The sequence below is a fragment of the Cobetia sp. 1CM21F genome (assembly GCF_023161745.1).
GTDB lineage: Bacteria > Pseudomonadota > Gammaproteobacteria > Pseudomonadales > Halomonadaceae > Cobetia > Cobetia amphilecti.
The window spans coordinates 1-57,671 of sequence record NZ_JALNTQ010000007.1; the positions used below are offsets into that span (position 1 = coordinate 1).

The 57,671-nt window shown below is 64.2% G+C and carries 45 protein-coding genes and 1 tRNA gene (1 of these 46 running past the window's edge); 24 read left to right on the top strand and 22 right to left on the bottom strand.

The window, feature by feature from the left end; translation table 11 throughout:
- A tRNA-Glu gene (locus MSG32_RS16510) sits at positions 1-76 on the bottom strand.
- Between the two features lie 268 nt (positions 77-344).
- On the opposite strand from MSG32_RS16510, the gene msrB reads away from it, so the two are divergent.
- The 4 genes from msrB to htpX all read left to right on the top strand — a co-directional run bounded on the left by msrB (position 345) and on the right by htpX (position 4,549).
- Positions 345-767, top strand: coding sequence for a peptide-methionine (R)-S-oxide reductase MsrB (gene msrB, locus MSG32_RS16515; protein ID WP_043334292.1), 423 nt, complete (start codon positions 345-347; stop codon positions 765-767).
- 232 nt (positions 768-999) lie between these two features.
- Positions 1,000-1,977, top strand: coding sequence for a ribosome biogenesis GTPase YlqF (gene ylqF / locus MSG32_RS16520; protein ID WP_248380799.1), 978 nt, complete (start codon positions 1,000-1,002; stop codon positions 1,975-1,977).
- A gap of 238 nt (positions 1,978-2,215) precedes the next feature.
- Complete coding sequence (locus MSG32_RS16525; RefSeq protein WP_043334294.1) at positions 2,216-3,454, top strand: pyridoxal phosphate-dependent aminotransferase; 1,239 nt, start codon at positions 2,216-2,218, stop codon at positions 3,452-3,454.
- 195 nt (positions 3,455-3,649) lie between these two features.
- Entirely contained in the window at positions 3,650-4,549 is a 900-nt protein-coding gene (gene htpX, locus MSG32_RS16530; protein WP_107336103.1) for a protease HtpX, read from the top strand.
- A 111-nt stretch (positions 4,550-4,660) separates the two neighbouring features.
- On the opposite strand, the gene MSG32_RS16535 is transcribed toward htpX, so the two are convergent.
- Positions 4,661-5,284, bottom strand: coding sequence for a TetR family transcriptional regulator C-terminal domain-containing protein (locus MSG32_RS16535; protein WP_043334296.1), 624 nt, complete (start codon positions 5,282-5,284; stop codon positions 4,661-4,663).
- A gap of 10 nt (positions 5,285-5,294) precedes the next feature.
- A complete protein-coding gene (locus tag MSG32_RS16540) occupies positions 5,295-6,119 on the bottom strand; it encodes an arginine deiminase family protein (RefSeq protein WP_242007688.1) in 825 nt (274 codons plus the stop codon).
- A 234-nt stretch (positions 6,120-6,353) separates the two neighbouring features.
- Between MSG32_RS16540 and MSG32_RS16545 the strand changes: the two genes are divergently transcribed.
- Genes MSG32_RS16545 through argE form a run of 5 tightly spaced genes read left to right on the top strand, consistent with a single transcriptional unit; the run spans position 6,354 to position 10,636 of the window.
- Positions 6,354-7,154 (top strand): amino acid ABC transporter ATP-binding protein, encoded by an 801-nt coding sequence (locus MSG32_RS16545; protein WP_279836777.1) that lies wholly within the window; start codon positions 6,354-6,356, stop codon positions 7,152-7,154.
- An 18-nt stretch (positions 7,155-7,172) separates the two neighbouring features.
- Positions 7,173-7,946 carry a transporter substrate-binding domain-containing protein gene (locus MSG32_RS16550; RefSeq protein WP_248380800.1) on the top strand — a complete coding sequence of 258 codons (774 nt, stop codon included), beginning with the start codon at positions 7,173-7,175 and terminating at the stop codon, positions 7,944-7,946.
- Positions 7,947-7,990: 44 nt separating this feature from the next.
- A complete protein-coding gene (locus MSG32_RS16555) occupies positions 7,991-8,716 on the top strand; it encodes an ABC transporter permease subunit (protein ID WP_248380802.1) in 726 nt (241 codons plus the stop codon).
- On the top strand, positions 8,709-9,473 hold the full coding sequence (locus MSG32_RS16560; protein WP_248380804.1) for an ABC transporter permease subunit: 765 nt from the start codon (positions 8,709-8,711) through the stop codon (positions 9,471-9,473). Before MSG32_RS16555 ends, MSG32_RS16560 begins: the two co-directional genes overlap by 8 nt.
- Before the next feature lie 8 nt (positions 9,474-9,481).
- Positions 9,482-10,636 carry an acetylornithine deacetylase gene (argE, locus tag MSG32_RS16565; protein WP_248380806.1) on the top strand — a complete coding sequence of 385 codons (1,155 nt, stop codon included), beginning with the start codon at positions 9,482-9,484 and terminating at the stop codon, positions 10,634-10,636.
- A gap of 99 nt (positions 10,637-10,735) precedes the next feature.
- Here argE and nhaC read toward each other — a convergent pair whose 3' ends face one another.
- Both nhaC and pdxB read right to left on the bottom strand, forming a co-directional pair.
- Positions 10,736-12,292, bottom strand: a complete 1,557-nt coding sequence (gene nhaC / locus MSG32_RS16570; protein WP_064503312.1) for a Na+/H+ antiporter NhaC — start codon at positions 12,290-12,292, stop codon at positions 10,736-10,738.
- A 303-nt stretch (positions 12,293-12,595) separates the two neighbouring features.
- Positions 12,596-13,774 (bottom strand): 4-phosphoerythronate dehydrogenase PdxB, encoded by a 1,179-nt coding sequence (gene pdxB / locus MSG32_RS16575; protein WP_248380809.1) that lies wholly within the window; start codon positions 13,772-13,774, stop codon positions 12,596-12,598.
- 211 nt (positions 13,775-13,985) lie between these two features.
- Between pdxB and MSG32_RS16580 the strand changes: the two genes are divergently transcribed.
- Entirely contained in the window at positions 13,986-14,264 is a 279-nt protein-coding gene (locus MSG32_RS16580) for a WGR domain-containing protein (RefSeq protein WP_043334304.1), read from the top strand.
- Positions 14,265-14,357: 93 nt separating this feature from the next.
- Here MSG32_RS16580 and MSG32_RS16585 read toward each other — a convergent pair whose 3' ends face one another.
- Together MSG32_RS16585 and rlmKL are read right to left on the bottom strand one after the other, a co-directional pair.
- Positions 14,358-14,708 (bottom strand): glutaredoxin family protein, encoded by a 351-nt coding sequence (locus MSG32_RS16585; RefSeq protein WP_248380811.1) that lies wholly within the window; start codon positions 14,706-14,708, stop codon positions 14,358-14,360.
- A 3-nt stretch (positions 14,709-14,711) separates the two neighbouring features.
- Positions 14,712-16,928, bottom strand: coding sequence for a bifunctional 23S rRNA (guanine(2069)-N(7))-methyltransferase RlmK/23S rRNA (guanine(2445)-N(2))-methyltransferase RlmL (gene rlmKL, locus MSG32_RS16590; RefSeq protein WP_192837427.1), 2,217 nt, complete (start codon positions 16,926-16,928; stop codon positions 14,712-14,714).
- A 487-nt stretch (positions 16,929-17,415) separates the two neighbouring features.
- On the opposite strand from rlmKL, the gene rmf reads away from it, so the two are divergent.
- Positions 17,416-17,625 (top strand): ribosome modulation factor, encoded by a 210-nt coding sequence (gene rmf, locus MSG32_RS16595; protein WP_043334308.1) that lies wholly within the window; start codon positions 17,416-17,418, stop codon positions 17,623-17,625.
- Positions 17,626-18,458: 833 nt separating this feature from the next.
- On the opposite strand, the gene MSG32_RS16600 is transcribed toward rmf, so the two are convergent.
- The 9 genes from MSG32_RS16600 to doeA form a co-directional block, all read right to left on the bottom strand.
- Complete coding sequence (locus MSG32_RS16600; protein WP_043334309.1) at positions 18,459-19,502, bottom strand: quinone-dependent dihydroorotate dehydrogenase; 1,044 nt, start codon at positions 19,500-19,502, stop codon at positions 18,459-18,461.
- A gap of 231 nt (positions 19,503-19,733) precedes the next feature.
- The gene (locus tag MSG32_RS16605; RefSeq protein ID WP_248380814.1) at positions 19,734-20,876 is read right to left on the bottom strand and encodes a hypothetical protein; all 1,143 of its coding nucleotides are present in this window, start codon (positions 20,874-20,876) and stop codon (positions 19,734-19,736) included.
- Between the two features lie 338 nt (positions 20,877-21,214).
- Complete coding sequence (locus MSG32_RS16610) at positions 21,215-26,053, bottom strand: NAD-glutamate dehydrogenase (RefSeq protein ID WP_248380817.1); 4,839 nt, start codon at positions 26,051-26,053, stop codon at positions 21,215-21,217.
- A 357-nt stretch (positions 26,054-26,410) separates the two neighbouring features.
- Positions 26,411-27,541, bottom strand: a complete 1,131-nt coding sequence (gene trmA / locus MSG32_RS16615) for a tRNA (uridine(54)-C5)-methyltransferase TrmA (protein ID WP_248380820.1) — start codon at positions 27,539-27,541, stop codon at positions 26,411-26,413.
- A gap of 206 nt (positions 27,542-27,747) precedes the next feature.
- A complete protein-coding gene (gene murI / locus MSG32_RS16620; protein WP_248380822.1) occupies positions 27,748-28,677 on the bottom strand; it encodes a glutamate racemase in 930 nt (309 codons plus the stop codon).
- Positions 28,678-28,750: 73 nt separating this feature from the next.
- Positions 28,751-29,764, bottom strand: a complete 1,014-nt coding sequence (locus MSG32_RS16625) for a LysR family transcriptional regulator (protein WP_248380824.1) — start codon at positions 29,762-29,764, stop codon at positions 28,751-28,753.
- Positions 29,765-29,897: 133 nt separating this feature from the next.
- Positions 29,898-30,401: an Lrp/AsnC family transcriptional regulator gene (locus MSG32_RS16630; protein ID WP_153636465.1), complete on the bottom strand. Its 504-nt coding sequence runs from the start codon at positions 30,399-30,401 to the stop codon at positions 29,898-29,900.
- Entirely contained in the window at positions 30,398-31,483 is a 1,086-nt protein-coding gene (doeB, locus tag MSG32_RS16635) for a N(2)-acetyl-L-2,4-diaminobutanoate deacetylase DoeB (RefSeq protein ID WP_248380827.1), read from the bottom strand. Before doeB ends, MSG32_RS16630 begins: the two co-directional genes overlap by 4 nt.
- Before the next feature lie 45 nt (positions 31,484-31,528).
- Positions 31,529-32,839, bottom strand: a complete 1,311-nt coding sequence (gene doeA / locus MSG32_RS16640) for an ectoine hydrolase DoeA (RefSeq protein ID WP_084589510.1) — start codon at positions 32,837-32,839, stop codon at positions 31,529-31,531.
- A 444-nt stretch (positions 32,840-33,283) separates the two neighbouring features.
- On the opposite strand from doeA, the gene MSG32_RS16645 reads away from it, so the two are divergent.
- On the top strand, positions 33,284-34,288 hold the full coding sequence (locus MSG32_RS16645; protein WP_248380837.1) for a glyoxylate/hydroxypyruvate reductase A: 1,005 nt from the start codon (positions 33,284-33,286) through the stop codon (positions 34,286-34,288).
- A gap of 54 nt (positions 34,289-34,342) precedes the next feature.
- Here the strand turns inward: MSG32_RS16645 and MSG32_RS16650 are convergent, their stop codons facing one another.
- Positions 34,343-34,798, bottom strand: coding sequence for an Lrp/AsnC family transcriptional regulator (locus MSG32_RS16650; protein ID WP_043334316.1), 456 nt, complete (start codon positions 34,796-34,798; stop codon positions 34,343-34,345).
- 132 nt (positions 34,799-34,930) lie between these two features.
- On the opposite strand from MSG32_RS16650, the gene MSG32_RS16655 reads away from it, so the two are divergent.
- Positions 34,931-36,112 carry a pyridoxal-phosphate dependent enzyme gene (locus MSG32_RS16655; RefSeq protein WP_248380839.1) on the top strand — a complete coding sequence of 394 codons (1,182 nt, stop codon included), beginning with the start codon at positions 34,931-34,933 and terminating at the stop codon, positions 36,110-36,112.
- 103 nt (positions 36,113-36,215) lie between these two features.
- Here the strand turns inward: MSG32_RS16655 and MSG32_RS16660 are convergent, their stop codons facing one another.
- The gene (locus MSG32_RS16660; RefSeq protein ID WP_248380840.1) at positions 36,216-36,776 is read right to left on the bottom strand and encodes a DJ-1/PfpI family protein; all 561 of its coding nucleotides are present in this window, start codon (positions 36,774-36,776) and stop codon (positions 36,216-36,218) included.
- 257 nt (positions 36,777-37,033) lie between these two features.
- Between MSG32_RS16660 and MSG32_RS16665 the strand changes: the two genes are divergently transcribed.
- The 3 genes from MSG32_RS16665 (at position 37,034) to MSG32_RS16675 (ending at position 40,133) form a co-directional block, all read left to right on the top strand.
- Positions 37,034-37,897 (top strand): hypothetical protein, encoded by an 864-nt coding sequence (locus MSG32_RS16665; protein ID WP_153636469.1) that lies wholly within the window; start codon positions 37,034-37,036, stop codon positions 37,895-37,897.
- Positions 37,898-38,092: 195 nt separating this feature from the next.
- Positions 38,093-39,019, top strand: a complete 927-nt coding sequence (locus MSG32_RS16670) for a lysine exporter LysO family protein (RefSeq protein WP_054555660.1) — start codon at positions 38,093-38,095, stop codon at positions 39,017-39,019.
- A 76-nt stretch (positions 39,020-39,095) separates the two neighbouring features.
- Positions 39,096-40,133, top strand: a complete 1,038-nt coding sequence (locus MSG32_RS16675) for a LacI family DNA-binding transcriptional regulator (RefSeq protein ID WP_248380841.1) — start codon at positions 39,096-39,098, stop codon at positions 40,131-40,133.
- A gap of 69 nt (positions 40,134-40,202) precedes the next feature.
- Here MSG32_RS16675 and MSG32_RS16680 read toward each other — a convergent pair whose 3' ends face one another.
- Positions 40,203-40,754: a gluconokinase gene (locus tag MSG32_RS16680; protein ID WP_248380842.1), complete on the bottom strand. Its 552-nt coding sequence runs from the start codon at positions 40,752-40,754 to the stop codon at positions 40,203-40,205.
- Between the two features lie 332 nt (positions 40,755-41,086).
- Here MSG32_RS16680 and MSG32_RS16685 point away from each other — a divergent pair, with 332 nt between their 5' ends.
- The 8 genes from MSG32_RS16685 to betT all read left to right on the top strand — a co-directional run bounded on the left by MSG32_RS16685 (position 41,087) and on the right by betT (position 54,637).
- Positions 41,087-42,445, top strand: a complete 1,359-nt coding sequence (locus MSG32_RS16685) for a gluconate:H+ symporter (RefSeq protein WP_248380843.1) — start codon at positions 41,087-41,089, stop codon at positions 42,443-42,445.
- A 367-nt stretch (positions 42,446-42,812) separates the two neighbouring features.
- On the top strand, positions 42,813-44,237 hold the full coding sequence (locus tag MSG32_RS16690) for an efflux RND transporter periplasmic adaptor subunit (RefSeq protein ID WP_248380871.1): 1,425 nt from the start codon (positions 42,813-42,815) through the stop codon (positions 44,235-44,237).
- Positions 44,234-47,359, top strand: a complete 3,126-nt coding sequence (locus MSG32_RS16695; protein ID WP_248380873.1) for an efflux RND transporter permease subunit — start codon at positions 44,234-44,236, stop codon at positions 47,357-47,359. Before MSG32_RS16690 ends, MSG32_RS16695 begins: the two co-directional genes overlap by 4 nt.
- Positions 47,356-48,774, top strand: coding sequence for an ATP-binding protein (locus MSG32_RS16700; RefSeq protein ID WP_248380876.1), 1,419 nt, complete (start codon positions 47,356-47,358; stop codon positions 48,772-48,774). The genes MSG32_RS16695 and MSG32_RS16700 overlap by 4 nt, the downstream gene beginning before the upstream one ends.
- 33 nt (positions 48,775-48,807) lie before the next feature.
- Positions 48,808-49,551: a response regulator gene (locus tag MSG32_RS16705; protein WP_052384687.1), complete on the top strand. Its 744-nt coding sequence runs from the start codon at positions 48,808-48,810 to the stop codon at positions 49,549-49,551.
- 199 nt (positions 49,552-49,750) lie between these two features.
- Positions 49,751-50,146, top strand: coding sequence for a hypothetical protein (locus tag MSG32_RS16710; RefSeq protein WP_248380878.1), 396 nt, complete (start codon positions 49,751-49,753; stop codon positions 50,144-50,146).
- A gap of 286 nt (positions 50,147-50,432) precedes the next feature.
- On the top strand, positions 50,433-51,605 hold the full coding sequence (locus tag MSG32_RS16715; protein ID WP_248380881.1) for a hypothetical protein: 1,173 nt from the start codon (positions 50,433-50,435) through the stop codon (positions 51,603-51,605).
- Positions 51,606-52,597: 992 nt separating this feature from the next.
- Entirely contained in the window at positions 52,598-54,637 is a 2,040-nt protein-coding gene (gene betT, locus MSG32_RS16720) for a choline BCCT transporter BetT (protein WP_225347223.1), read from the top strand.
- Between the two features lie 176 nt (positions 54,638-54,813).
- Here the strand turns inward: betT and MSG32_RS16725 are convergent, their stop codons facing one another.
- The 3 genes in view from MSG32_RS16725 to ptsP are tightly spaced (each overlapping or abutting the next) and all read right to left on the bottom strand, a layout consistent with a single transcriptional unit that may run on beyond the window.
- On the bottom strand, positions 54,814-56,601 hold the full coding sequence (locus MSG32_RS16725; protein WP_248380884.1) for a PTS fructose-like transporter subunit IIB: 1,788 nt from the start codon (positions 56,599-56,601) through the stop codon (positions 54,814-54,816).
- A complete protein-coding gene (locus tag MSG32_RS16730) occupies positions 56,598-57,641 on the bottom strand; it encodes a 1-phosphofructokinase family hexose kinase (protein WP_248380886.1) in 1,044 nt (347 codons plus the stop codon). The genes MSG32_RS16725 and MSG32_RS16730 overlap by 4 nt, the downstream gene beginning before the upstream one ends.
- Positions 57,641-57,671: the 3' end of a phosphoenolpyruvate--protein phosphotransferase gene (gene ptsP, locus MSG32_RS16735; protein ID WP_248380889.1), read on the bottom strand. It continues 3,026 nt past the right edge of the window; 31 of the gene's 3,057 nt are visible here — the last part of the coding sequence; its start codon lies beyond the right edge, outside the window — the gene reads right to left on this strand; the stop codon is at positions 57,641-57,643. Before ptsP ends, MSG32_RS16730 begins: the two co-directional genes overlap by 1 nt.

The following is a 57,671-nucleotide window of genomic DNA, read 5'->3' on the forward strand; positions in this document are numbered from 1 at the left end:
TGGCGTCCCATAGGGGGTTCGAACCCCTGTTACCGCCGTGAAAGGGCGGTGTCCTGGACCACTAGACGAATGGGACGTAACGTTCTTGCCTCGTCGAGGTGGCGCGTATATTACAAAGACCCTCCCCCTTCGTCAACCCCCTGCTTCAACAGGATTTTTCCGGCGTTGGCCAAGTGCATCCACCACATGCTTGTGGTCACGCCCTGACGCCCGCATTCTTGGGGTATGTACCGGGTTTCGCGTGAAGACCGGCAGTCACTCTTTTCGAATTGCCGCGCAGGAGAACTTGCTTGCAGGTTCACACGAGCGCCATTCGAGAAACGCATAGATAGAGAGAAGAGATCATGAGCGAACAAGACCCGCAGACTCAGGACAAGTTGATTCGCAGTGAAGAGGAGTGGCGCAAGCGCCTGACGCCGGAACAATATCGGGTGACGCGCGAGGCAGGGACCGAGCGCCCCTTCACCGGCGATCACGAAGTCAGCCCGACGCCGGGTACCTATCACTGCATCGCCTGTGACGCCAAGCTGTTCGACAACGACACCAAGTTCGATTCCGGCTGTGGCTGGCCGAGCTTCGACCGCCCCTATGCCGATGCCGCCGTCGAGGAGCACTTCGATACCAGCCATGGCATGCGTCGCGTGGAAGTGCGCTGTCGCCGCTGCGAGTCCCACCTGGGGCACGTCTTCCCGGATGGCCCGACTGACACCGGTCAGCGCTACTGCATCAACTCCGTCGCGCTGCGCTTCAAGCCGATACGCGCCTGACGCCCGGGGCATGGAGAGTCGATAGAGCGCTGGGCAGTGATGACCGGATAGCGCGCCTCCATGGCCAGGCCGCCTCTGATAGAATGCGTCGCCATACGCGTCCCCTCCTCTCCCGCATGCCATGTAGGGCCATCCCTGATGGATGAGCGCCTTCCCTGGCATGCGGGAAGAAGGAGGCAGGACAGAGGTGACAGAACAACCGTCATACCCCTGACGGCAGGAGAGAAGCGACATGCTGGGCTGGTATCCGGGACATATGCACAAGGCACGCCGTCAGATAAAGGACGCGCTGCCCGAGATCGACGTGGTCATCGAAGTCCTCGATGCCCGCCTCCCCTACTCCAGCACCAATCCGGTGCTGTCCGAACTGACCCGTCACAAGCCGGTACTCAAGCTGCTGTCCCGCGCCGATCTGGCGGACCCGGTACGCACCCGCGAGTGGGTCGAGTATTTCGATGCCCTGCCCAACACCCGCGCACTGGCGATCACCACGCTTGAGGCGCGTGATCTCAAGCAGATTCCGCGCCTGTGCCGTGAGATGGCCGGACATATCCGCGTCGATCGTGATGCGCGCGTGATGGTGATGGGCATCCCCAACGTCGGCAAGTCGACGCTGATCAATGGTCTGGCGGGTCGCAAGATCGCCAAGACCGGCAACGAGCCCGCCGTCACCAAGCGCCAGCAGAAGATTCGCATCGACGGTGGCATCGCCCTGATCGATACCCCCGGGGTGATGTGGCCGAAGATCGAAGACCAGGCCAGCGCCTATCGCCTGGCCGGCAGCGGCGCGATCCGCGACACCGCCATCGATTACACCGATGTGGCGGTGATCGTCGCGGCCGAGCTGGCCAAGCGCTACCCCACGGAGCTGACCGCACGCTACAAGCTGAAGTCACTGCCGGCCTACAGCGCCAACCCTGACGCCGAGCGAGTCGAGAGTGATGGCCCGCGCAAGGTCGATCTGATGGCGCTGTCCGGCTTCAATGGAGTCGCGATTCTGGAAGAGATCGCCAGCAAGCGCGGTGGCCTGCGTGCCGGTGGCATCATCGACCTGCACCGCGGTGCCGAGGTGCTGCTGCATGAGCTGCGCGATGGCAAACTCGGGCGCCTGACACTGGAAACGCCCGCCGACATTCCTGCCGAGCCGGTACCGGAAGCCAGTGGCGAGACAGAAGATGGAGCCGAAACGCGTGAGCAAGAGAGCGAATAACGCTACCAGAACAAGGCGCTAACGCGACCCTCGTCTGGCTCCCGTCCGCGGAACACGCCTGAATGCCAGTTGAAAATCCCGCCAGAAAACCTCTGGCGGGATTTTTTTCTGCCTGAACATCTCAAACCACAAATTTAACCACGCTATTGGCCCTTGGCCGTGGCGCGGCAGGCCAGCGGCGCGATATGCTGGACGCTCGCCCCTACACCTTACGTGACGGAGATCTACGGAAAGCATCATGGATACCGAGCAAAGAAAGCCCCGCGAAATTCGCAAGTCACACAAGCTGGACAACGTCTGCTATGACATTCGCGGGCCGGTTCTCGAACACGCCAAGCGTCTCGAGGACGAGGGCCATCGCATTCTCAAGCTCAATATCGGCAACCCGGCGCCCTTCGGATTCGAGGCACCGGAAGAGATTCTGCAGGACGTGATGCGCAACCTGCCGACAGCGCAGGGCTATTGTGATTCCAAGGGGCTTTACTCTGCGCGCAAGGCGATCATGCAGGAGTGCCAGCGCAAGGATATCCAGGGTGTCGGGATCGAGGACATCTACGTCGGCAACGGCGTCTCGGAATTGATCGTGCTGGCCATGCAGGCATTGCTTGATGATGGCGACGAGCTGCTGGTGCCGGCGCCGGATTACCCGCTATGGACTGCTGCCGCCAACCTGGCCGGTGGTCGCGCCGTACACTATCTGTGTGACGAAGCCCAGGACTGGGCGCCCTCCATCGAGGACATCCGCGCCAAGGTGACCAGCCACACCAAGGGCATCGTGCTGATCAATCCGAACAACCCGACCGGCGCGGTCTATCCGCCCGCGGTGGTGAAGGACATCCTGCAGGTCGCGCGCGAATTCGGTCTGGTGGTGTTCTCTGACGAGATCTACGACAAGATCCTCTACGACGGTACCGAGCACGTCTCCACCGGCGCGCTGGCCGATGACCTGCTGGTCGTGACCATGAACGGTCTGTCCAAGAGCTATCGCTGCGCGGGCTTCCGCTCCGGCTGGATGATTCTCTCCGGCGACAAGCGCCCGGCGGCCGACTTCATCTCCGGCCTCGACATGCTGGCCAGCATGCGCCTGTGCGCCAATGTGCCGGCGCAGCACGCCATCCAGACGGCGCTCGGCGGCTATCAGTCGATCAATGACCTGGTACTGCCGGGCGGGCGCCTGCTGGCCCAGCGTGACGCGGCCTGGAAGAAGCTCAACGAGATTCCCGGCGTCAGCTGCGTGAAGCCCAAGGGCGCGCTCTACATGTTCCCGCGGCTCGACCCCGAGATGTATCCCTTCGAGGACGACCAGCAGATGGTGCTGGAGCTGTTGCTGGAAGAGAAGATGCTGCTGGTGCAGGGCACCGCCTTCAACTGGCCGAATCCGGACCACCTGCGCATCGTCACCCTGCCCTACGCCGACCAGCTGGAAGAAGCCATCGAACGCCTCGGCCGCTTCCTGGCGCGACGTCGCAAGGCCTGACGTCGGCCCAGCCCCCGCGATCAAGGGGCTACGCAGATCGCCTCCAGTGGTGATACCTTGCTGTCCTTGCAGACCGTCCTTGCAGACTGTCGACGCAAATTCTGCCCGCGCCACCGCCAGTGATTCATCTCACTGTCAGTATCGCGGGCAGATAATTGCGCCCTACCGATATATTGGCATTGGAGACCTGACCCCATGATGCGGATAGCCCTTTTCCTGATCACCAACCTGGCGGTGGTGCTGCTGGCCAGTGTCACGCTGCGCCTGCTGGGCTTCGATGGCTACATGGAAGCCAACGGCATCAACTACACGGCGCTGCTGATCTTCTGCTTCATCATCGGCATGGCCGGTTCCGTGATCTCGCTGTTCCTGTCCAAGACGATGGCCAAGTCCTCGACTGGCACCGTGATCATCGAACAGCCGCAGAACGACACCGAGCGCTGGCTGCTGGACACCGTCGGAGAACTGGCGCGCGACGCTGGCATCAAGATGCCGGAAGTCGGCATCTTCCCGGCGCAGCAATCCAATGCCTTCGCCACCGGCTGGAACCGCAATGATGCGCTGGTCGCCGTCTCGGCCGGCCTGCTCAATCGCATGCGTCCCGAGGAAGTGCGCGCCGTGCTGGCGCACGAGATCGGTCACGTCGCCAACGGCGACATGGTGACGCTGACGCTGATCCAGGGCGTGGTGAACACCTTCGTGATGTTCTTCGCGCGTATCGCCGCACACGCCATCGACGCCTTCCTCAAGCGCGATGACGAGAACGGTGGCCTGGGCTTCTTCGGCTACATGGCGGTCGTGTTCGTGCTGGAAATGGTGCTGGGCCTGGTGGCCTCGATGATCGTCGCCTGGTTCTCGCGCTGGCGCGAATACCGTGCCGATGCCGCAGGCGCAGGCCTGGCGGGCAGCGGCTCGATGATCAACGCCCTGGCTCGCCTCAAGCAGGAACATGAGCTGCCGGACCAGATGCCCGACACCATGACCGCCTTCGCCATCACCACCGGCAAGAGCCGCAAGCTGATGGAGCAACTGTTCGCCAGCCACCCGCCGCTGGATGACCGTATCGCCGCGCTCAAGGCCGCTGCCTACAAGTAAGCTCCGCCAATCCTGCACGGACTGAATGGCCCCTGCAGACAGCAAAAAGCCCGCCACGTGATCCACGTGGCGGGCTTTTCTGTCAGTGGGCGCCGCTCGACATGCCGCCCCTCACGCCAACGCTTCCCACCCCGACAGCCCCAGCAGATTCACGGCAGCGTCGAGGCCGATCTGTTGCATCTCGCCCACGTTCAGCGAGTCACCCCGCAGGGCACCCTCGATCCACAGGCCATCGACCAGCCCGTTGAGCGCGATGGTCAGATGCTGCAGCCGGGTCTCGTCTTCCTGACGCCCTTCCGCCACCAGAACGTCCTCCACCAGATGACGGAACAGCTCGGTCGTTTCGCGATAGGCCTCGCGGCGAATCTCCGCCATGCGAGGGTCGCCATAGGTGAGCGGCAGAAAGTTGGCCCACAGCAACAACGTCTGCGGCGTCACGATCGGCGGTGACAGATTGGCCTCAAGAAAGGCCTTCAACCTCGCATGAGGTGCCAGCTCTCGCCCTTCTATCGTGTCGGAGGCATCGGACAGCAGGCGCTCAAGAAAGCGGCGATAGGCCGCGTAGAGCATGTTGTCCTTGCCTTCGAAATAGAAGCGGATCAACCCATTCGAGACACCGGCATATTCGGCGACACGCCGCACTGTCGTGCGCGAGATTCCCTCGCTGGCAATGCAGGTCAGGGTCGCTTCGATCAGGTCATCCTCTCGGGCATTGTTGTCTCGACGACTGGCCATGGAACGTGAATTACCCCTCGCGCAGAATCGGATTGGTCAGGCAGGTGGGGCCACCTTCGCACGCCATGCACAGGGCGTCACCTTCAAAAGTGCGCACACGTACGCCGGCGGCTTCCATCACGGCACGCGTGCCGGGGAAGCCATCGATCATCACGCAATCATTCGGTGCCAACGGCATGACATTGAGGCTCAGCCCCAGCGACTGATGGAACTCCTCTTCCGGGGCAATCACGAAGCGGATACCGCGCGCTTTCATCAAGGTCCAGAGTGCAGCAGGGATCAACTTGGGATGTACCAGATAGGTGTCATCCGCCAGCGGCGAGATAACCGACATCAGATGCAGGCAGGCCGCCTCGCCCTCCCAGACGGGCAGGTCGAAGCCCAGCACCTCGATACCATGCGGATTGAGCAGCGCGTTGAGCTGACGCACGCCCTCCCGATTGGAGCGGAAGCCCATGCCGACGACAAGGGTGTTCTCATCCAGCCACAGGGTGTCGCCCCCCTCGATGGCCGCCTCACCTTCCAGGCGACCGATGACCGGAATGCCGGCCTGCTCATAGACCTGACCATGCCGATTCGGTTCGTCCTTGCGCAGCGGCTTGCCCATCTGGAACAGCACGGCGCCGGCACGCGTCACCACCGAGGCATCGCGGGTGAACATGGCATCTGACAGCCCGTCATTGGTGTCCTCCATCCAGACGATCTCGGCACCGCTCTCCTCCACCATCTCGACCAGAGCCTGGTACTGACTGATGGCTTTCTCGGCATTGAAGTAGTGGTTGTAATGCCAGACCGCCGGATCGGCATTGCGCAGGCTGTCGCCAGGACGGCGCATCAGGACACGCGTCATTCGAGCGGCCATTGAGTGGCAACCGAACCGGGAGGAGGCGGGGGTATTCGACATGGAGGAAACCTCATTTTGATGGTCTGTCAGTCGCAATTGACTCGAATGTTATACAGATGCATAATTTTTATACAGATGCATAGTTTTATACAGGCACATGACTTTATGCAACTGCATAGTCAGTACCCGAGTGCATAACAACAAGATCAATCAGAGGACTCGCGCGTGCCTCACTCCCCTGCCACCCCGTTGACCGACAAGAATGACGATGCCGTCATCGACATTCGCGGACTCTGGAAATCCTTTGCTGGACGCGAAGTCCTCAAGGGCATCGACCTCACCGCCCAGCGTGGTGATGTGATCTCACTGATCGGCAGCAGCGGCTCGGGCAAGTCCACCCTGCTGCGCTGCATCAACCTGCTCGAGACACCCAGCGACGGGTCCTTGCGCCTGCTGGGCGAGGACGTGGCGCTGCGGCGGCGCGGTCAGCGACTCGAACCCGTCAATCGCCGACAGCTGCGTCTGCTGCGAGCTCGCCTGGCGATGGTCTTCCAGAACTTCAATCTCTGGCCTCACATGAGCCTCGAAGCGAACCTCATGGAAGCGCCGATGCAGGTGCTCGGTCAGTCCCGCGCAGAAGCTCGGGAGCATGCTCACCAGCTGCTGGAGCGCGTCGGGCTTTACTCCCACCGCCAGGCCAACCCGAGAACGCTTTCCGGCGGCCAGCAGCAACGTGGCGCCATCGCCAGAGCCCTGGCCATGTCGCCGGAGGTGCTGCTCTTCGATGAACCGACCTCGGCACTGGACCCCGAACTTGTCGGCGAGGTGCTCGAGGTGATGCGCGACCTGGCTGCCGAAGGACGCACCATGGTCATCGTCACCCATGAGATGAAGTTCGCCGCTGATGTCGCGAACAAGGTCATCTTCCTCGACCAGGGCAACATCGAGGCCCAGGGCACCCCCGACCAGATATTCCGCTCCCCCTCTTCCGAGCGCCTCAAGCAGTTCATCGGCTCGATTACCTGAACCAGGAGAAGACCAACAATGAAAACCCTGTCCGCTATCGCATCTCTCGGGGCCATCGCCCTGTCTCTGAGCACCGTAGCCCAGGCCGACGTCGTACGTGTCGGCTTCGCCAGTGAGCCCTACCCGCCGTTCGCCACCCTGCAGTCCGATGGCAGCGTGACCGGCTGGGAAGTCGATATCGCCAATGCCGTCTGCGCCGCGGCAGAGCTTGAGTGCGAGATTGTCACCTCCTCCTGGGATGGCCTGATTCCGGCGCTGACCACGCGCAAGATCGATGCGATCGCCGCTTCACTCTCCATCACCGAGCAGCGCCGCAAGGTCATCGACTTCTCGGACAAGTACTACCAGACCAGCGCTGCCGTCATGGGTGCCAAGGGCGACGAGATCACGCCGACGCCAGAAGGACTGGCCGGCAAGACACTGGGCGTGCAGTCGGCCTCCATTCATCAGACCTATGCCAAGCGCCACTTCCCCGACACTCGAGTGCGTGAATACCAGACCCAGGATGAGGCCAACCAGGACCTGTTCGCCGGACGCATCGATGCCACCCTGGCCGACATCCTCGTGCTGGATGACTATCTCGCGAGCGACGATGGCGAACTGTGCTGTGACATGAAGGGCAATGTCGCGCACGACGAGAGCATCCTGGGGTCCGGCGTCGGATTCGGCGTGCGCAAGGGCGACAGCGAGCTGCTGGAGCGCCTGAATGCCGGTATCGCCGAGATTCGTGCCAGCGGGCGTTATGACGAGATCAGCAAGCAGTACTTCGACTTCGACATCTACGGAGATTGAAGCCGCCCTCGTCTCGACTTCGCCATACCGCATGAGGAAATTGCATGGCTGACTATCGCAACATGAGCATCGGCGAGCTGCTGTCGCTGACGCCGCCGGGCTGGGGAGGCGCTCTGCTGGATGGTCTGGTGCTATCGCTGCAGGTAGCGGCGAGCGGCTATCTGATTGGCCTGGTGATCGGCATGGCGGGCGCTGCGGGCAAGATCTCGGGTGGCCCCGTCACCCGGGATCTGCTCACCGGCTATACGACGGTGATACGCGCGGTTCCCGAGCTGGTACTGATCCTGCTGGTGTATTTCGCAGCGCCGGATGCCCTGAACCATCTAGCGAGCGCCGTCGGCCTCGGCCCCCTCGAGATCAGCCCCTTCGTCGCCGGGGTGGCCGTCATCGCTCTGGTGCAGGGCGCCTATGCCACCGAAGTCATCCGCGGCGACATCAATGCCATCCCCAAGGGAATGCATGAGGCCGCACTGGCGCATGGCATGGCGCCCTTCACCATCCTGCGCCGCATCACGCTGCCATTGTTGCTGCCAGGCGCCCTGCCAGGCCTCTCCAATCTATGGCTGATCGCGACCAAGGACACCGCACTGCTGGCGGTCGTGGGCTTCACGGAACTGACACTGGCCTCGCGTCAGGCGGCCGGTTCCACCCGTCATTACCTGCTGTTTCTCGGCGCCGCGGGGGTGCTTTATCTGATCGTATCGCTTGCCTCCAACCTGCTGTTCAAGACACTGGAACGTCGCATGGACAAGGGGGCCCACCATGGCTGAGCCCAGACTTCCGCCCCATCGCCTCATCCTGATCGCGATTGTCGCTGCCATCCTGATGGCGATCGGCACCCAGATGCACTGGGAGTGGGTCGCCCAGTACCGCGGCGAGATCGGCAAAGGCATACTGCTGACGCTTATACTGCTGGTCTCCACCAGTGTGGCGGGCTTCCTGCTGGCCATCCCGCTGGGGCTGGCGCAGGCACGAGGGCCACGTCCGCTGGCGTGGCTGGCGCGAGGATTCTGCAATCTGATTCGCGGTACCCCGCTGCTGCTGCAGCTGTGGATTCTCTACTACGGACTGGGGTCTCTGTTTCCGTATATCCCCGGCTTGCGTGGCAGCTGGTTGTGGTCGGTGCTGGCAGATCCGTGGATCTACGCCTTCTGTGCCTTGACCCTGTCGTTCGCGGGCTATGAAGGCGAGATCATGCGCGGCGCCCTTGCCGGCGTACCGCGCGGCGAACTTGAAGCGGCTCGCTCGCTGGGCATGTCTCCCTTCAGCATTCTCCGGCGCATCTGGCTGCCCAGAGCCGTACAACGGGTATTGCCCACGCTGAATGGCGAGCTGATCATCCAGCTCAAGGCGACGCCACTGGTCGCGACCATTTCCGCCATCGATACCTATGCCGTCTTCGGGCGTATCCGCCAGGAAACCTATATCGTCTACGAGCCGCTGCTGCTGATGGCCTTAATCTATCTCGTCATCGCGGGACTGATCACCCTCGGCTTTCGCACACTCGATAAACGCCACGCTTCATGAGGCCTGACATGCAACGTACCCTCGACATCCTCACTCGCCTCATCGCCTTCGATACCACGTCGGACCGCTCCAATCTGGCGCTGATCCACTTCGTGCGTGACCTGCTGGCCGAGCACGGCATCCAGGCGACCGTGCTGGCGAATGCCGAAGGCGACAAGGCCTCACTGCTGGCGACGATAGGGCCGCCTGTCGCCGGGGGCGTGGTGCTTTCCGGTCACACCGACACCGTGCCCGTCACGGGGCAGACCTGGTCGCAGGACCCGTACCAGGCCACGCTCAAGGAGGGGCGCCTGTACGGTCGCGGCTCGGTGGACATGAAGGGCTTCATCGCGCTGTGTCTGGCGATGGTGCCGCAGTTTCTCGCATCGCCTCTCAAGCGGCCGATCCATCTCGCCTTCTCCTATGACGAAGAAAGCACCTGCATGGGCTGCCTGCCGCTGATCGACCACATGCGCGAGACACTGCCCGAGGTCGCCGCCGTCATCATCGGCGAGCCGACGCAAGGCCGCGTGGTGTCAGCGCACAAGGGCGTGCACTCCTGGCGCACGGAGGTGACTGGCGTCCCGGCCCATTCGAGCCGGCCAGACCTTGGCGTCTCGGCCACCTTCTACGCCGCGCGCATCATCTCGGAACTCGAGCGCACGGCAAACGAGCTGCGCACCAGTGCCATCCGGGGAGAGCTGTTCGAGCCGCCCTATTCCACCCTGCACGTCAGCGCCATGCAGGGCGGCAATGCCCCCAATATCATTGCCAAGGACGCTCGTCTGCATTGGGAGCTGCGCAATCTGCCCAGTGATCCGCCTGACGCGGTGCGTGCACGCTTCGATGACTTCACCGCACAACTGGCGCGCGAGATGCAGCAGCATTCAGCCGACTGCCGCATCCAGACACTGGAGGACTATGCCTCGGTGCCGGCACTCACCCCGGAACCCGACGGCAAGGCAGAGGCGCTGGCCTTCGCCCTGACGGGACAGAGTGAACGCTGTGGCGTCGGCTTCTGCTCGGAAGCGGGCTGGTTCCAGGATCGCGGCTTCTCCACCGTCGTGTGTGGGCCCGGCTCCATCGCACAGGCCCACAAGGCAGACGAATACATCGAGATGGCGGAACTTGAGCGATACCGTGACTTCCTCGCGCGTCTCATGCAGCACCAGTGCGCGGATTGAGCGCTGAGTAGAACGAATTTGCCGCGCCTGTGAGCCGCAAAAAAAGCCCGCCACGTGATCCACGTGGCGGGCTTTTTCTCTTTACCCCTCAGGGCTGAGTCAGCGTGACTCCGAGGTCTCGTGGGGCGTATCCAGCACCAGTGACTCGGCCAGCGGCGTCGGCTCCACGCCTTCAGCCCCCTCGCCCTCCTCAAGGCGCTCCAGCTTGAAGCCGACCATGGCGTAGGCCACTGCCAGCGCCAGATTGATCAGGTTGAACAGTGCAAAGGGCAGGTAGCTCAAGGTCGCGACGCCCAGGGTGGCCGCCATGTAGGCACCGCAGCTGTTCCAGGGAATCAGCGGCGAGGTGATGGTGCCGGAGTCTTCCAGCGCGCGTGACAGGTTGACCGGCGCCAGGCGGCGGCGACGGAACTCGGCGCGATACATGCGCCCCGGCAGGATGACCGAGATGTACTGATCGCCGGTCACCACGTTGGAGGCCAGGCAGGTCCCCAGCGTGGTGATGACCAGCGAACCGGCATTGCGTGTGGCGCCCAGAAGGCTCTGCACCAGACGCTCCAGCAGGCCGAGGCGTTCGATCACGCCGCCGAAGGTCATCGCCGACAGGATCAGCCACACGGTGTTGAGCATGCTGCTCATGCCGCCCTTGGAGAGCAGCGAGTCGATCACCTCATCACCGCTGTGGGAGACATAGCCATCGAACATCGACATCCACACCCCCTTGAGCAGCGCCATGGCAGTGGACATGTCAGTGACGCTTGCCAGCCCCACCACCGCCTGCGGCTGGAAGATGACCGCGAAGACGGCGCCCAGCGCCGCGCCGATGAAGATCGCCGGGAAGGCGGGCATCTGACGCACGGCCATCACCAGCAGCACCAGGAGCGGAATCAGCAGGTGCAGGCCGATGTTGAACTGCTCGCCCAGCTGGGCACGCAGATTGGCGACCTGCTCCGGCGTCTGCAGACTGGAGACGGAGTCGTGGCCGAGCCACAGAAAGCCTGCCAGCGCGAGCAGGATGCTGGGCACGGTCGTCCACAGCATGTGACGAATATGTGCGAACAGCGTGGTGCCGGCCGCTGCCGGCGCCAGATTGGTGGTATCGGACAGCGGCGAGAGCTTGTCACCGAAGTAGGCCCCGGAAATCACCGCGCCGGCGGTGATCGCCTCGGACAGCCCCAGGCCATCGGCGATGCCGATCAGGCCGATGCCGATGGTACCGGCGACCGTCCACGAGCTGCCCACCGACAGCGCCACCAGCGCGCACAGCAGACAGGCGGAGGCATAGAAGTACTGCGGCGCGATCACGTCCAGACCGTAATAGATCATCGCCGGCACGGTGCCGCCGAGAATCCAGGTGCCGATCATCGCGCCGACCGCCAGCAGGATCAGGATCGCACCCAGCGAGATCTGGATGCCCTTGTTGATCCCCTCTTCGATATCGCTCCAGCGATAGCCGTTCTTGAGACCGATCAGGCCCGCGATCATCGCGCCGGACAGCAGCGCGACCTGATTGGGCCCCCAGGAGGCATCGGCACCGAACAGCACCACCGCCAGCACCAGCATGGCGATGACCAGCACGATGGGAATCAGGGCATCCAGCAGAGAAGGCGGACGATAGCCGCTGTCCTCAGCAGAGTTATCAGGGTGTTGTTGCATTCAAGACACCATCTTCAAGAAATGAGGACGCCGACACGCCGCGTGGTGACGGGCATGGCAGAAGACACGGAGAATGGGGAGCAACGCCGCGGCGTCAGGCGGGGCATGCCGTCAAGGCCAGCCCCGGCGCGTGTCGCCAAGCGATCTGGGCCGCATTATATCGACCAAGGTCGAAGACCGAAACGGTCAGGGATTCAGGCATGCGGCAAGGTCCTCATCCGTCAAGCGACCTCCACAACGCGAACGCCCCCGCCAGCAGAGCTGACAGGGGCGTTCCAGGGCGGCTTGCGAATCACGCCGTGATCATTTGCTGACCAGCTTGACGCGGGAGAAGCCGAAGCCCTCGAGCACCTCTCGCAGTTCGCGGGCATTCTTCTTGAGCTCGACGCGCAGCGTGGAGAACTCGCGACGCAGCGGATATTCCCGTCGATAACGCACGAAGCCCTCGGCATTGCCGAAACGACGCTGATAGCGACGCAGGCCCAGCGCATCGCGGCGCACGTCATAGCAGGCGCGTACGCAGAGCCCCAGCGCCTCTTCCGGCGGCGCCCAGCCCGTCAGCACCAGCTTGCGCAGCCACGGGTCCGGCTTGAGCTGACCCAGCTTGCGGCGCGCGGGCAGTCCGAAGTGACGACAGGCCTGCTGATAGATGATCTCGGTGCCCTGCATCTTGCCATCCAGGCTATGCCCGGCGATGTGCGGCGTGGCGATGTCCACCAGTGCGGCCAGCTCGGCATCGATACCCGGCTCGTTTTCCCACACATCCAGCACGGTCAGCAGATCAGCCTGCTCCTTGAGGCGCTGCTTGAGCGCCGCGGTATCGACACAGCCTCCGCGGCCGGCACTCAGCAGCACGCTGCCGGGCTTCATGGCGCGGATACGCTCGGCATTGATCAGATGATGGGTCGGATGCTCGCCACCGGTGACCATCGGGGTGTGCACGCAGATGACATCACACTTGGCGACCAGCTCATCGAGGCCCACGAAGCGGGACTTCTCGGGGCGCTCATCGCTCTGGCCCTCAAGCGCGGCGCGCGGCGGGTCACAGACCAGCACCTCGGCACCCAGCGACTCGAGACGCTTGACCAGCCGTGACCCGACCTGGCCGGCCCCGACCACGCCGAAGCGGCGGTCCAGCTGCAGGTCCAGCCCTTCCTGCTCGGCCAGATGCCACAGCGACGACAGCACGTAATCCACCACCGAGTCGGCATTGCAGCCCGGCGCGTTGGTGAAGTGGATATCGTTGGCCGCGAGCCATTCGAGATCGGCATGGTCGGTGCCGATGATCGGCGAGCCGACGAAGCGCACCCGCGTTCCTTCCAACAGCGCCTGATCCACGCGCAAGGTAGAGCGACAGATCAGCATGTCGACGTCCTTGAGGACGGCATTGGTGATCTCGCGAGTCGGCATGCAGGTCACCTCTCCCAGTTCGGAGAAGAATTCCTCTGCCAGAGGGACGTTATCGTCCACGATGATGTGCATCTGTTGCCTTTCCTTGCTGTGGCAATGAGTGTCGCTGCGGGTTCACGGGCCAGCATGAGCGCCTGAGTGACTTCACACCTTGCCGCAAGGCACGTGAAGATTACAATGGTATGCTTGCTTGCCCGCCGCCGTGCCATCTTAGGCGCACGCAACGGGCGTCACAAGCTCATGATTGAGTCCAGCCACCATCGTTTCGCCTCGGGAGTCACGCGTGATCATCCGCTGGGAAAGCCACCACGATTACGTTCTGGTCCATGTGCATCAGGACATGTTCGGCGACTGGATCGTCAGCCGCTCATGGGGCCAGATCGGCACCCAGTTCGGCGGATTGAAGCACGATCTCGCCGAAAGCCACGAGCAGGCCATGACCTGGGTCAGCGACCTCGCCCACATCCAGGCCTCACGCGGCTACACCAAGGTGCTGGAGGCCACGGCCGATAGCCCGGAAGCCGAAGACGCCATGCGCCAGATGTCGCTGCTGGAGAGCTAGTACGCAGCACGGTGCCGGACACGAAAAGACCGCCGCTACCCTGAGGTAGCGGCGGTCTTTTTGCACCAGCTTATAGCGACACGTCTGCGCCGCTCAGCGCAGAAAGCGACGCCCGTTGCGCAGGGCGGGGCTCTGCGGCTCAGTGGCTGAGTCGTGCTCGGCCGGGGGCGTGATTTCGACACCCTGCTCGAGGCGCTGCTCGACGCCCTGCGCACGCAACCACTCCGGCAACACCTCTTCGCCATCGGCCAGCGAATACTCCGCACCCGATGCGCTCGCCAGTACAGGGATGCGCGTCGCGTAACGCTCGCTCAGCTGCGCATCGAAGGCGATCTCGACCCGCGTGAGCGTGACATCCGCCCCCAGCGCCTGCAGCGTGGCTTCCAGCCGAGCACACAGATGACAGCCCGCCGTGGTGTAGAGCCACAGCGGGACGCTGGCCATCGCTCAGCCCTTCACATCGCTGGCGCGACGGATGCGGAAGACGTGGTGGATATCCGGACGACGCTTGAAGTCCGGGTCCAGCAGCTTGCGCGACAGGTCTTCCACCACATGGTGCTGGCTGACGCTGTCATCCATCACGAAGCGACGATGGTTGTTGGAGAAGATCAGCGTGCCGCCCGGCGCCAGACTGGCCATCGCCAGGTCGATCAGGCGCGCGTGATCACGCTGGATATCCAGGGTGCCTTCCATCTTCTTGGAATTGGAGAAGGTCGGCGGATCGAGGAAGATCAGGTCGAACTCCTCGCGGGAGCGCTCCAGCCACTTCAGGCAGTCGGCACGCACCAGCTGATGGCGTTTCTCGCTGATGCCGTTGAGCTTGAAGTTCTCGCGCCCCCAGTCCAGATAGGTATTGGACATGTCGACGCTGACGCTCTCGCTGGCACCGCCCAGCACCGCATGCACGGTGGCCGTCGCGGTATAGCAGAACAGATTGAGCACCCGCTTGCCGTCCGCTTCCTTGCCCAGCAGCTTGCGCACCGGACGGTGATCCAGGAACAGGCCAGTATCCAGGTAGTCCTTGAGATTCACCCACAGCCGGGCATCGCCTTCCTGCACCTCGATACGCTGACCGGAGCTGTCCTGACGCGTGTACTGCGCCTTGCCCGCCTGACGCGTGCGTTGCTTGATATGGATATCGTTGGGCGAGCAGCCCAGTACCTGCGGAATCGCCGCCAATGCATCCATCAGGCGGCGCTGCGCCTGACTGGCATCCACGGACTTGGGCGGCGTGTATTCCTGCACGTGCACGTGACGGCCATAGATATCGATGGCCAGCGCGTACTCCGGCATATCGGCATCGTAGAGGCGATAACAGGTGGTACCGCTCTGCTTGAGCCAGCGTGCCAATGACTTCTGGTTCTTCTTGAGGCGATTGGCGAACATCTGGCCGCCCTCGCTCAGCGCGGGCTGACTGCGGGCATCTTCGGCCACGCTGTCCTCGTCGACCGCACGCTCTCGCGCCGCCACATCGATCATCAACAGCTTGCAGTCGAGCTGACCGTTGCGGAAGGCGTACTGACGATGCGCACGCAGGCCGAGGCGGTGGCCGAGATCCGGATTGCCGGTGAACATGCCCAGCGTCCAGCCGCCGAAGTGACGCTTCATGCGCTCACCGAGGCTTGCGTAGAGCGGCACCAGTGCCGGCAGCTCGCCCAGACGCTCACCGTAGGGCGGGTTGGTCATCACCAGGCCAGTGGTGGCGCCTTCGGGACAGGTCAGCTCGGCGACGGAGGCACCTTCCAGCTCGATCAGCGCCGGAATGCCGGCACGCATGGCGTTGGAGCGCGCGGCAGAAATCGCCTGCGGGCTGTGATCGCGACCGAACAGACGCGCGGTGACCTTGCGGCGTCCGGCAATGGCACGCTGCTCCATCTCTTCCCACAGGCCCTTCCAGATGCGCTCGTCATGGCGCCCCCAGTGGCGGCAGGCGAAGTCCTGGTTCAGCGACTGCGGCGCGATATCCGCCGCCATCAAGGCTGCTTCGATCAGCAACGTGCCGGAGCCGCACATCGGGTCGACCAGGCTCTCGCCACGCGCCGCACGCGCCGGCCAGTCGGCCCGCATCAGCAGGGCTGCCGCCAGGTTTTCCTTCAGCGGCGCATGGGCGAGATCAGGACGGTAGCCACGCTGATGCAGACTCCGACCCACGAGGTCGATGCCCAGGGTGATGTAGCCATTGTGCAGGTGCGCGTAGATGCGCAGATCTGCATTCTTGCCATCGACGGTCGGCTTGTTGCGGCCTTCCTCAAACATCGCCTCGACGATGCCGTCCTTGACGGTCTGGGCACCGAAGAAGGTGTGACGAATGTCTTTCCATGTTCCGTGGAAATCGACGGCGATGGACGCACGATCCGGCAATTCCATCGCCCAATCGACACCCGCACTCGCCTTGCGCAGTTGCTCGCCGGTGTCGACGCCACCCACGCGAGTGAGCAGACGAATGATGCGGTTGGCCAGTCGCGACCACAGGATGGTGCGGTAGGCGGTTTCCTGGCTACCGTTGAAGTGTACGCCAGCGACGGTCGTGCCAGTCACCTCGGCACCCAGAGCCGTCAGCTCATCGGCCAGCAGCGTTTCGATGCCACGCGGGCAGGTCGCAAACCAGGTAGAGAGCGAGTTGCTGGGCGCGCGGGGTGTAGTCGCAGAGGTCGTATCAGTCATGAATCTCTCACCGGCAGGTGCCGGACTTATTCCTGTGAGTTGGCTTCTGGCACTAGCGATATTCCTATACGGCTGTCGACAAGCCAGAGGCAGTGTTCTAAAAACTATAGGTGTAGCTGCAATTCGGAAAGGTAACACGCCATGCGAAATCGAGGATCAAGGGACACGAGCCTCATTCGGGCAGCCTATCTGTGCCGCTCAGGAGATCGGACTTCCGGCACGGCAAGGCAGTCGCTTTTTCACCATCACGCTCGAGCATATACAGGCAAGACCTTCCATCATCTCACACTCGTGACCTTTTCCGACAAGAATGGCCAACGACGCGAGGTGATGATGCACGAGGCCGGCAGTGCCCGGCAGGGCATCGGCCAACTCTCTCACTCGGCATGTCCGATGGCAGGACAACCGCGGCCAGACAAGGTCTCGCCGGGTACGTCTCGCCATCACTGACACACAATGCCGATGGGTTCTCACTTAGAGGTCATCCATGAAGAGACAGAAACGTGATCGCTTTCAGCGTGCCTATGTTCACGGCTACAAGGCTGGTGTCACCGGCCGTTCCCGTGATGATTGTCCCAGTATCGATGTCAATCTACGTGAATTCTGGATGAGCGGCTGGCGTGAAGGCCGCGGGGACCAATGGTCGGGAATGACCGGCGTCTCCGGCATCCACAAGAACCCCATGGTGCTCAGCTGAGCACCGCATGACGCCAAGGTTCATCATCCGCGACCAGGAGGTCATCCCATTTCAGGAAAGCGGCACGTCACGGAATGACACTGGCAATACGGCGCCTGGCGCCTTTCACCCCGCCGACGCAGCCTGATGCGCTGCCCAAGCGGATTCTCCGGCATCACGCCACCGGCTTCTGACATGTTACAGGGTCGGCTGGCACGTACAGAGAGGACTCGAGGTGTTCACGGTGAGTCGGTTTAGCGACATCACCCGGAAAATCCCACGGAAGTCGCCCAGCGACACGTCAAATCACCAGGGAGGTAACGCCTTATTTCTATCTTGATGACGCGCGGCACTGACAGGCAAGAGACGCAGTAGGCAATGGGGCCGACTCGCTTCACTTCCTGAAAGGCCGAGATGTTGGCGCTCGTGTCGTTTCAATCGTGGTATGGCTCCAGAAGAGGAGGCGCAGCAGGCGACGGCCTGCGAGGACGACGGTCCAGCGCGGAGCACGACACGGGCAAACGTTCACCTTGACTGCATCAGCAGGTTCTTTCCAGGCCTGCTTCAACCATCCACGCACCCGATGAGCTCAAGGGGCCAACCCCCAACCGCCGTTTCTGACGGCAAAAGCGCTTCGCATCGTGCACGCTGGCTGGACATGGCAGCCAACACGACAACGGCAGATCACGCATCACTTCCCTGCCGTTGTCATATCATCATTCACGCCGGTACCGAGGCCGCCTTCTGATGTCAGGAGGCGGCTTTTCTGTGTCTGCCCTTCCCCACTCGCCCCTCTCTTGAAGCGCCGTGAGCGAAGGATGCCAGCATCACGCTGCGACGGAGCCCAGGCCGGATCACACCTTGATCAGGGTATCGGCCTTCTCCAGTGCGCGCGCGCACTCACCGACCAATGCCGGGCCACGGTAGATCAGTCCGGAATACAGCTGCACCAGATCCGCCCCCGCGGCGATCTTCTCACGCGCACTCTCGCCATCAGTGATACCGCCCACACCGATGATCGGCATGTTCGGCAGCGCTTCACGCAGGCCACGAATCACCCGCGTCGACGATTCACGCACCGGGGCGCCGGAAAGTCCGCCCGCTTCCTGCGCATGCGGGCTACCCGCGACCGCCGTACGCTCGATGGTGGTGTTGGTGGCGATGACGCCATCGATGCCGTTGTCCGCCAACGCCCGCGCCACGAACAGGATTTCCTCGTTGTCCATGTCAGGCGCGATCTTGATTACCAGCGGCACCTTCCTGCCACGCTCGGCATCGAGCTGATCGCAACGCTGGCGAAGCCCGGCCAGCAGCTGGCTGAGATGATCACCGAACTGAAGATTGCGCAGCCCCGGGGTATTGGGCGACGAGATATTGGCGGTGATGTAGTCGGCATGCGCATGCACGGCATCGAGGCAGACCAGATAGTCGCTCAGCGCATCATCCACCGCCGTGGTCAGGTTCTTGCCGATGTTGATCCCCAACACGACACCAAAGGCAGCACGCGCCTGACTGGCCTTGACCTTCGCGACCAGATGCTCGACCCCGGCATTGTTGAAGCCCATGCGGTTGATGATCGCCTGATGCTCCGGCAGCCGGAACAGACGCGGCTTCGGATTGCCGTCCTGCCCTTTCGGCGTCACCGTGCCGACCTCCACGAAGCCGAAGCCCAGAGCCGCAAGCGCATCGAGGTGATCGGCATTCTTGTCGAGACCTGCCGCCAGGCCAACGCGATTGGGGAACTCGAGTCCCATCAGCGAGACCGGATCACGCGGCGCTTCACCGCCCAGACCGCGCGCCATGCCGAGGCGATGTGCCATGTCCAGCGCACTCAGCGTCACACCATGAGCTGTTTCCGGGTCGAGCTTGAAGAGAAGCGAGCGAGCAAACGAGTACATGATGATCTCCAGACAGCGGGCGGCAGGGTCGTGACGACAGCATAGCTGGGCGCGAAGTATACCCGAAGCCCGCGGGGACAGACACTGCGCGCCGGCACGCTCGCGCTGCTGTCGAGAAAATCGCTCACGCCAAGGCCGTCACCATTGCTCATGCTCAGGGCAACAAAAAAGGGCGACCCGCTGGGCCGCCCTTGTGTCACGCCCGACGGTGTCGGGGTCATGCCATGCAGATCATTTCACGTCGAGCTGCTGCACGCGTACGGTGTAGTTGTTGACGCCCTGCATGGAGGAGCCGAACTTCTGACCGCTGACCCAGACGGTGTAACGCCCCGGTTCCAGCACGGTCTTGAGGTGGAAGTCGCCCTGGAAGCCTTCGCCCTTGTCGCTGGCGACGGTGTTGCCACTCTCGTCCAGCAGGCGCATCTGCAGCTTGTAGGTGCCTTCGCTGCCCGGGAAGGTCTCGCTGTCGATGGTCACGGTGCCGCGGTCCGCGACATCAAAGGTCATGACCTCGCCCTTCTCGAGAATGCGCACATCGGTGACGATCTCGTCGAAACGACGATCCGGCTCCGCTTCGGCCTCGGTTTCCGTCACGGCTGCACTGCCCGTGGCAGCAGCGGTCGTGGCAGCAGCGGCAGACGTCTCGGCTGCAGCAGTCGCGGCTGCCGAAGTAGCAGCGGCGGCGCCTGTGGCGGAAGCGCCTTCAGCTGCCGCATTGCCTGTCTCGGCAGCCTTCTTCTCGCGGGCGGCCTGTTCGGCGGCGGCAACGGTGGCCGGCTTGATGGTCGCGACTTCATCGTTGGCATCGACGAAGGCTGTGCGACGGCCATCGCCATCGGTGTCGAGGAAGACCAGGCCGTTGCCGGTCTCGATGCCGCTTTCCTCGGCAGACAGCTTCTCGCCACTCTCGCTCAGGCCTGCGACGTTGATTTCATAGGTGTTGCCGCCCGACTTGCCAGCCCCCAGCTTGTCGGCGCGCACACGCAGCTTGTAGACGCCCGGCTCAAGCTCGGTATTCATGTTCAAACCATCAGAGGCCCTGTCACCTTCTGCGGTGGCCACGACCTCACCCTGCTCACTCTCGAGCGTGGCCTTCATGGTGTAGGGGTCGGTCACATCGAAACTGGCGACGCCATCGATTTCGTAGCGTCCGGCTTCCTTGATGGTGAACTGGTGCACGCTGGTGCCGCCGAACAGGAAGTTCTGGCTGTGGGCATCACTGCGCGGCTTGAGGAACTTGGAGATGTCCAGCTTGCCTGCCGCTTCTTCTGCACGCTGCTGAGCGGGGCTGCCATCGGCCAGCACGGCCTGGGATGCCAGAGTGGACAGGCCGAGCGCGAGGGCGCAGGCGAGGGGTAATGCACGATGTGACATGGTGTCTCTGCCTTGTTGTACTGATGCTTTGAAAACAGAAGCCTCCAGCGAGCGCCGCAGCGACTCCGAGACTTGAAATGAGGGTCTGAAAATCAAGGACTGAAAACAGGGTCTGCAGAAAAGGATGCAACCATCAGGGCCTGTATCAGTCTCTGCACTGGTCGCCATTCAGCATACCAGACAGCTGACGACAGTTACCTTACCGCAGGCTTCAGCTATCACTTTTTTATTCATTCCCGACATGAAAAAGCCCTCACCAATGGTGAGGGCTTCTATCAGCGAGTCATCAGATGCTCGCCACTTGCGTCAGCCTCTTGCTGCCTCCGAGGCCGAAAGCATCAGGCTTCGCGCTTGGACTCAGCCAGATCGACCAGCTCGCGCAGGGCGACCGCGAACAGCGGGAAGCTCAGCTGAGCACCGCCCTTCATCTCGCCGAGCAGTGAGCACCAGCGGCTGACCAGACTCTCGTGGCTGGCCATCCAGCTGTCGACACGCTCATCGATCTCGCGCGGTGCATTGTCCTGCTTGAGCACGCTGACGGTCAGTGCCAGCTGCTGACGATCGAGATCATCGCGGAAGCTTTCACGTGCCTGCGCCTGCCAGCTGTCCTGCACCTCAAGGCCGTTGATCTTGTCACCGACCCACGGCAGCTCCAGACGATGGCCGATGCCGTAGAAGGCTTCTGCCACGCGATTGATCTTCTCGCCGGTCGCCTTGGCCGCCTCGATGATGCCAAGCCCTGCATAGAGGCTTGAGGTCGCGGCGATGGTGCTGGCCAGGGCCTCCGGCACGCCTGCCTCGACATAGCTGTCGCGACGCGCTTCCCAGTTCTCGCGGGCTTCGCCCTTGAGACGCTCACCGATGCTTTCGGAGAGCTGGGCCAGACGCGGGGCGAAGTGGCTGATGCATTCCTTGACGCCCATGGAGCTGCGCTGACGCAGGAACCAGCGAGTGGCACGACGCATCAGACGCATCAGGTCACCCATCATGCGGTACTGCAGTTCTGCCGGCACCTGGTGATCGAGGGCCTCGATCTGGGTCCACAGCGCTTCCAGATTGAAGCTGTCACGCGCCACGATGTAGGCACGCGCGATTTCCGCCTTGTCGGCACCGGTGGTGTCTTCCAGGCGACGCACGAAGGCGATGCCCATGTGGTCGACCAGGTCATTGGCGATCTGGGTCGCGGCGATTTCACGCTTCAGACGGTGCTGGTACATCTCTTCCGGGAAGCGCTCCATCAGCACGCGCGGGAAGGCGCGCTCGAGGTGCTGCTGCACGTAGCTGTCATCCGGCACGTCAGAGGCTATCAAGCTGGTCTTGAGGTCGCTCTTGGCGTAGGAGACCAGCACGGACAGTTCCGGCAGGGTCAGGGCTTCACCGGCGTTGGAACGCTCGATCAGCGCTTCATCGGACGGCAGGAACTCGAGTTCACGATCCAGGGTGCCGGCCGCTTCCAGCTCATTGATGAAGCGACGGAAGACGCCCATGCCTTCCTTGGACTGCTGCTCGGAGAGCGACAGCGCCTGGGTCTGGCGATAGTTGTCCTTGATCACCAGCTCGCCGACTTCGTCGGTCATCTCGGCCAGCTGCTGGTTGCGCTGCTTGTCGGTCAGGTCACCGCGGGCGACGATGTCGTCCAGCAGGATCTTGATGTTGACCTCGTGATCCGAGCAGTTCACGCCACCGGCATTGTCGATGAAGTCGGTGTTGACGCGCACGCCCTGCTGGGCCGCGGCTTCCATGCGGCCACGCTGGGTCAGACCCAGGTTGCCGCCTTCGCCCACCACCTTGCAGCGCAGCTCACGGCCGTCGATACGCAGGCCATCGTTGGCCTTGTCGCCGACATCGGCGTGGGACTCGCTGGACGCCTTGACGTAGGTTCCGATACCGCCGTTCCAGATCAGGTCGACCTGCGCCTTGAGCATCGCGTTGATCAGCTCGTTGGGCGCCAGATGGTCGGCACTGATGTCGAAGACTTCCTTCATCTGCGGGCTGATGGCGATGGTCTTGGCATCACGCGAGAACAGACCGCCGCCTTCGCTGATCAGGCTCTTGTCGTAGTCGTCCCAGCTGGAACGCGGCAGACGGAACAGACGCTCGCGCTCGGCGAAGCTCTTCGCGGTGTCCGGATTCGGATCGACGAAGATGTTGCGGTGGTTGAAGGCACCGACCAGGCGGATCTTCTCGGACAGCAGCATGCCGTTGCCGAAGACGTCACCGGCCATGTCACCGATACCCACCACGCTGAACTCGTCTTCCTGGATGTTGATGCCCATCTCGCGGAAGTGACGCTGCACGCTGACCCAGGCGCCCTTGGCGGTGATGCCCATGCCCTTGTGGTCGTAACCGTTGGCGCCACCGGAGGCGAAGGCATCGCCCAGCCAGAAGCCGTACTCGTTGGAGATGGCGTTGGCGATATCGGAGAAGGTCGCGGTGCCCTTGTCGGCCGCGACGACCATGTAGGGGTCGTCTTCGTCGTAACGCACGACGGCCGTCGGGGCCACCACGTCACCACCGGACAGGTTGTCGGTGATGTCGAGCAGTGCGCGGATGAAGATCTGGTAGCAGGCGATACCTTCCTTCTGGATCACGTCGCGATCAGTGGTTTCCGGCATGCGCTTGCAGACGAAACCGCCCTTGGCGCCGACCGGCACGATGACCGCGTTCTTGACCTGCTGTGCCTTGACCAGACCCAGCACCTCGGTGCGGAAATCTTCATGACGGTCGGACCAGCGCAGACCACCACGGGCGACCTTGCCGCCACGCAGGTGAACACCTTCGACGCGCGGCGAGTAGACGAAGATCTCGAACATCGGGCGCGGCTTCGGCACGTCAGGAATGCTGCGCGTGTCGAGCTTGAAGCTGATGTAGTCCTTGGCCTGGCCATCTTCTGCCGGCTGGAAGAAGTTGGTGCGCAGCGTCGCCATCATCAGGTCGACGTAGCGACGCAGCAGCCGGTCGTCGTTCAGGCTGGAGACCTGGTCGAGCAGACCATTGATGCGCTCGCGGCAGGCGTTGACGTCATCCTCGCCACCCTGACCCTGCGGGTCGAAGCGCAGATTGAACAGCTGCACCAGCTCGCGGGTGATGTCCGGATGGCTGCCCAGCGCATTGGCGATGTAGGCCTGGGAGAGACCGAAGCGGATCTGCTTCAGGTAGCGCGCGTAGGCACGCAGCATCGCCACTTCACGCCAGTCCAGGCCAGAGCCGATGATCAGGCGGTTGAAGGCATCGGATTCGGCTTCGCCGGACCAGATCTTCTTGAAGGCTTCGATGAAGCTCTCGCGCACTTCGGAGAGCTCGACCGCACCCTTGCCGTGATGCTCGAGGTCGAAATCGTGCACCCAGCAGGAGGAATCGGTGCGTGTGATCTCGTAGGGACGCTCACCGATGACACGCAGACCGAGGTTTTCCAGCACCGGCAGCACGTCGGAAAGCGGAATCGGCTGATGCTTGTGGAACAGCTTCAGGTTGACGCCGGAGTTGTCGTCCTCGACCAGACGATAGGTGCTCAGGCCGACCGCCTGGCCTTCGTCCAGCGCGCGCAGGTGGCCCACGTCATAGACGGCGGTGCGCGGCGAGAAGTCGTCACGGTAGCTGCCCGGGAAGGCATCACGGTAGCGAGTCATCAGCTCGTTGGCCTGCTCTTCACCGAAGCCTTCGACCATGGCGGCGTGCAGCTCGTCACGCCAGCTGCGGGCCAGCTGAGCGATCTTGTTCTCCAACGCGCGCATGTCGTACTGGCCCGGCTCATCGCCCTTGAAGCGCAGGATGAACTGGATACGCGTCAGCACGGACTCGGACAGATACGGCGTGAAGTCACCGAAGGTGGCATTCAGCTCTTCACACAGCAGATTCTGGATGCGCACACGCAGGTCGGTGGAATAGACGTCGCGCGGCACGAACACCAGTACCGAGAAGAACTTGCCGAAGCGGTCTTCACGCACGATCAGACGCACGCGACGACGCTCACGGATGTTGAGGATGCTGGTGGCGGTACGGGTCAGCTCGTCCGTGGAGATCTGGAAGAGGTCATCGCGCGGATAGACTTCCAGAATCTGCAGCAGGTGCTTGCCGTTGTGGCCCTTCGGGTTGACGCCGGCGGCTTCCATGACGTCCTGCACCTTGCGACGCAGAATCGGCACGTTGCGCGGGCTCTGGTTGTACACCGTGGAGGTGTAGAGCCCCAGGAAGCGGCGCTCGCCGATCACGCGGCCTTCTTCATCGAAGCGCTCGACGGTGATGTAGTCCGGGTAGGCCGGACGGTGCACGCGGGCGTGGAAGGCACTCTTGGCGAAGGACAGCAGCTCCGGGATCAGCACGTACTGATCGCTGTTGACGCTCTGCTGGTGACGGGACTGCTCGTGATAGCGCTCGAGGTCCAGCTTGAGCACGCCAAGCTCGGAACCTTCGACCTTGTTCAGCACGCGGGTGCCGTCTTCCTGCTCGTCGACGGTGTACTCGTCATAGCCCAGGAAGGTGAAGTGGTCGTTGCCCATCCACTGCATGAAGTCGCAGGCTTCCTGATGGTCAGCCTCGGAGACGGTCGGCGGACGGTTGTCACGCAGTTCCTGCAGCGCCTGGGCGCCCTGGCTGCGCATGGCGTCGAAGTCAGCGACGGCAACACGCACTTCGGCCAGCACTTCACGCAGGCTGGTCTCGAGGTCTTCCAGCGTCTCGGCGTCGTTGTGACGATCGACCTCGATGTAGATCAGCGACTCGCGGTGCTGCGGAGCGTTCTCGGCACGCGGTGCCGTCACGCGCTCCAGCTGGCCGGCATCATCACGTGCAACGGCCAGCACGGCGTTGTGGATGGCGTGAACGGTGATGCCACGACGGTTGAGCTCGATACGCACGGAATCGACCAGGAACGGCATGTCCGGGTGCAGCACTTCGATGATGGTGTGCGTCGACTGCCAGCCATGCTTCTCGAAGTCCGGGTTGTAGGCACGCACCTTGGGAGCCTCGAGGCTCTGCAGGAAGTGCCATACGGCCAGGGTGGAACCGTAGAGGTCATCCAGCTTGCGCTCGGCCATGTCCTCGAAGGAGGCCGTTGCGTGATAGTCGCGCGCAAACGCCGCGATCACGTCCACCTTGTCCTTGGGAAGTCGCTTGTCCAGCTGCTCTTCGAGCTGCGCAAGAAATTCCTGCTTGCCGTCCGTCGCCACGTGTAGCATCAATCACCTCGACTGACCTGATGGATATATCAGGGAAAATAGTCATAGAGAGTCTGCGCCGGCCAAAAAGGCGTTGCAGCACAGACTCATGCAGTGCATCACAGACTAGCGCAGTCTGCGCCTCTGCCCCATGCCTGTTCCATATTGGTCATGCAGCATTACATCTGTGCATCGGGTATTGACTTGGCGGCCCGCGCATGAAACGAAAGTCTAATTCGAGTGACTGTCATGTGCGCAAAAAAGCCCCGTCGTCCCCTACCTGACAGGTAGATGACGACGGGGCTCTGGTTTTTCAAACGATTGGCGCGATGCCTGGCTCATGCGGGCGTGACATCGGCTGTCGGTTTGAAGATGCGCTTATCTGCGAACCAGATAGACACCGCACTCGAGGTGGTCGGTATACGGGAACTGATCGAACAGCGCGAAGCGTTCGATACGGTGCGTGCGACACAGTACTTCAAGGTTGTCGATCAGCGTCTGCGGGTTGCAGGAGATATAGACGATGCGCTCGTAGCGCGCGGTCTGCTCGCAGCTGTCGGCATCGAGGCCGGCACGCGGCGGATCGACCAGCACGGTGCGGAAGTCGTGGTTGTCGAGGTCCATCTCCGCGACACGACGGCCCGCCTTCTCGCCCGCCAGCGCCAGCGAGAAGTCCTCGGCCGACATACGCGCCACCTGGGCATTGTCGATGCTATTGGCCGCCAGGTTGACCTGCGCCGAGGCCACGGAAGTACGTGAGATCTCGGTGGCCAGCACGCGGCGGAAGTTCTCGGCCAGCGCGATGGTGAAGTTGCCGTTGCCGCAGTAGAGCTCGACCAGATCGCCCTGCTCACGGCCTTCCGCCTGCGCCTTGTCAGGATGGGTCACGTCACGCGCCCAGCTGAGCATCGAGCGGCAGATCTCGGCATTGGGCTGGGTGAAGCTGTTCTCGACCTGCTGATAGACGTACTCGCGGCCATCGACCTCGAGACGCTCGAAGACGTGATCGCGCGTCAGCACGATATGCTGCTTGCGCGAACGCCCGATGATCATGATGTCGAGCTCTTCTTCCAGCGCACGCGCCTCGGCTTCCCAGTCTTCGCCGAGCTTGCGATGGTAGATCAGCGTGACCAGTGCCTCGCCGCTCAGGGTGGTGAGGAACTCGCACTGGAACAGACGCTCGCGCAGCACCGGGCTTGCCTTGAGGCGCTCACGCAGCAGCGGCATCAATTCATTGATGCGCTGGCTGGCGACCGGGAAGTCGTCCATGCGCACGACCGTCTTCTTCTTGTTGCCCTCGTCGTCGAACTCGACCTCGAACATCGCGTAATAGAGGTCATCATCCTCGTGCCAGATACGGAACTCGCAACGCATGCGGTAATGGCTGGGCGGCGAGGGAAACACCTCGAGTTCCGGCGCATCGAAGGCAGCGAAACGTGCGCGGGTCTGCTCGGCCTTCTCGGCGAGCTGCTGTTCATACTGACTGGGATCGACGACGGCGATGGCCACACTGACTCCTGCCTGCGGGCATACCGCAGCACTGAAACGATGAGCAAAGGGACGCGGGGACGTCATGGTGAACCATGCCGATCACGTCCATTCAAAGGTTGGGCGCGCTAGCCTACCATCGGCAGCGCGAAGCTCAAGCGCCAAATGGCGGGCCAAGGCGGGAGCAGGCAGGTGCAAGGGGCCGTGAGAGTCAACGCCCCTGCCCCTCAGTCGTCGAACGACAGCGCCTGCGGCGCGGCGAAACCCTGACTGGCCAGCGCCGTGGCCAGTCCCGGCTGCCGGGCATCCGTCGCCAGCGCCATGTGCTCACGCGGTGCTGGCTGAACCGCTTGAGCGGCTTGCTGTTCAGCCTGAGCGAGTTGCTGATCAGCCGTTTGCGCCGCAGCACCAAGCGCCAGCACTTCCGCCACGCGGCGGGCGATTGCCGCGCCGGAATCCACCAGCGCCACCCGAGACTCGCCCAGCACCTGCGAGATGTCGGCGCCGAGCAGCGGGAAATGCGTGCAGCCGAGAATCACCACTTCCAGCGCCTCGACCGCCGCCAGATCATCCAGACTGGCCGCCACCACCTCGGGGCGCGCCGGCTCACCGCGCAGACGCCGCTCGGCCTCCGCGACCAGAGGATCGGCGGCGACGCGAATCACGCGACAGTCGGCGGCGAAGTCACGAATCAGCTGCTCGGTGTAGGCGCGACGCACCGTGGCGGATGTCGCCAGCAACGCGAAGACCGGCGGCTCGCACTTCTCACGACGTGCTGCGCTCTGGCGCGCACGTGCCGACGCCGCCGCCGGCTTGATGGCGGGCACGGTGCCGATCACCGGAATCGACAGCGCTTCGCGCAGCGCCGTCAGCGCCAGGGTGCTGGCGGTATTGCAGGCGACCACCAAGGCCAGTGCCCCGCTTGCCTCGACGGCCGCCACGCACACCTGAACGATGCGCGGTATCAACCAGTCATCCGGCTTGGTGCCGTAGGGCAACGCGGCGTTGTCACAGACATAGGCCAGCGACAGCTGCGGCCACTGACGGCGGATCTCGGCGGCGACGGACAGCCCGCCGACACCGGAATCGAAGACCAGCACCGGGTCAGAAGAACGGGAATCAGAGGCAGGCATGTCGCCTGGGCGGGCAGGACTCATCGGCAGATACCGCTGGCGACAATCATCATGGAGACGGGCGACTCGAACAGACGGGACAAGGGCGCGGAGTCTATCACGGCCGCAGACCCGGCTTCACAGCCTCGAGCGGTGACGGATCGCGCTGCCCGGCATCATTCACGGCCGCGGTGTCGCGAACGGCTGTCGATGACGTGGCGAGCACGTCGGGCATCATCGTATGGCCAATCCGGGCGAAGTGCTCACACAGCACCTCGATCAATGCCCGCAGGCGTGCCGGCTGCATGTCGCGCTCGGCATAGACCAGATGGATATCCACCGGCGCGCACCAGTAGTCGACAAGCAGCGGCACCAGGCGGCCAGTGGCGACGTCATTGGCCACCAGGAAATCCGGCTTGCAGGTAATGCCGATGCCCTGGGCAGCGGCCTCGACCAGCCCGCGCCCGCTGTCGCAGCTGAAGGTCGGCGAGAGGCGGATCTTGCGTGGCCGCCCGTCGACCATGAAGCTCCACACCGGCCCTTCGCGCTGCTGGGTGTAATTCAGGCAGCGATGATGGGCGAGGTCTTCCGGCACCTCGGGCGTGCCATTCTCGGCCAGGTAACCGGGGCTGGCATAGACCCCGACCTGGGTACCCGCCAGCCGGCGCGCGATCAGGCTGGAATCAGACAGCGCACCGGCGCGAATCACCAGATCATAATCCTCGGCCATGAGATCGACATGGCGATCCTCCAGGCGCAGGTCGAGCTCGACATAGGGGTAGGTCTGGCGGAAATGCGCCAGGGCCGGCATCAGACACTGGATGCTGAAATCCATCGGCGCCGACATCTTCAAGCGCCCCCGAACCTCGCCCTGACGCTCGCCAAGACTGTCTTCCAGCGCCTGAAGGTCATTGAGCACACGACAGGCCCCCGCCAGGTAATGCTCGCCCTCGGCGGTCAGCTGCAGACTGCGCGTGGTGCGCATCAGCAGGCGAACGCCCAGCTCGGCTTCCAGGCGCGAGATCTGCTTGCTGACCATGCCGTTGGATAGCCCCAGCTGACGAGCTCCGCCCGCAAAACTGCCCTCCTCTACCACGGCGCGAAACACCTGCATGGCAGTGAGTCTATCCATCGTGCGATCCCCTTTGCGATCAAGGAAAATGAGCCAGGAAAGTGAGTCAAGAAAGTGAGCCAGGAAAGTGAGTCAAGAAAGTGAGCCTGAAAAGCGGGACGGCAAGATGACGACAAGTCCGCGCCCGGCGCGCCTATTTTACCTGCTTGGTGACGATGTAGGTGAAATAGCGATCGATGCCCAGCTCTGACACCAGCCAGTGATCGACCAGACGCTGATAGGCATCGATGCTGGCGGTCTCCAGTCGCAGCAGGTAGTCCACCCCGCCGCCGACGGCGACGCATTCGATCACCTCATCCGCCTCTCGCATGGCACGCTCGAAGCGTTGGAAGCTGCCGGCATCATGATGCTTGAGGTGGATCTCGACCCACACCGGCGTGCGCGGGGCAGCCCCCGGAGCAGCGCCACCCTGCTGATCACTCAGGCGCTGCTGATTGATGATGGCGGCATAGCCCTCGATGATGCCTGCCTGCTCGAGGCGCTTGACGCGCTCCCAGCACGGGCTGACCGACAGGTTGATCTCCTCGGCCAGCCTCGACTTGGTGATGCGGCCATCGCGCTCGAGTATCGCCAGAATCTTGAGATCGAAGGCATCCAGCTTCGGCGCTGGCTGCGAGCGGGAGGAACTCGCGCTCATGAGGCCTCTCGCGCCAGGTCGTCCACGACTTCCGCGATCACCGCCAGGGTGTCGCCCAGACTCACCTGGGCCGGGAAGCGCCGCGCCACCAGCACGCCATCACGGGCGGCGCGATATTCCACCGCCGCCTGACCGGCGCGCCCCAGCGGATAGACCCGCGCCACGCATTGGCCCGCCGTGACCTGCTCGCCGAGTGCCACGCACAGCTCCAGCAGCCCTTCATGCTCACTCTGCACGTAACAGCTGGCATCCGTCATGTCGATCAGCAGCGGCGCGTCCGCCTGGCTGGCACGCTGGCGCTCGATGCCCTGCTCCAGATCCGCGCGACTGCGCTCGCGCAGCACACCACTGAAGGCGAGGAAGTTGTCGACGCCCCGGTCGGCGATCGCCTGACGCTCCGGCGTGGTGGAGCCGCCACCGCCCAGCTCCGTGGTGACGAAGACCTTGCCCTGGCGCTCCACCGCGGTGTCGTAGAGTGCCTCGGCGTCCAGCTCGAACATCATCATCGCCGAGGGCGCCCCGAAGGCCAGCGCCCCGGCCAGGCTCTCGGCTTCCTGCAGACGACATTGCTCGACGCCCAGCGACTCCTCGAGATAGTCGAGACGGTGCGCAGCCGCGAACGGCAGGATATCCAGGGTGCGGCCGCCGGAATGCAGGTCCAGCGCATAGTCGCACTGCGGCACCAGCACCCGGGTGAAGTAGTCGGCGATCTGCTCGGTCGGGCCGCCGGTGGGGCTGCCGGGGAAGCTGCGGTTGAGGTTGCCGCCATCGAGAGGCGAACAACGCCGCCCGGCCTTGGCCGCCAGCGCATTCATGGTCGGCACGATGATGACGCGGCCCTTGACTTCCTCGGCAGTCAGACGCGCCGCCAGCTTGTAGAGCGCGGTGATGCCTTCGTACTCGTCGCCATGATTGCCGCCGGTCAGCAATACCGTCGGCCCCTCACCATTGGCGATCACGCTGATCGGGGTCATCACCGCGCCCCACGCCGACTCGTCAGTCGAGATCGGCAGCTTGAAGAAACCGTGCTGAACGCCATCGGCGAACAGATCGATGGTCAGACTGACGGGGGACTCTCGCATGACACCACTCCTTGTTATGGCGGGCTGCTGACACTTGTCGGCAGGCTATTTGACGAACAGCTGGCGCGGCACATCACACAGCGGCTCGGCACCGTTTTCCGTGATCAGGATCGACTCGGTGATCTCGAGCCCCCAGTCGTCCATCCACATGCCGGGCATGAAGTGGAAGGTCATGCCCGGTTCCAGCACGGTCTCGTCACTGGGGCGCAGACTCATGGTGCGCTCGCCCCAGTCCGGCGGATAGCTGATGCCGATGGGATAGCCGCAGCGTGCGCCGCCACGGTCGAAGCCGTACTTGTCCATCGCCGCGCCCAGCGCCAGCGCGATGTCACAGCAGCGATTGCCGGGTTTGGCGATGGCCAGACCACTCTCGATGCCTTCCAGCAGGGCGGACTCACCACGCACGAAATCGCGCGGCGGACGGCCGAGAAACACGGTACGCGACAGCGGCGCGTGATAGCGCTTGTAGCAGCCGGCCAGCTCGAAGAAGGTGCCCTCGCCCTGGCGAAATGGCGTGTCATCCCAGGTCAGGTGCGGCGCGGCGGCATCACTGCCGGTGGGCAGCAGCGGCACGATGGCCGGATAGTCGCCACCGAGAATCTCACCCTCGGGGCCGATCACGCCCTCGACGCCGACCCGGTAGATCTCCGCGACCAGCGCACTCTTGGGCAGGCCCGGCTCGATCATCTCCAGAATGCGCGAATGCATGCGCTCGACGATGCGTCCGGCCACGCGCATGTAGGCGATTTCCTGCTCGGACTTGATCGCCCGACACCAGTTGACCAGCGAGTTGGCATCCACCAGCCGCGCGTGGGGCAGCTCCTTGACCAGCGACAGATGCGCCCGCGCCGAATAGTAATAGTTGTCGAGCTCGACCCCGACGACCCCGTCGTGCCAGCCACGCTGCGGCAGGATGGACTGGGCGAGAAACTCCATCGGATGCATGTCCGGATTCTGCACGTAGTAATCCGGATACCACAGGATGTTGTCCTCACCCATCCAGCAGGTACGCAGCGCGCCGTTGCCGTCCTGACGACGCCCATACCAGACCGGCTCGCCGGAAAGCCCCAGCAGCACGCACTGGTGCACATAGAAGGACCAGCCGTCGTAGCCGGTCAGCCACGCCATGTTGGAGGGGTCGGAAATCACCATCACATCGATGCCGGCGCGCGCCATGGCCTCACGCACCCGCTGGATGCGCGCGCGATACTCGCCGATGGTGAAGGCCTGACGGCCAGCGGACAGCGCGCGTGGCGTCCAGTCACTCTCGGTGGCCGGTGCCTCGCTGCTGGGCAAGGTGGCCAGGCCAGCGAAGGCTGGCTGGGGCGCACCAGTATGGGGCGGGAATTGACTCATGCAGCGCTCCTTTTCGATCAGGCCTTGAGGCAAGCAGCACGTTGGGGCGGAGCCAGTGGCCATACGCAGGGCCAGGCGGCGGGTGACCGACCTGCCAGCCGCACCGGGCTGACACTGCCTGCCTGCGCCGCGAGCGAACGATGCGCCCTGCGGGTCGGCAGGGTCGGCGTACATGCGTACATCCGAATTCCCCTCTGGATTCGAGTCTGTCACTCTGCCAACAACGGGTCAAAGGACGACTCTGGCACTGTCGCCCTTCGCTTGAGCCCTTGCAAGGCCTGCGCCATTGCCGCCCGCGAGCCGGCCATGCCCGCAAGGCAATGGCGCATGGCAAGGTGACAACACCAGGCCCTTTGCACAGAGCCACGAACAGAGCCTACGAACAGGCCGGGACAGTTCAAAAATCCCGACCCGCCACCCAGCGTCTCTGAAGAGGAGAACAGCATGCGAATACTGGTACATCATGAACGCGCCGAACGTTGGTGCGATGCTCTGCGTCAGCGCTTGTGCGATGCCGCCAGCACCAAGGGGTCGCGGCAAGGCGAGTCGTCGGAACCGTCATCAAAACAAGCGCCGCTGGAAATCGTTGCCGATGACGGCGAGATGCTGGGCGATGTGCTGGTGGTGTGGGCGCCGCCTGCGGCGCTGTTCGAGCGCCACCGTGATCATGACGTCAAGGCGATTCTCAACCTGGGCGCGGGCGTCGACAGCCTGCTCGCCAACCCGGCACTGCCTGACGATGTGCCGGTGCTCAAGCTGAGCGATGCCGGCATGGCCAGCCACATGCTGGATTACGTGCGCTACGGCCTGCTGCACTTTCGGCGTGACTTCGACCGCTACGCCAGACAGCAGGCAGACACCCAGTGGGCCCCGCACCGCGTGGTGCGCGCCCATCAGTACCCGGTGGCGGTGCTCGGGCTCGGCGCCATCGGCAGCCAGATCGCTGAATCACTGGCGGCAGACGGCTATCCGGTACATGGCTTCAGCCGCAGCGCCCACACGTTGCAGGGCGTGACCTGCCACCATGAGACCGGCGCAGGCGGCCGCTCGCTCAAGCAAGTGCTGGGTGACGACTCCCTCGGCCTCAAGGCGGTGATCAACCTGTTGCCCAATACGCCGGCGACGAGAGACGTGTTGAACGCCGAGGTCTTCCAGGCCCTGCCCGACGACGCCGTGCTGATCAATCCGGGGCGTGGCAGCAGCGTGGTCGAGGAGGATCTGGTCGCGGCGCTCGAGGAAGGCAAGCTCAGGGGCGCCCTGCTCGATGTCTTCCAGCACGAGCCACTGGCCGAGGACAGCCCGCTGTGGCACCAGCCGCGCGTGATCATCACGCCGCATGCCGCCGCGCCGACCCCGGTGGCCGAGGCCGCCGACCAGCTGGCAGACAACATTCGCCGCATTCAGCGGGGTGAAGTGCTGACCGGCATCAGCCGCGAGCACGGTTATTGAGCGCGCTGGCGCGCGGTGCTCAACCGGCGATCAGACGTCACCGCCTGACAGCCATCACAGCGGCAGCGCGGTGGTCGTCTTGATGCGCTCCATCGCGAAGCGGGCCGACACGTCGCTCAGCTCGTCGATGGTGTTGACCAGCCGCTTGTAGACGCGGTCGTAGGCGTTCATGTCCTCGACCTGCACCTTGAGGAGATAGTCGTAGTCACCGGCCATGCGATAGAACTCGGTGACTTCCTCGATCTCCTCGACGATGGCCACGAAACGCTCGAACCAGGCCCGCGAGTGATCGCGGGTCTTGAGCTGCACGAAGGCCGTCAGCCCCATGCCGATCAGCTCGGCATTCAGCAACGCCACCCGTGCGGTGATCACGCCACACTCTTCCAGGCGCTTGAGGCGCTTCCAGCAGGGAGACGTGGTCAGATGCACGGCTTCCGCCAGCGCCGCCAACGACAGGCTGGCATCGCGCTGCAGCAGCCGCAGCAGGGCGCGGTCCGTGGCATCGAGCACTATTTTCTCCATTACCCTCACCTCGCAATGAATTCTTGCCATGAAACATGGCTCACGCCATGACAACTGGCAAGTTTTGCTTGGCGGCTGGTCGTACCATGAAAGCTCCTTCCTGCGACCGGAAATGCCGCCATGCCGACCACTGCCTCGCCCTCGACTGCGCCTTTCAGCACGCCCGCAGCACAGCACGCCCCGCACGCGACTCAGCGCGAGTCATGGCGCCAACGCAGTCTCATGCAGCTTGCGGCCTTGAAGGCCGCCACCCCGGTAACCCCGCTGCTGGAACTCAGCCTGCGCGGACTGGGCGAGGCACGCATCCTGATCAAGGACGAGCGGGCGCATGCCAGCGGCTCGCTCAAGCATCGCCTGGCGATGTCGCTGTTCGAGCAGGCTCTGCTAAAGGATTGGCTGACGCCCGGCGGCCCGGTGATCGAAGCCTCCTCGGGCTCCACGGCGGTCTCTGAAGCGTGGCTGGCACGCCGGCTGGGGCTGGAATTCATTGCCGTGGTGCCCAGGGGCACCGCCTTTTACAAGCAGCAAGCGATTCGTGGCGAGGGTGGGTGCGTGGTGGAAATCGAGGACTCCGCTCGGCTCTGTCAGCATGCGCAGGCGCTTGCCGATGACAGCGGCGGTCACTTCATCAATCAATTCCGCCATGCCGCTACTGCTGGCGACTGGGCAAGCGACACCAGCCTGCCCGGGGAGTGCCTGGCACAGATCGCCGCGCGTGAGCTGCCCGAGCTGCAGGCGGTATTTCTCGGCGCCGGCACCGGCGGCAGTGCCGCCAGCTTCGCGCGCCATCTGCGCCACAAGCGCCATCTGCATCAGGGGAGCCATCTGCATCAGGGGAGCCATCGTGCCCGCGTGATCGGCGTGGACCCCGAGCACTCCGTCTATCACGCCTGCTGGCAGCACCATCGTGCCCACGGCGCCCGTACGACCCGCCTGCCCGTCCCGCAGGCGGCCAACCCCATCGAAGGCATCGGGCGGCCCTGCGTGCTGGAGGCATTCGACCCCGCCCATTTCGATGACTACCGGCGCATCGCGGATGCGCGCAGTCAGGCGGCCGCGCTGTGGCTGGCCGAGCATGCCGGGCTTGAGGTCGGCCCCTCCACCGGTACCGCCTTCGCGGGGCTGCTCGAGAGCCTGGCGCTCAGGCGCGCACGCGGTGAGTCGTTGGCCGGCAGCTGGTTGCTGCTGGCCTGTGATCACGCCGAGCGTTATGCCACCACGCTGGGCGATCCCGCATGGCGAGCCGCACAGCAATCGCGACTCGCCCCACAGCGGGCCTGGATCGAAGCGTTCGCCGACTGAAACGACGCCTGTTTTACGCCCCCGCCTGAAACAACGACACCCCGCCGAGCGGCAGGGTGTCGTAAGGCAGATCCGATGTGATGGCGACGCTAGCGGGGGTGCATCACACCAGCAGCGCCTGGAACTGACGCAGCCATTCCGGATGCGCCGGCCAGGCCGGTGCGGTCACCAGCTTGCCGGAGGTCACGGCGTCGGTCACTTCCAGCGACACGAACTCACCGCCCGCCAGCTTCACCTCCGGCGCACACGCCGGATAGGCGCTGACGCGATGGCCTTCCAGTGACATGGCGGCGGCCAAGAGCTGCGGACCATGACAGACGGCGGCGATGGGCTTGTCGGCCTCGACGAAGTGACGCACCATCGCCAGCACACGCTCATCCAGACGCAGATACTCGGGGGCGCGGCCACCGGGGATCAGCAGCGCGTCGTAACTCTCGACGACGATCTCGGCGAAGCTGGCGTTGAGCGCGAAGTTGTGGCCCGGCTTCTCGGTGTAGGTCTGATCACCCTCGAAGTCATGGATGGCGGTCTTGACGATATCGCCTTCCGTCTTGTCCGGGCAGACGACATCCACGCGGTGCCCCATCGCCTGCAGCGCCTGGAACGGCACCATCAGCTCATAATCTTCTACAAAATCCCCGGCAATGATGACAATGCTGGCCATGATGATCTCCTGATTGGACCCAACGTCTAGGTACGCGCCGCGCGCGGCGGAAGGACAAGGCAGTTACAGAGTACCTATCCATTGCACATGAGCAAGCGCTGAAATATCGTCGTGGCCGCCTGACGGGCGTTGGCTTGATTGTGGATCGCCTCAACATCATTACATCATCACGTGCAGTCGCCCTGCCCCGTCGCTGCCTGACCGCTCGACACCCCCATTCACAGGCCACGGCTCCAGTGCCGGTCTCGGGAGTCACCATGACCCTGCCATCTTCCGCCTTGTCTCACTTCTCTCAAGCCCCCGCGCGTCGCGGCGCTTGCACCGCCACTCGCGCCGATCGGCCCTCGGCATGGCAGCGCCTGTGCCGCGCAGGCCTGGGGGCGCTCCTGCTGCTGGCGGGCAGTGCCCAGGCGGCCAGCGATGAGGCCGCTGTCAGCCCTGACGCGCCCCTGGCGCCTGTCGCCAGCATCGCGCCGGTGCCCTTCACCGCCCACTACACCCTGGTACTGGATGGCTGGCCGGACGTGCCCATCACCCAACGCGTCAGCCAGAGCGGCGAGCTGTACATCGCCAGCATGGAGGCCTCCATCAAGGTCGCCAGTGGCTATGAGCAGGGCCGCTTCACGCTCGCGGAGGGTCGCCTGCTACCCGAGGGCTATCGCTCCGGCTATCGGCTGGCCGGCATCGGCAAGGACTACAACCGGGAAGCACCGGAGGCAGGCGATACCCGCCTGCCTGACCGTCAGAGCCTGCTGGTACTGCTGAGCCAGCAGGTCGACAGCCAATGGAGCGAGCAGGCCTGTCTGGCCGCGACGCCCTGCTCACTGGATTATCTCGACCACAAGGGCCGCCAGCGCACCCTGATGTACGAGATCCAGGGCCAGGAAACACGCCAGGCGGCACAGCGCACCTTCCGCACCCTGCGCATCGAGGCGTGGCGCAAGCATCGCGAGCACAAGCACTACCGTATCTGGCTGGCGCCGCGCTGGCCGGGCCTGATGGTCGGCCTCGATTACCTCGACTACGAGGACGTCATGGACAAGGACGGCAACCGCAACGGCGAGGTGCCGCCGCGCTCGGCCCATCTGACCCTGAACCAGCTGAGCAGTGCCCGCCAGTGATGACAGCTCCCGCCTCTAGCGCGGCTGATCATAAGCCCCGCTGATACGCCATCAGCAAGTCTCTCGCGCAATGGTGCTAGCGGGGTTATCCAGACTCCACGCCAACCGATATAGTAAGGCCCTTCGGCGGTATTCACCGCCAATCAATCACTTGCGCCGCCCCTGCTGTCCGGGTGGCAACGCCAAGGAAGGGTCATGCTGTCGGGTCTCATCTTCATTCTGCTGCCGCTGATACTCGGCTATCTGGTACGCCTCACCGATCCTGGTCGCCTGGCGGTGGTCAATCGGCTGGTCAATGCCTCCATCTATCTCATCCTGTTCCTGATGGGCATGGGGCTGGCGGCGCTGGAGCAGTTGAGTGTCGGCATGGCCGCCATGAGCGGTCAGGCGTTGACGCTGTTCGCCATCATCACGCCGCTGAATCTGCTGGCGCTGTGGTGGCTGTCGCGCCGCAGCCCGCTGCGCGCCAATCCCGCCCAGGCGGTGGATGGCGCACCGATGACCCGCTGGCAGGCGCTGTCCGGCTCGCTGACCCTTGCCGCCGTGGTCGCGCTGGGGGTCGGCGCCGGCGTGCTGCTCAAGACCTTCGGCACCCAGCTTGATACCGACACCCTCGCCGAATGGGCGCTCTATGTGCTGCTGGCGCTGATCGGCTGCCAGCTCAGAAGCTCCGGCATGAGCCTGCGCCAGATCCTGCTCAATCGACACGGCCTGATCATCGCGCTGACGGTGATGGCCAGTTCGCTGCTCGGTGGCCTGCTGGCGGCCCCTCTGCTGGCGCTGGAGTGGAATCAGGGCATGGCGATCTCGGCCGGCTTCGGCTGGTACTCGCTGTCGGGGATCCTGGTCGGCGATCAGCTCGGGCCGATTCTCGGCGGCGCCGCCTTCTTCAATGATCTGGCGCGCGAGCTGCTGGCCTTCGTGCTGATCCCCCTGACCATCCAGCGCTACACGCCGCTGGCCATCGGCATCGGCGGGGCCACCTCGATGGACTTCACGCTACCGGTGATCCAGCAGACCGGCGGCGTGGCCTGCGTCCCGGTCGCCGTGGTCTCGGGCTTCCTGCTGTCGCTGGCAGCGCCGCCGATGATCCTGTTCCTGCTCTCGCTGAGTCACGTCTGATCCGCCGGGCAAGGCTTGCTCCCGGGCTGCCTTAACAGGGACACTCTTGTCCTCCTTCGCAGCCGCTTGAATATCCATGCCCTCTCAGCCTCACAAAGCTTCCCGCCTCAAGCGCGTCACCCTGGCCGATATCGCCGCCCGACTGGGCGTCACCAAGGTCACGGTGTCGCGCGCGCTCAATCAGCCCGAGAAGGTATCCGCCGCGATGCGCGAGCGGGTAACCGAATGCGCCCGCGAGCTGGGTTACATGCCCAATCGTCAGGCCGGCAGCCTCGCCAGCGGTCACTCGCGGCTGATCGCGCTGCTGATTCCGTCGCTCTCCAACGCCGTGTTCTCGGAGCTGCATCGCGGCCTGGAAGCCCCGCTGGCCGCCGCGGGCTATCAGCTGCTGATCGGCCATACCGGCTATTCGATGCAGGAAGAGGAGCGCCTGATCGAGACCTGGCTCTCCTTCGGCATCGACGGGCTGGTGCTGTGCGGCAGTCGCCATAGCCCTCGTACCCGCGAGATGATCGCGCGCTCGGGCTGTGCGGTGGTGGAGTGCATGGAGAAGCGCGAGACGCCCCTCGACATGGCGGTGGGACTGGACCAGCACGCCGCTGGCCGCGCGATGACCGAGGCCATGATCGCGCTGGGCCATCGCCATATCGGTTTTCTCGGTGCGCGCATGGACCGCCGCGTCGAACAGCGCTTGGGCGGCTGGCGTGCGGCGATGGAGGCCGCCGGCCTGTCGCAGCAGGCGCTGTTGACCACCGATGCCCCCTCCAGCGTGCGCATGGGCGGCAAGCTGCTCGACGAGATGCTGACCCGCTGGCCCGAGACCCAGGCCGTGTTCTGTTGCAATGACGACCTGGCGGCCGGCGGGCTGTTCGAGTGCCAGCGCCGCGGCCTGTCGGTGCCCGACCAGCTGGCGCTGGCCGGCTTCAACGGCCTGGAGATGACCCGCGGCACCTGGCCGCCGCTGGCCAGCGTGGTCACGCCACGCCGCGAGATCGGCGAGCGCGCCGCCGCCCTGCTGCTGGCGCGCTTGAGCGGTGATCTCGACGCCACGCCCCACGGCCTGTGGGAAGACCTGGGCTTCAGTCTGCAGACTGGCGGTAGCCTGTCCTCGTGAATACGTGGTGGCAGCCTCTAGTTGTGATACGCGGCAGTAACCTGTCGCCGTGAGACGTCTGGCGGCTGACTAGCGCTCCGGCGCGTCGAGGATCTGCTGACAGACACTCTCGACCAGCGCCTGAGGCGTAGCGCTGATGTCGAGGGTGTGGATGCGCCCTTCATCGTCGCCGGGCACCTCGAGCGTCGCCAGCTGGTTGTCGAGCATGTCAGCGCCCTTGAAGAAATGATCGGTTCGCGCCTCGAGGCGTTCCAGCAGCAGCTCGCGCGAGCCTTCGAGGAACACGAAGCCCAGTGCGGGGTCCCCGCCACGCAGTTGATCCCGATAACGTCGCTTCAAGGACGAGCAGGCCAGTACCAGACTGCGCCCGTCGCGACGCGCCGCCTCGATCAGCTCGGCCAGACGGGCCAGCCAGCCGTGGCGATCGTCGTCATCCAGCGGGATGCCGCGCGCCATCTTGGCCACGTTGGCCTCCCCGTGATAGTCGTCGCCATCGATGAACTGCGCGCCCAGGCACGCCGCCAGCTGCTGCCCGACGTGTGACTTGCCACAGCCCGACACCCCCATGACCACCAGACGCACGCCACCCTGAGCGGCCAGAGCCTCTGACCTGGTCGGCATCGACGCGACCGCTGATGCTCCTTCTGCCTGCTGCTGCATGAAAACCCTCTCCCCCTGAATGAAAACGATGGCCCACCAGCGTACCCGATGTTGCCGATCAATCCCTTGTCCGGCGCCTCGGGACGGCTGTCGCGCACTGAGCGACTGCCCGTTGGCGGACAGTCAGCTGCCAGACGCGACAGACTTTTGTCCCTCATGCACCTTTCGGATCATTGCGTAAGCGTTAATGTTACCGGTAACTTTCATCCTGCACGACCCACGACGCCTCACACAATACGCCTTTGGGCAATGGCCGATGATCACGCCGTTGCCAGCCGCAAGAGTTCGCCATCATGTCCCCAGATAGCACCCTCATCCTTGCCGCCCTCGGTGGCATTCTGCTGCTGCTTTACCTCGTCATGCGCCTGCGCCTGCATGCCTTCGTTGCCCTGCTGGTGGTGAGTCTGGGGGTCGGACTGGCCACCGGCATGCAGCCCGACGCCATCATCGACTCCGTCACCAACGGCATGGGCAACACCCTGGGTTTCGTTGCCACCGTGGTTGGTCTCGGCGCGATGTTCGGCAAGATGCTGGAAGTGTCCGGCGGTGTCGATCGCATGGCCAACACCCTGCTGGGGCGCTTCGGCACCTCGCGCTCGCAATGGGCGCTGGCGCTGACCGGCTTTCTGGTCGCGATTCCTGTGTTCCTGGATGTCGCCTTCATCATCCTGGTGCCGCTGGTCTATGCGCTGGCGCGCCGCAGCGGCCGCTCGCTGCTCTATTACGGCATCCCGCTGCTCGCCGGTCTGGCCGTGACCCACTCCTTCATTCCGCCGACCCCGGGGCCGATCGCGGTCGCCAAGCTGATCGGTGCCGATCTCGGCTACGTCATCCTGTTCGGGGCGCTGTGCGGTCTGCCGGCGATGATCGTCGCGGGGCCGATCTTCGGTCGCTTCATCGCGGCGCGCATCGACGCCAGAATCCCGGATTACATGGAAAATACCGGCAGCGTGATGAGCGATGAAGAGGTCAATCAGCGCGCCCCGGGCTTCGGTCTGATCCTGTCCATCGTGCTGCTGCCGCTGGCGCTGATCGTGCTCAACACCGTCTCGGGCTTCCTGTTCGGTGACGACAGTCCGCTGGTCGGCTGGCTGGGCTTCCTCGGCCACCCGTTCGTGGCACTGAGTCTGGCCACCCTGATGGCCTTCACCCTGCTGGGCACACGCCGTGGCATGACGCGCGAACAGGTGATGGAAGTCGCCACCAAGGCACTCGAACCAGCCGGCATCATCATCCTGGTCACCGGCGCGGGCGGCGTCTTCAAGCAGATGCTGATCGATTCCGGGGTCGGTGACGTGCTCGGCAACCTGATGGCCGACAGCAACCTGCCGCCGATCCTGCTTGCCTTCCTGATCGCCACCGCCGTGCGTGTCATCCAGGGCTCGGCCACCGTGGCGATGATCACCGCCGCCGGCCTGATGGCCCCGGTGATCGATACGCTGGCGCTGTCCGGCCCGGTACTGGGGCTGGTGGTGATCGCCATCGCCAGTGGCGCCACCGTGCTCAGTCACGTCAATGACTCCGGCTTCTGGCTGGTCAGCCGCTACTTCGGCCTCACCGAGAAGGAAACACTCAAGAGCTGGACGGTGATGGAAACCCTGATCGGCGTGATCGGCGTCTGCATGGCACTGCTGATCGGCCTGTTCATCTAGTTTATCCCGTTCATCCAGTTCAACTATTTCACCTATTTCAACTACTGAAATCTGGCCTGCCCGCGCGGTTCAGCCCGGCTGACAGGAGGGTTCATCTCGTCAGCAGGCGCCGCCCGCCAGGCGCACTCGTGAAAGCTGCCACTTCGTGTGGCAGCTTTTTTTGTGGGGCGCCAATCATGCAATGGCAGATTGCGTCTGTTGCACGCTATTTCCCATTTTGGCATTGCGCCTGAATGGCATCATGCGATCATCCACCCATTCGTCTGCCTTTCATGGCCATGATCCACCGCCCGCTCTGACCGACGCCAAAGCGACTGGCCAGAAGACGGCTGCGCATCAGGCCAGTCACTTTTCGTTCGGAGTCCGCATGGACCATAGCCCTGAGACGCCAGCGTCGTCTTCCGCGTCGCCCGCCCCTGCCGGCCGCCCCGCACCCTCCTCGCGGCGCCTGATCTGGGTGAGACTTCTGGCGCTGATCATTCTCGCGCTGGCGATCGCGCTGGCCGCCTGGTGGATGAATCATCGCCCCGGGGCGCCGAAGCGTGCCCCCAGCGAGGCGCCTGCGCCCACGGTCGAGGTAGTGACGGTCAGCCATGCCGCCAACGCCCCGACGCTTGAGGGCTTCGGCCGCGTGATCGCCGATCGTCAGACCACGGTCTCCACGCGCGTCAGCGGTCAGCTGGCGCCCTTCCCCGAAGGCATCGAGGCCGGCCGCGAAGTCCGCGAGAACCAGCTGCTGGCCAGTCTCGATCAACTGGATTATCAGCTGGCACTGCGTCAGGCCGAGGCGGATCTCGCCACGGCAGAAGCCAGCCTCGCCTCTGAAAAGGGCGAGCAGATCCGCGCCGCCTCGGAATACAAGACCTTCGGTCGCAACCTGCCGGCGGCCCAGAAAGCGCTGGTCCTGCGCGAACCTCAGCTCAAGTCGGCCCAGGCCGCCGTGGAAAGCGCCCGCGCCAGCCGCGATCAGGCCAAGCTCAATCTGGCCCGCACCGAGATTCGCGCCCCCTACGACGGCCTGATCAGCGAGCGTCTGGTCGGCGAAGGCAGCGACCTCAACGCCTTCACCGACCTGTTGACGCTGGTGGCCACCGACCGCTTCTGGGTGCGCCTCAATCTGCCGCAGGCCGACATGGAATGGCTCTCGACCCACGCCCGTGATGGCCAGGGCACGCCGGTACTGCTCTCGAGCAAGGCCTGGCCGGATGGCCAGCATCGCCGTGGCGAAGTGTGGAGCGTGCTGCCTTCGCTGGAAGACAACGGCCTGCTGACCCAGGTGATGGTGGCGGTGGAAGACCCGCTGGCGCTCAATGTCTCAGAGGAGGCGCGCGCCAGCACCCCGGCACTGCGCATCGGCGATGTGGTCGAGGCGACCCTGACACCCCAGCGCACCGCCTCGCTGATCGAACTGCCGATCAGTGCGCTGCGCAGCGGCCAGCAGGTCTGGGTGCTGACGGAGGACGGTCATCTCGAGAAGCGCTCGGTAGGCGTGCGCCATCTGGGCAATGACACCCTGCTGGTCGCCGACGGCCTGGTGGACGGCGAGCGCGTCATCACCAGCTCCCTGAGCAGCGTCGAAGCCGGCATGGCACTGCGCGCGCGCGGCGATGCGGCGACGCCGACCGCCAAGACAACTGATGCCGAGGCGGCTGACGACAAGACGACGGCTGGCGACACGAGCACCGCGACAGTTGAGAAGGACACGGCGACTGTCGACAAGAGCACCGCAGCTGGCGACAAGAGCGCCACGGTTGCCGACAAGAACGCCACGACCACCGGAAGTGACTCATGACGGCACAGTCGCGCCTCAAGGGCCCCATCCGCTGGATGCACGATCACGGCGTCGCCGCCAACCTGCTGATGCTGTGTCTGATTCTCGGCGGCCTGCTGATGTCCAGTCAGATCAAGAAGGAGGTCTTCCCCTCCTTCGAGCTCGAGATCATCAACGTCAGCGTCAGCTATTCCGGCGCCACGCCGGATGAAGTCTCCGAAAGCCTGTTGCAGGCGATGGAGTCCGCGGTACAGGACGTGGAGGGCATCGAGGAGATCACCGCCACCGCCGAGGAAGGCCTCGGCTCGCTGTCCATCGAGCTGCAGGACGGCGTCGAGACCATGCGCGCCTATCAGGACATCCAGCAGGCCATCGACAGCATCACCACACTGCCCGATGAATCCGACCCGCCCGTCTACTCGCTGGCGGGCCGCTCGCGCAGCGTGATGGAGCTCAAGCTGCATGGCCAGACCGATGACCAGACCCTGCGCAATGTCGCCGAGCGTCTGCGCCTGAGCCTGCTGGACAGCGACGACATCACCAAGGTGGAGCTGACCGGCATCCGTGACCGCGAGGTGCATGTCGCGCTGGAAGAAGGCGCGCTGCGTCGCTATGGCCTGTCGCATCAGGATATCGCGGGGCTGATCGGCAATCAGGCGCTCAACCTGGCCGGGGGCAGCCTCGATACCCAGCAGGGCGAATACCTGGTGCGCTATGAGGCGCGTCGCGACGGCGCCGCCGAGTTCGCGCAGCTGCCGGTGATCTCCAGCCAGGAAGGCAATGTCGTGCGTCTGGGCGATATCGCCACCGTCACCGACGGCTTCGCTGACAGTGACAAGGAAGTGCTCTACGACGGCGAACCGGCGATCGGTCTCGACATCTATCAGGTCGGCTCCCAGACACCCAACGAGCTGTCCGCCGCGACCATGGCGATGCTGCCGCAATTGACCGCCAGCCTGCCGCGCGGACTGACGCTGAGCGTCGAGGACGATGACTCGCTGATCTATCAGGACCGTCTGGAGCTGCTGCTCAAGAATGCCTGGATGGGCCTGGTGCTGGTGCTGGTACTGCTGGGGCTGTTCCTCGAGGCGCGTCTCGCCTTCTGGGTCACGCTGGGCATCCCCACCGCCTTCCTCGGCGCGATGCTGTTCCTGCCGCTGGTCGGCGTGTCCATCAACATGATCTCGATGTTCGCCTTCATCATCGCGCTGGGCATCGTGGTCGATGACGCCATCATCGTCGGCGAGAACATCCACTCGCACCGCGAGCGCGGCGCCAGCATGCGCGAAGCCGCCATTCTCGGCGCGCGCGAGATCGCGGTGCCGCTGGCGTTCTCGATCCTGTCCAACATCGTGGCCTTCATTCCGCTGCTGTTCCTGCCCGGCTTCCTCGGGCTGGTATTCGGCATCATCCCGCTGGTGGTGATCAGCATCTTCGCGCTGAGCTGGATCGAAGCGATCTTCATCCTGCCCGCGCACCTGGGCCACACCAGCGAGAAACCGATCCGCTGGCTGGCACCGCTGGACCGCGTGCGCCATGGCGTCCAGCACGGGCTCGAGCGCTTCACGCGTCGCCGCTTCCAGCCCTTCCTCGAAGGGTGCCTTAACTATCGTGGCCTGACCGCCATCTGCGGCCTGGCGCTGCTGGTGCTGGCGATGGCCTGGATGGCCAGTGGCCGCCTCGGCTTCTCGCTGATGCCGCGTGTCGAGTCCAACCGTGCCGGTGTCACCGCCAACCTGCCGGTGGGCAGCCCGATCAGCCAGGACCGCGAAGTGCGCACCCTGCTGCTGGACGCGCTGGAGCGGGTCCGCGAGCGCGACGACGCCCCCACGATCTATTCCACCAGCGCCGAGATCGAAGGCAACTCGCTGAGCATCATCGCCAATCTGGACACCACGGTGGAGGACAACTGGTCGCCCTCGCAGCTGATCACGGCCTGGCGTGAGGAAGCCGGCACCATCGCCAATACCGAGTCGCTGCTGTTCGAATCTGATATCGGCGGGCCGGGTCGCGGCGCGGGCCTCACCATCCGCCTCTCCTCGTCTGACAGTGGCGCGCTGATGGCTGCCGCCGAGTCGCTGGCGACGTCGCTTGAGGATTACAGCTCGCTGTCCGACATCGACAGCGGCCTGGATGACGGCAAGCGCGAGCTCTATCTGCAGCTCAATGCCTACGGTCGCTCGCTGGGACTGGATGGCGCTACCCTGGCCAACCAGCTGCGCGGGCCGCTGTCCGGCGCGACCGCCCTCAAGCAGCAGCAGGGTCGCAATGAGGTCGAGGTCAAGGTGCTGCTGCCCGAAGACCAGCGCGCAAGCCTCGCCCAGCTGGAGAACTTCGGCGTGCAGACCGGCAACGGTGTCAGCGTACCTCTGGGACTGGTGGCCGACATCGAGCAGGGACGCGCCGCGTCCAGCATCCTGCGCATCGACGGGCGCCGCGTGATCGAGGTCACCGCCAACGTCACCCCGTCCGATGCGGTCAGTCAGGTGATCACCAGCCTGGAAAGCGATATCTACCCTCAGCTGAAGAGCCAGTATCCGAGCCTGAGCATCGGCTATGGCGGGCGTCAGGAAGAGACCGCCGACAACCTGGGGTCACTGCAGGTGTCGTTGCTGCTGACGCTGGCGGCACTCTATCTGCTGCTGGCGTTGCCGTTCAGAAGCTACCTGCAGCCGCTGCTGGTGATGACGGCGATTCCCTTCGGCCTGATCGGCGCGGTCATCGGCCATCAGCTGATGGGCTATGGCCTGTCGGTGATCAGCCTGATGGGGATGCTGGCGCTGTCGGGTATCGTCATCAACGACGCCCTGGTGCTGATCGACTACGCCAACCGCCAGCGTCTGGCCGGTGCCACCGCGCGTGAGGCGATCATCATGGCGGCCACGCGGCGTCTGCGTCCCATCCTGTTGACGACGCTGACCACCTTCTTCGGCCTGGCGCCGATGATCTTCGAGACCTCGCGCCAGGCGCGCTTCATGATCCCGATGGCGGTCTCCATCGGCTTCGGCATCCTGTTCGCGACGGTGATCCTGCTGATCCTGGTGCCCTCGCTCTACCTGTTGCTGGAAGACCTGCAGCACAACCTGCGACGCCTGCTGGGGCTGCCGCCCCGCACCCCGCGTCATGAGGAGCAGCCATCATGATGCCCGCCGTCACAGCCTGGCGCTCACGGCTGTCCGTGCGGCTGTTCGTGATCCTGCTGCTGACCAATGTCGTGATCGGCGGCAGCATCTACATGTTCATCTCCCACAGCATGGACAGAGGGTTCGCGGAGTATCTGGAGCAGACCCAGCAGGAGCGCATCGAGCTGATCTCGTCCGATCTGGTCAGCGCCTACGCCGCGGAAGGCAACTGGGACTGGATGAAGAGCCGGCGCAACTGGGGACGCATCGTGCATTCCCAGGCGCCGCCGGACAGGTTCGAGATGCCGCCGGGCGCCAACATGAATCGCCCCCAGGACTACATGCTGCGCGATACCCGCGGCCAGCGCCTCAATGGGCCGCCGCGCCCCATCCCCGGCATGCGGTTCAAGGACCTCATGCTGGACGGCGAGAAGATCGGCGAGCTGGGCTACCTGCCGGTGAGTGAATTCCTGCGCCGCGGCAAGGACCAGTATCTGGAGCGTCAATCGCGCAATCTGGCGACCATCATCCTGTCCTCCACCTTCGCCTCGCTGCTGGCAGCGGCCGGGATCGCCTGGTGGCTGGGCCATCGGGTGCGTGACCTCGCCAGTGGCGCCAGCCGTCTGTCGAGTGGCGACTATGCCACCCGCCTGCCGGTGCGTGGGCGAGATGAGCTGTCGCGGCTGGCCGGCGACTTCAATGCGCTGGCGCAGACGCTGGAGACCAACCGCGATTCGCGCCAGCGCTGGGTGAGTGATATCTCCCATGAGCTGCGCACGCCGCTGGCGGTGCTAAAGGGCGAGATCGAGGCCATGCAGGACGGTATCCGCCCGATGAGCCAGGACAGCCTCGGCTCGCTGGAGCAGGAGGTGGATGCCCTCAACCGCCTGGTGTCGGATCTGCGCCTGCTGGCCCAGAGCGATGCCGGCACCCTGGAAGCCTGGCGCGAGCCGCTGGAGCTGGATGCCCAGCTCAGCGATAGCCTGGACGACCTGCGTGGCTGGCTGGAAGACAGCGGCATCCAGCTGGAGACCGACATCCAGCTGCCGCTGCGCGTTCAGGGCGACATGCAGCGCCTGCATCAGCTGTGGAGCAACCTGGCCAGCAATACCCGCGCCTACACCGACTCGCCCGGCAAGTTGAGGGTCAGCCTGCTGCGCGAGGCTGCCTCACCCGGGGATGGCGCCGGCCACCCCGGCTGGGCGGTCGTGCGCTGGGAAGACTCGAGCCCCGGCGTGCCAGAGGCCGAGCTTGCCCACCTCACCGAGCGCCTGTATCGGGTCGAGAACTCGCGCAATCGCTCCAGCGGGGGTTCCGGGCTGGGCCTGTCGATCGCCAGCGCGCTGGTCAGTGCGCATGATGGCCAGCTGGTGCCGGGCCAGTCATCGCTGGGCGGACTGCGATGGGACATTCGCCTGCCGCTGTTGTCTACTTGAAACAGTCATTTTCATCTGCAAGGACTCTTGACCATGAGCGACGTTCACGCCGACACCACTGACGCCCGGGCCGAGACCCAGAAACCGCTGATTCTGGTGGTGGAAGACGAGCCCAAGATCGCCAGCCTGCTGTGCGATTATCTGGACGGCAGCGGGTATCGCACCCGGCATGTCGACGACGGCAACGCCGTCATCGCGGCGGTCAATGACGAGACACCCGCCCTGGTATTGCTGGACCTCATGCTGCCGGGCACCGACGGCCTGACCCTGTGCCGTCAGCTGCGGGCCGAGGACAACCTGCTGCCCATCGTGATGCTGACCGCGCGGGTCGAGGAAGTGGACCGCCTGCTGGGGCTGGAGCTGGGCGCCGATGACTACATCTGCAAACCCTTCAGCCCGCGTGAGGTGGTGGCGCGCATCAAGGCCGTGCTGCGTCGCAGCCAGGCGCTTGATCAGACCCTCTCGCAGACCTCCGACAAGGGCCAGCTGGTGCTCAATGAGGAAGGTTGGCAGGCACTGGCCGATGGCAGTGACCTGGGCCTGACCGCAGTCGAGTTCCAGCTGCTCAAGGTGATGATGCAGTCGCCGGGGCGCATCTTCTCCCGCGACCAGCTGATGGACCACATGTACCGCGACCACCGCATCGTCTCCGAGCGCACGGTGGATTCCCACGTCAAGAAGCTGCGCCGCAAGATCGCCAATGTCTGGCCGGAGCGCGACGTGATTCGCTCCATCTATGGCGTCGGCTACAAGTTCGAGCCTGACGTGCTGGACTGATATCTCGCCTTGCGCAGGCCCTGAAACCTTTCAGAAACATGACAACCGCCGTCTGTGACCACAGACGGCGGTTGCGTTTTTGTTGCACCCACGGTGCGAACTTGCTGTCCAACTGCGACGGATACTGTCATCACTGCCTAAGCGAGAGCCATTTACTGCCGCTCAAGCGCGGGTCTACGCCACAAGTGAGGTATTCGTCATGTCCCACAGTCCTGCCAATCGTGCTCTCTCCCGCACTCGCCTGATCGGTGCCGGCGTACTGAGCGTCATGCTGATGGCATCACCGCTGAGCGTGACCAGTGCCAGCGCCGCCGATGTCTCGCTGAACGTGCTGCTGGATGGCATCAGCCTGAACGTCAGCCAGCGTGCCACCCTCGACAAGCAATATCGCCACTATCGCCAGCAACGTCAGGCCGCTAAAAGCCATCACGACGCCAAGGCGCTTGCCAAGGCGCGCAAGGCCTACCTGGCCGATGTCGATCGCGTCCTGAACCGCCATCAGACCCAGCGCTTCCACCAGCAGTTCGACCGCCACTATCCGGCGAATGCCCAAGCGAACGCCAAGGCAGCGAAGAAGCACCACCACGGCGGTTGATGGCAACCGCGTCTGAGCGCCCCGGGTTGAAACCTGGCGTCATCACCTTGATCAAGGACTCAGTCCCTACAGGATTCAGTCTCTACAGGATTCAGGCCACAAGCTCACGCTGCAGAACGACGACATAGAAAAGACGACGCAGAAAAGACACAGCAAGCCGTTGCATGTTCCGCCCAGGCGCGTTGCACGCAACCCCATGAAACGTTGCACAATGCCGGCACATTCACTGCTGATAATGCTCTTATCGCTTGATTCCGGCCCTTTATCTAGACACTCGGAGTACGCCATGAACCGCATTTCTCGCAAGCTCATCGTTTCCGGTCTGCTGACCGCCCTGGCACTGCCGATGACCGCCGTGGCCTCAAGCAACGACAAGCACCATGACGGCGCCGACCGCAAGGAAGGCCTCGACAAGATTCTCGCCAGCTGGCATCTCAGCGATGAACAGCAGCAACAGCTCGACGCACTCAAGCAACAGCAGATGGAAAGCCGCAAGCAGCTCAAGGAGCAGAAGTTCGACTCCCGCGAAGCGCGCCGCGACGCCATCCAGGCACAGCGTGAAGAACACAAGGCCGCCCTGGCAGAGATTCTCGACGAGAATCAGGTCAAGGTGCTCGAAGCCTACTGGGCTGCCGGCAAGCCGATGCACGGCAAACACATGGGCAAGCATGACGGCAAACGTCACGGCGAAGGCAAGCATGCCGACGAGCGTGGTGGCGAACGCGGCGGCAAGCACATGGCCGGCGAGCGTGGCGGCAAGCACATGGCCGACGACGGCAAGCAGCGCATGCAGCTGATGGGCGCCCTGTTCGACAGCTGGGACCTGGATGACGACCAGCGCAGCGCCCTCAAGGACTCCTTCAAGTCCATGCGTGACGACATGGAGTCACTCAAGAAGACCGACTTCGACTCGCGTGAAGCGCGCAAGGCCGCCTTCGAGGAACTGCGCAAGACCCAGCACGATCGTCTGGCCAAGGTGCTGGATGACGACCAGATCAAGGTGCTGGACCTGATGCACCAGCGTGACAAGCGCGGTCCGAAGATGGCTGACCGTCAGCAGCAGGAAGGCATGAAGGCGCTGCTGGCCAGCTGGAACCTGAGCGATGACCAGATGCAGGCGCTCAAGGAAGTCCGCAAGGAAATGCGTGACGAGATGCATGACAGCATGAAAGAGATGCACGACGACATGCGCGATGCCATGCAGGACGCCGACACCAAGCAGGAGCGTGTCGCCGCTCGCCAGGAAATGCGCAAGGAAATGAAGGAGCAGCGCCTGGAGCTGCGTGAGGAAGGCCGCGAGAAACTCGCCGATGTGCTGTCCGCCGAGCAGCTCGATGCGCTGGAAGCCTTCATGGCCAACGGCATGCGCCATCATGCTGGCAAGCATCATGGCGGCATGAAGGACGGCGACATGAAGCGCGGCCCGATGCATGACGCCGACCAGTCTGAAGATGCCTGAGTCAGGCCATCACCCGGCCAGCTGAAAGCCGGCTGATCGACAATCCGGCGAGGTAAGAATCGGGCGGTCGCGCCCCGGACGATCGCGCCCCGGACGATCGCGCCCCGAACACAGCCATTCAACTGCCCTGCTGATGTCACTTTCGCCGCCCCGGCCACGATTCTGTGGTCGGGGCGGCGTCGTTGTGTCCTTTTACCGACAGCGATTTTTCCGAGCACGACACCGCGCCTGCGAGGCTCTGCCATCGGGCCTCGCGGCGACGTGATCGCGACACGAGGATAAGCGAAAGCGACAGTTGCACTGCCTTTTTCCCCAAAGGGGGGTTATATTTTTATTGAACAATCAATTAAAATAATTCTGCAAGGCTTTGAGCATTACACGGCGTGATGATGTGAGTCGCGTTTTCCTGACTGCTGAGCTCCCCTCCGCTGCCGAGCTCGACCGGCGGCAGCAAGACGGGATGCCTGCAACCGTCACAGGAAAGCGGACCCGGCAGATGCCGACGAGACTGACGCCTGCCATCCCGGCAACTTCAAGGGAGCAAGCGATGGCGACCGCCACGGACTCGCGAGCAGACACCGGAGTGACCCGCCCCTTCGCGAGAAGGTCGGGTGACGTCCAGGGACGCCAAGTAGACGTTCGAAGTGATGAGAGCAGCACGATGAAGGCACAGCGTTCCCCAGCGCTCGACCCGCCATCGTTCTTCTGCGGCCAATCTGGCCTGCAGAAAAGGGGCCGCACCACGGTGCGCGCCCGGCGTCTCTCATGAATTGCCCACCGGCATTTCTTGCTTGCTGCCCAGCGATGCCCCTGCAATCGCGTCGTCACGGCAGTCGACACTGCCGCTGCTGCAAGTTCCGCCCCGCGCGTGAGCTGAGCACGGCCCGTGCCGTTCGTGTCCGTCTTTTCCTGCACGCCACCCGCAATTTCTGCGGCTGACGGGCAGCTAAGCACCACGCACGAGTGAAACTTCCCCTGATAAGGAGTTGCTCATGCAGAAACCTGCTTCCGCCGAGAACGCCACGCCGTCCTCGAGTCGTATCAACCCGACGGTCTTCTACGGATCGATCATCGGTATCCTCGCCTTCCTGGCCTTCGCGATGCTGTTCACCGAACAGGCCGACGCCTGGATCGGCAGCGCCCTGGGCTGGACCATCGACACCTTCGGCTGGTTCTACATGCTGGCCATCGTCGCCTATCTGGTCTTCGGGGTGCTGATCGCCTGCTCGCGCTTCGGGCGCATTCGCCTCGGGCCGGACGATTCACGCCCGGAATTCTCGCTGCTGTCCTGGTCGGCGATGCTGTTCGCGGCCGGCATCGGCATCGACATCCTGTTCTACTGCATCGCCGAACCGCTGTCCCACTACGTGGCGCCGGTGACCGGTGACCCGCAGACCCAGGCGGCAATCCGCAACGCCATGGTGGAAACCTTCTTCCACTGGGGCCTCTCCGGCTGGGGCATCTATGTGCTCGCCGGCATGTCGCTGGCCTACTTCAGCTACCGCCACCGCCTGCCGCTGGCGATCCGCTCGGCCTTCTACCCGCTGCTCGGCAACCGCATCAATGGCCCGATCGGCAACGCCGTGGACATCTTCGCGATCATCTCCACCGTATTCGGTATCGCCACCTCGCTGGGCATCGGCGTCATCCAGCTCAACTACGGCCTCAAGTTCATGCTCGGCGTGCCCGAGAACCTCGCCGTCCAGGCCGCGCTGATCATCGGCGTGATGGTACTGGCGACCATTTCCGTGATCACCGGTGTCGAGAAAGGCATCCGCATGCTGTCCGAGTTCAACATGCTGCTGGCCACCGCGCTGCTGATCTTCGTGCTCGCCGTCAGCGACACCTCGCAGCTGCTCAACGCCCTGGTGCTCAACGTCGGTGACTACATCACCCAGTTCACCGCCAAGAGCTTCGATACCTACGCCTACACGCCGGGTACCGATGAGTGGATGAGCGGCTGGACGCTGTTCTTCTGGGGCTGGTGGATCGCCTGGACCCCGTTCGTCGGCCTGTTCCTGGCGCGTATCTCGCGTGGCCGTACCATCCGTCAGTTCGTGTTCGGCGCGCTGCTGATTCCACTGAGCTTCATGATGGTGTGGATGAGCGTATTCGGTAATTCGGCCATCGACATGGTCGCCAATCAGGACGTCGCCACACTGGCCACCGAAGCCCTGAACGCACCGCAGAACACCATCTACACCTTCCTGGAGCAGCTGCCCTACTCCACCATCACCACCGCCGTGGTGGCGATTCTGGGTATCGTGTTCTTCGTGACCTCCGCCGACTCCGGCGCCCTGGTACTGGCCAACTTCACCTCCATCCTCAAGGACGTGAACCACGATGCGCCGATCTGGCTGCGCATCTTCTGGTCCGCCATCATCGGCCTGCTGACGCTGGCGCTGTTGATGGTCGGGGGGCTGAGCGCGCTGCAGAGCGCCGTGGTGATCACCGCCGTGCCTTTCTCCATCGTGCTGATCTTCATGATGATCGGCATGTACAAGGCGCTGATGATCGAGGACCGCAAGGAGAACGTGCGTCAGGACAACAGCTGCGTCTACGAAGGCGTCGACTGGCATGAGCGTCTGGACCACGTGCTCGACTTCGCCCAGAGCGGCAGTTCCGAGGCGACCCTCAAGCGCTCCATCCGCCCGGCCCTCAACCAGCTTGCCGAGGAGCTCAATCGTCGCGGTCAGGTCTCGAGCGTCACCGAAGAGACGCTGGAAGATGAGCCGCTGCCCCGCGTGACGCTGGAAGTCGAGTTCGAGGACGCCTCCAACTTCGTCTACCAGGTGCGTGCGGTGCGCCAGCAGACGCCGAGCTTCATCGACGCCAATGATGACTTCTACCTGCGTCTGGAAGTGCACCTCTCCGAAGGTGGCAGCGGCCAGGAGCTCAACGGCCTGTCGCGGGCCCAGGTGCTCGACGAAGTCGTCACCGCCTATCAGCAGCATCTGGCCTTCGTGCGCCACGATACGGTCAACGAAGCCCCGGCGATGCCGGGCGTGATCGGCAAGTCCGAACTGGACTGATCGGTGTTGGACTGATCAAAGTTGGGCTGATCAGAACTGAACTGATCAGAACTGGACTGAGCCGTCGCTGAGCGCCTGCGCTCGGCCTGCAATGCAAAAAGCCCCCGCTGGGAGACCGGCGGGGGCTTTTTGCGTCTTGCCTTGTGCGTTTGCGTCTTTACCTGCCTGCCAGCGACTCAGGTCGCGGCAGCAGTCTCGACCTGCTGGGCGCCCTTCTTGATCAGCGCATAGCCGATACCCGTCACCAGGGTACCGGCGACGATAGCGCCCAGGTACATCAGCGGCACGTTGATGGCATTGGGAATCAGCAGCACGAACAGCCCGCCGTGCGGCGCCAGCAGCTTGGCACCTATCAGCATCGACAGTGCGCCGGTGACGGCACCGCCGACCATGCAGGCCGGAATCACGCGCAGCGGGTCCTTGGCGGCGAACGGAATCGCACCCTCGGAGATGAAGCACAGGCCGAGAATGAAGCTGGCCTTGCCCGCCTCACGCTCCGGCTCGGCGAACTTGCTACGCGCGATGAAGCTGGCCAGCCCCATGCCCAGCGCCGGCACCATGCCAGCGGCCATGATGGCCGCCATCGGCGCATAGGTCTCGCTGGCCAGCAGGCCGACACCGAAGGCGTAGGCGGCCTTGTTGACCGGGCCACCGAGGTCGAAGCACATCATCGCGCCGAGCAGAATGCCCAGCAGCACGGCATTGGCCGAACCCATCGATTCGAGGAATTCGGTCAGCGTCGTCATCAGCCCCGCCACCGGCGTGCCGACCACGTAGATCATCACCAGACCGGTGACCATGCTCGCCACCAGCGGGATGATCAGGATCGGCTTGAGCGATTCGATCGACTGCGGCAGCTTGACGAAACGGCTCAGCCCCAGCGCGCTGTAGCCCGCCAGGAAGCCGGCGATGATGCCGCCGAGGAAGCCGGCATCCAAAGTGGCGGCCAGCCAGCCACCGATCATGCCCGGCGTGATGCCCGGGCGGTCGGCGATGGAGTAGGCGATATAGCCCGCCAGCACCGGAATCATCAGCTTGAAGGCAGAGCCGCCGCCGATCTGCATCAGCGCCGCCGCCAGGGTGCCTTCTTCCTCGAAGGCCTTGATGCCGAACACGAAGGACAGCGCGATCATCAGACCGCCCGCCACCACCATCGGCAGCATGAAGGACACGCCGGTCAGCAGGTGCTTGTAGGGGCCACGCTTCTCGCCCTTCTGCTGGCTGCCCTGACCGCCCGCGGCGGTGGCGGATTCCACCTCGGCGCCTTCCAGTGCCTGCTCGATGGTATCGCGCGGCTTCTTGAGCGCGGTGCCGGTGGAAGTCCGCCAGACCCGCTTGCCGGCGAAGCGCGTCGGGTCGACCTCGATATCACAGGCCAGGATCACCACCTCGGCCGCGGCGATCTCCTGCTCGGTCAGCGCATCCTGCGCGCCCACCGAGCCCTGGGTCTCGACCCGCGTCGGGTAGCCCAGCGCGCGCCCTGCCTCGCTCAGGGCCTCGGCGGCCATGAAGGTATGCGCCACGCCGGTCGGGCAGGCGGTGACCGCGACGATGGACGGCTTGTGCGCCACCTCTCCATCAGCTGCGCTTGCTGCGCCGCTGGCCGTCGTGCTGACAGTCGCAGCCACGTCGGCGATGTCCTTGGCTTCCAGCACGCGGGCGCGGGCCTCGGCATTGGCCAGGAAGGCGGCGGGGTCCGGCAGCGCCTCTTCGATGGGCGCGACATGCACGCGCTTGCCGACGAAACGCTCGAGCCCGGCGCTGGTCATCGGCGACGCCGCGACGATCACCAGCTCGGCGGCGGCGAGCTGGGCATCGCCCAGCACCAGTTCACGCTCGAATTGCGAGCGCATGTCGATGAGGGGCTCCCAGTCGCGACGACGGGCGGCCTGCTCCAGGCGACGCGCCGCCAGGAAGCTGGTCGCCATGCCGCTCGGGCAGGCGGTAACGATGATGACATTCATGGGCGTGGCTCTCCGGCTGTCGCGACCTCGGCACTGGCCAATGTCTCGATGCTGGTGTGTTGTTGGAGGGTTTCAAGCTCCGGGGCGGCGGGATTGCCCGGCCCCGGGTGGGTCACGGCCTCGGCGGAAAGCGCCGTGGCATGACGCAGAATTTGTTCACGCATGGCCGCCGTGGGTGTCGGATGGCAGAGCACCCCATGCAGCATGGCGGCCAGCAGGGTATCACCGGCACACACGGTACTGACCACTCGCATGCGCGGCGGGCGTGCCCGCAGTGTCTCGGCGCCGGGGCTTGCCCACAGCACGCCTTCCGGGCCGGCAGAGATCAGCGCCTGCTCGATGCCATGCTCGACCAGACTCGCCAGCGCGCGCTGACGCGCGGCGTCGCTCTCCAGCGGCTCGCCCGCCCACAGCGCCAGTTCCTGCTCGTTGGGCTTCACGCCGCTGGGCGGCACCGCCAGACCGGCTTCGAGTGCCGTGCCGCTGGTATCCAGCCAGCAGGCAATGCGGCGGGCACGCACCCGCTGCACCAGGCTCGCCAGCTGCTCGCTGCTGACGCCCGGCGGCAGGCTGCCGGCGATGACGACGGCACAGCGCTCCGGGCTGCCCTCGGCCTGCTGACGATCGATCCAGTCATCGATGCGCGCCTCAAGCCGCGTGAAGGCAGCCTCATCGACCTGCATGCCCGCGCCGTTGATATCGGTGACACGACCACTGGCCTCCCCGAGCTTGACGTTGATGCGGGTCGCGCCCGCGACGCGCTCGAAGGCGTCACTCAGCCCCCACTCGGCGAAGGCGGCCTCGAAATCGGCCTGGTTGTCGGCGCCCAGAAAGCCGCTCAGCGTCACCGGATGGCCCAGTGTCGCCAGCACCCGCGCGACGTTGATGCCCTTGCCCGCCGCCTCGAGATGGTGGCTGCGCGCCCGGTTGACCTTGCCCGGCACCAGGCTGTCGAGGCCGATGGTCATGTCCAGCGCCGGGTTGAGCGTCACGCACAATACCGGGCAGTCGGCGGCCTGACGCGTCGTATTGTCACTCATCACACTGACTCCCGCGGGCTATATCCATTA

Bases quoted from the DNA above. Each gene is read 5' to 3' on its own strand.
- MSG32_RS16560 (WP_248380804.1), top strand. From the start codon at position 8,709: ATGGCTGAGCCCAGACTTCCGCCCCATCGCCTCATCCTGATCGCGATT.
- rmf (WP_043334308.1), top strand. From the start codon at position 17,416: ATGAAGAGACAGAAACGTGATCGCTTTCAGCGTGCCTATGTTCACGGC.
- MSG32_RS16535 (WP_043334296.1), bottom strand. From the start codon at position 5,284: ATGGCCAGTCGTCGAGACAACAATGCCCGAGAGGATGACCTGATCGAA.
- MSG32_RS16585 (WP_248380811.1), bottom strand. From the start codon at position 14,708: ATGGCCAGCGTCCCGCTGTGGCTCTACACCACGGCGGGCTGTCATCTG.
- MSG32_RS16645 (WP_248380837.1), top strand. From the start codon at position 33,284: ATGCGAATACTGGTACATCATGAACGCGCCGAACGTTGGTGCGATGCT.
- rlmKL (WP_192837427.1), bottom strand. From the start codon at position 16,928: ATGACTGATACGACCTCTGCGACTACACCCCGCGCGCCCAGCAACTCG.
- MSG32_RS16725 (WP_248380884.1), bottom strand. From the start codon at position 56,601: ATGAATGTCATCATCGTTACCGCCTGCCCGAGCGGCATGGCGACCAGC.
- MSG32_RS16600 (WP_043334309.1), bottom strand. From the start codon at position 19,502: ATGTACTCGTTTGCTCGCTCGCTTCTCTTCAAGCTCGACCCGGAAACA.
- nhaC (WP_064503312.1), bottom strand. From the start codon at position 12,292: ATGCAACAACACCCTGATAACTCTGCTGAGGACAGCGGCTATCGTCCG.
- ylqF (WP_248380799.1), top strand. From the start codon at position 1,000: ATGCTGGGCTGGTATCCGGGACATATGCACAAGGCACGCCGTCAGATA.
- doeB (WP_248380827.1), bottom strand. From the start codon at position 31,483: ATGCGAGAGTCCCCCGTCAGTCTGACCATCGATCTGTTCGCCGATGGC.
- MSG32_RS16625 (WP_248380824.1), bottom strand. From the start codon at position 29,764: ATGGATAGACTCACTGCCATGCAGGTGTTTCGCGCCGTGGTAGAGGAG.
- MSG32_RS16690 (WP_248380871.1), top strand. From the start codon at position 42,813: ATGGACCATAGCCCTGAGACGCCAGCGTCGTCTTCCGCGTCGCCCGCC.
- MSG32_RS16610 (WP_248380817.1), bottom strand. From the start codon at position 26,053: ATGCTACACGTGGCGACGGACGGCAAGCAGGAATTTCTTGCGCAGCTC.
- MSG32_RS16680 (WP_248380842.1), bottom strand. From the start codon at position 40,754: ATGCCGACCAGGTCAGAGGCTCTGGCCGCTCAGGGTGGCGTGCGTCTG.
- MSG32_RS16655 (WP_248380839.1), top strand. From the start codon at position 34,931: ATGCCGACCACTGCCTCGCCCTCGACTGCGCCTTTCAGCACGCCCGCA.
- MSG32_RS16670 (WP_054555660.1), top strand. From the start codon at position 38,093: ATGCTGTCGGGTCTCATCTTCATTCTGCTGCCGCTGATACTCGGCTAT.
- msrB (WP_043334292.1), top strand. From the start codon at position 345: ATGAGCGAACAAGACCCGCAGACTCAGGACAAGTTGATTCGCAGTGAA.
- MSG32_RS16605 (WP_248380814.1), bottom strand. From the start codon at position 20,876: ATGTCACATCGTGCATTACCCCTCGCCTGCGCCCTCGCGCTCGGCCTG.
- MSG32_RS16700 (WP_248380876.1), top strand. From the start codon at position 47,356: ATGATGCCCGCCGTCACAGCCTGGCGCTCACGGCTGTCCGTGCGGCTG.
- MSG32_RS16555 (WP_248380802.1), top strand. From the start codon at position 7,991: ATGGCTGACTATCGCAACATGAGCATCGGCGAGCTGCTGTCGCTGACG.
- argE (WP_248380806.1), top strand. From the start codon at position 9,482: ATGCAACGTACCCTCGACATCCTCACTCGCCTCATCGCCTTCGATACC.
- doeA (WP_084589510.1), bottom strand. From the start codon at position 32,839: ATGAGTCAATTCCCGCCCCATACTGGTGCGCCCCAGCCAGCCTTCGCT.
- MSG32_RS16540 (WP_242007688.1), bottom strand. From the start codon at position 6,119: ATGCGCCGTCCTGGCGACAGCCTGCGCAATGCCGATCCGGCGGTCTGG.
- MSG32_RS16660 (WP_248380840.1), bottom strand. From the start codon at position 36,776: ATGGCCAGCATTGTCATCATTGCCGGGGATTTTGTAGAAGATTATGAG.
- MSG32_RS16685 (WP_248380843.1), top strand. From the start codon at position 41,087: ATGTCCCCAGATAGCACCCTCATCCTTGCCGCCCTCGGTGGCATTCTG.
- MSG32_RS16630 (WP_153636465.1), bottom strand. From the start codon at position 30,401: ATGAGCGCGAGTTCCTCCCGCTCGCAGCCAGCGCCGAAGCTGGATGCC.
- MSG32_RS16730 (WP_248380886.1), bottom strand. From the start codon at position 57,641: ATGAGTGACAATACGACGCGTCAGGCCGCCGACTGCCCGGTATTGTGC.
- murI (WP_248380822.1), bottom strand. From the start codon at position 28,677: ATGAGTCCTGCCCGCCCAGGCGACATGCCTGCCTCTGATTCCCGTTCT.
- betT (WP_225347223.1), top strand. From the start codon at position 52,598: ATGCAGAAACCTGCTTCCGCCGAGAACGCCACGCCGTCCTCGAGTCGT.
- MSG32_RS16675 (WP_248380841.1), top strand. From the start codon at position 39,096: ATGCCCTCTCAGCCTCACAAAGCTTCCCGCCTCAAGCGCGTCACCCTG.
- MSG32_RS16715 (WP_248380881.1), top strand. From the start codon at position 50,433: ATGAACCGCATTTCTCGCAAGCTCATCGTTTCCGGTCTGCTGACCGCC.
- MSG32_RS16525 (WP_043334294.1), top strand. From the start codon at position 2,216: ATGGATACCGAGCAAAGAAAGCCCCGCGAAATTCGCAAGTCACACAAG.
- MSG32_RS16550 (WP_248380800.1), top strand. From the start codon at position 7,173: ATGAAAACCCTGTCCGCTATCGCATCTCTCGGGGCCATCGCCCTGTCT.
- htpX (WP_107336103.1), top strand. From the start codon at position 3,650: ATGATGCGGATAGCCCTTTTCCTGATCACCAACCTGGCGGTGGTGCTG.
- MSG32_RS16695 (WP_248380873.1), top strand. From the start codon at position 44,234: ATGACGGCACAGTCGCGCCTCAAGGGCCCCATCCGCTGGATGCACGAT.
- MSG32_RS16665 (WP_153636469.1), top strand. From the start codon at position 37,034: ATGACCCTGCCATCTTCCGCCTTGTCTCACTTCTCTCAAGCCCCCGCG.
- pdxB (WP_248380809.1), bottom strand. From the start codon at position 13,774: ATGCACATCATCGTGGACGATAACGTCCCTCTGGCAGAGGAATTCTTC.
- MSG32_RS16705 (WP_052384687.1), top strand. From the start codon at position 48,808: ATGAGCGACGTTCACGCCGACACCACTGACGCCCGGGCCGAGACCCAG.
- MSG32_RS16710 (WP_248380878.1), top strand. From the start codon at position 49,751: ATGTCCCACAGTCCTGCCAATCGTGCTCTCTCCCGCACTCGCCTGATC.